Below are 52789 nucleotides of genomic sequence, written 5' to 3'. Positions count from 1 at the left end.
CGACTACACCGTCAACATCGACAGCAACGGCAAGGGCTCCATTCAGGTCCCGAACCCGAACAGCGAAGACGTGTACAAAGACGCTAGCGAGTTGGTGGCCACCGTCACCGGCGGCACCGGCGGCAACTTCGAGAAGATCGAAACCGGCGCGACTGGCACAGCACAAATTGCTGACACCGAAACCCCAGTCAGCGTAACCATCACGCCGCAAGCTGCGACTGAAGCTGACGCCAACGTCATCTTCAACTTCCAGATGAGCAAGCCGCCGCAGGCTGGCAGCGACCCAGTGGTACTGGTCGTCAAAGTCGGCGCCAGCAACTACAACGTCTCGATCAACAGCCAAGGCCAAGGCACGCTGAGCGTACCTAACCCGAACACCGAAGACGTCTTCAATGACGCCAGCAAGCTGGTTGCGACCGTGGTCAGCGGCAGCGGTGGCAACTACGAGAAGATCGAAACCGGCGCAACCGCGATTGCCGATATCGCCGACACCATCGATACCGTCTACGCGAAGATCAGCATGGTCGGTACCGGTTCGGTCAACGAAGGCGGCAACCTGACCTACAAGGTCGAGCTGGTCGACAAGTCGGGCAACTCGATCAGTGTGCCAACCGGCAAGTCGGTTTCGGTCAACCTGGAATGGTCCGGCAATGCTGATGCCAGCGACATTGAAGGTACGCTGCCAACCAGCGTGACCATCACTGGCGGCAAGAGCAGCGTCGAGTTCAACGTCAAGACCTTCGACGACACCAAGATCGAAAGCAGCGAGACGCTGACCGCCACCATCAAGCAGGTCAACGACAACAATCAGGTGTTCGAGAACCTCGCGGTGGGCAGCCAGAACGTCGCCACCGGCACCATCATCGACAACGACAAAGGCCCGGTCATCACCGCGCCTGGTAGTGCTTCGATCATCGAGAGCGGTACTGCGGGTGGTGCCGATGTGGTGTTGGTGCTCGACCGTTCGGGCAGTATGGGGCCGAAGGGCAATGGCGACGGCGGCAGCGACCCGGATGGCAGCGGGCCGTATACCTCGCGCCTGCAGATGCTCAAGGACGCGGTCAAGAACCTGTTCGACTCCGGTACTGTGCATTCGGTGTTTATCGTGTCGTTCGGCTCCAGTGCCACCTTCCACACTTCCGGTAAAGATGGCGGCTGGTTCACCAACCTGGATGACGCCTATGCGGCCATCGACGCCCTCAAGGCTGGCACCCAGACCTACTACAACAGTGCCCTGAACACGGTCATCAACAACTACACGGCGCCGCCGCCGGGCGGTAACAAGCTGGTCAACATCTTCATGTCCGACGGTGTGCCTACCAGCGGCCAGGGCGCCAATGAAAACAACTGGATCAACTTCCTTGATCAGAAAGGTTTCAATGACTCCTTCGCTGTAGGCTTCGGCGGGCTGAGCAATACCGACAAGAACTACCTTGAGCCGATCGGCTGGAAGCCAGGTGAAACCGCCGGTTCCATCACTCAAGGTGTGAATGACAACCACGTGCTGGTCGTCGATACCTCGCTCAGTGCTCTGACTCAGGCGCTGGTGGGTAGCGTCGGCGGCAGCGCGGTGTCCGGCAACGTGACCGACAACGCCACCAGCGGTACCGCGGGCTGGGCCAGCAATGGCTGGAAACTGGCGTCGGTGGAGTACAACGGGGTTACCTACTCGTTCACCAGTGCCACCGACTCCAAGACCCTCGACCTGGGCAATGTCGGCAAGGTAGTGATCAAGTCCGATGGCAGTTACACCTTCTCGGGCAAGGACAACTTCGACACGGCCGATTCGCTGTCGGCAGTGGTCAAGTTCACGGTCAAGGATGCTGCTGGCAACACCGCGTCCTCGTCGCTGACCCTGACTGTCAACGACCGCAGCGACCCAATCGCTGGCAACGACGATGTGACCGCCACACTGACCTCGAAAACGGTCATGGGCGCGCCAACCGACGTTACCTTGGCCAGCTTCACAAGCGGCGAGAAGAGCCAGTGGCGGTTCGAGAACGCAGTCGATCGCGACACGCCTAACCCGGCAGCCGACACCGGCCGCTGGCAGGTGAGTTCGGTGGTCGGCACCACGGCGGATGCCAGTGTCAGCAGCGGCAGCAATCCGACCCTCGTGCTGACGGATCGCAACGGTAATAGCTACGGCGATGCCTCGATCCTGACCCCGCTGTACAAAGCGGTGGGCGGCGAGACGATGTCGTTCAAGGCGGTAGCTTCGCTGTCGACAGTGAATTACTGGTTTTCGACCGAGAAAGACACTGCGGCCTGGACGCTGTTCAAGAGCACCGATGGCGTCAACTGGACCGTGGCCGGAGGCGGCTCGATCGCCAACGGTACCTCCACCATCACCACCGATGCGCTGGAAGCGAACGCCCAGTACCGCGTGCAACTGAGCGTGCATGACGACACCAGCAGCTTCTCCTCCGGCAGCGCCAATATCAGCTTCGATGACTTCAAAGTCACCGTACCTGGCGCCCCAGTAGTGGAATGGACTGCAACACCAGTCACCGGCACGGTAGCTGCCAACGACTCGTGGGGCACTGACGGCGAAGTCTCGACCCTGGCAATCAAGGTCAACGGCGCATGGGTCGATGTACCAACAGGCGGCACCACCGTCGACGGTCAGTACGGCAGCCTGGTGATCGCCAAAGACGGCTCGTACACCTACACCCCGACTGCGAGCAAAGACGGCGTCGGCCACATGGATCAGTTCGATTACAAGCTGACCCAGCCGGACGGCGATACCGACACCGCGCACCTGTACGTGACCATTCAAGGTACCGGCCCAGGCGCAGCTGGCGTGGCGGCACCGGCGTGGACCAGCGGCAATGACACGCTGCTGGGCGGCGACGGTAACGACAACATCTTCGGCGGTGCCGGCAACGACACGCTGATCGGCGGCAAGGGCAATGACATCCTCACCGGCGGCAGCGGTGCCGACCTGTTCGTCTGGAAAGCGGGCCACACCGGCAACGATGTGATCACCGACTTCAAGGCGTCCGAAGGCGACCGCATCGACCTCAGCGAACTGCTCCAGGGCGAGAAGGGCAGCACCATCGACAACTATCTGAAGATGACCACCGTGCAAGGCGACACCGTTCTGCAGATCAGCAGCGATGGCAAGCTCAACGTTCAAGATGGCACCAATCACGTCGATACCACTATCACCGTGCAGGGCGTCAACTGGTCGAACAGCTCCATCAACTCGCTGATTAGCGGTGCCGATCCGTTGATCAAGGTCGACAACCACAACGGCTGATGTTCACCCGCCAGCAGCAGGCAACTGCTGCTGGCGTTGTGCACTGATTTGACTCCGGCCTCGTCGCAGCTTGCCTGCAACGAGGCCGAAGTCGTGTTGGGCTACCTCAAGCGTTATTCTGCCCCTATCGCAACCAGAAGGATTCACCGTGACAACGGATCACAGCCTGTATTACGTGCAGCGCGACGCCGATGGGCGCCTGTCGCGGGTCGACGCCAAGGCTTTTGAAGGCCATACCGAAACCCTGCCGGGTGACCACGTCGAGGTCCTGCATTGGCTGGCCGACGATGTTATCGGCAACAGCCTCAACCAGCTCAAACAGAGCGATCTGGACATGATCCGGGTGCTCGAGGACTTGATCGAAGTGCTGACCAACAAAGGCGTGCTGAGCATTACCGACCTGCCGGCCGGCGCTCAGGCCAAGCTGCTCAACCGCTCTAGCGCACGCCGTGCCTTGGGTGGGTTGAGCAACCTGATAGAAGAAGATCATGGGAGCGGGCTGATCTGAATGAACGCCCCGGCCTCAGTCCAGAGGCCGGGCGGTCCCTACCTGGGGTAAGCGCTGTGGCTCAGTCCTGATATTGAGCCGCAGCGCTGCTCAAGGTACGCCCGATTTCCTCACGCAGTGGCTGCGGCAGCTCGACCACCAGGCTGTCGCCCTGACTCAGCAGCCACCAGCGCAGCGGCCAGCCGTCGCTGACCGTCGCGCGCAGGCGGTGGCCGTGTTCCAGCGCGGTCAACTGCATGTCCGGGGTCAACGGCGCGTCACGCAGCTGCCGGGCGAGCAGATCGCTGATCCACGCCTGCAGCTCAATGCCATCACCCTGCACCGGCTGCAGCGCATCCCCGCGCAGGTACGCCTGCAAATCGAAATTGCCGCGCAGCTCGCTTACTGCTGCCGCTGACCAGTGCCAGCCAAACGGGATGCTCTTGTCATTGCGCTCAAGCGGGAAGATCAACGCAAGCTCGTTGAGGTCGCGCTCGACCGTGCGTTTGCTGACGATAAAGCCGACGTCACGCAACCCCCAGACCAACTCGGCGCTGGTAATGCCGGGCGAGCGGCTAGGCAGCTGACGTAGCAGGGCCCATTGACGGCTGAGGGTGGCGCGAGTAGTGGCGAACGGCAAAGGTAAACGTCCTTGTCTAGGCTTGCCGCACCAGAATGGCGGCACAGGGCGCGCATGGCAATTAGCCACACCTCGCTCAGATCAATGAACCTGCATTTGGTTGCCTGGGTTCGAATCGTTCGCGACAGGTTTCGTCGTAGCATGCCGCAGAATCACGCCTCACCACGGCTGTGGTTGGGTTGTGAAGCGTTCAATGAGGATGAACATGTCTGCTGCCAGCAATATCCATTCGCTGCTCGCGCGTCTTTTACCGGCGCGGATAATCCCTGTGCCGATTCCTCCGCGCCAGCGTCAGCACCTGTTCACCGGTGTCGGTCTACCCAGCCACTGCGGGCAGTTGGGCGAGCGCCCTGGTCTGGTCAATCGCCTGGATGAAGCCGTCGACCTGCAGGCGGTGTATGCCGACCTGCGCCGGCTCGCGCTGGCGGGCAACATCGCTGCACTGAACGACCTTGGCTGGATCTGGCTCAACGGCAAGTACTGGCTGGCAGATACGGTCCTGGCTGGGCATCTGCTGCGCATGGCCGCGCTACAGGGCAATGCTGCCGCCTGGTTCAATCTTGGCCAGCAGCACTACTTCGGCAAAGGCGTGGCGGTGTGTTACGAGCAAGCTGCCGAATGCTATCGCCAGGCATTCGAGGGCGGCCTGCTGCACGCTGCCGCAGCGTTGGGCGACCTGTTCGAAGAGGAAGTCTGCGACGCTGAGCAGGAATGGATGGTTGACCCGGTCGAGGCGCTGCGCTGGTTCATGCGCGGGGCCAAACTGGGCGAGGCACGCTGTCGGTTCGAGGTCGGCCATCGTTTTCTGCATGGGCTGTATGTCGAGGCCGATATCAAGGCCGCCCTGTACTGGCTGGAGCTGGCGGCAGCCGCCGGGGTGATGCAGGCAGCAGAAGAGCTGGCGGTGCATTTCAGCAGCCGCAACATTGCCCGTTACAAGGATTGGCGTGATCAGGCGATCCAGATGGGCAGCAACCTTGCCTTGACCATGAAGCTTGAAGACCAGGTTCAGCGCTGAGGTGCATGAATAACCTTTCATCCTCGCAGCTCATCGCCGGCGGTTGACGCGGGGGGTGGGGCAGGGCGTATATTGATAGTTAGCAAACTATGAATATATTTTCCGGTTACTCCATGACACTCGATTCACTGCACCTGCAAGTCAGCAGCGGCATGGTGGTTGGCGCACGCCACTGGCGGCGTATCTGCCATACAGCCCTGACCAGCTATGGTATTTCCGAAGCCTGCGCGGTGCCGCTGTTGATGATCGTGCGCCTGGGCGATGGCGTGCATCAGGTTGCGGTGGCCAACGCTGCCGGGCTGGAGAGCCCGTCACTGGTGCGCCTGCTCGACCAGCTGTGCCGAGCCGGGCTGGTCTGTCGCAGTGAAGACCCGCTCGATCGTCGGGCCAAGGCGCTGAGCCTGTCTGCCGAGGGCCGGGTACTCGCCGAGTCGATCGAAGGCGAGCTGGTGCGTCTGCGGCGTGACATCCTCAAGGGCATCAGCCAGGCTGATCTGGAGGCCTCGCTGCGAGTGATCCGGGCCTTCGAAGGCGCCGCTCAAGGGCCCATTGAGGGCCTGGCATGAACGGCTTCTTCAGCTCGATGCCGCCCGCCCGCGACTGGTTCTACGGCGTGCGCACCTTTGCCGCGTCGATGATCGCCCTGTACATCGCCCTGCTGATGCAGCTGCCGCGCCCGTACTGGGCGATGGCTACGGTGTACATCGTCTCCAGCCCTTTCGTTGGCCCTACCAGCTCCAAGGCCCTGTACCGCGCCCTCGGCACGCTGCTCGGCGCAGGCGGGGCGATCCTGCTGGTACCGCCGCTGGTACAGTCGCCGTTGTTGCTGTCGGGGGCCATCGCCCTGTGGACCGGGACCTTGCTGTTCCTCTCGCTGAACCTGCGCACCGCCAACAACTACGTGCTGATGCTGGCGGGCTATACCTTGCCGATGATTGCTCTGGCGGTAGTCGACGACCCGCTGGCGGTGTTCGACGTCGCCTCGTCGCGGGCCCAGGAGATCTGCCTGGGCATCGTTTGCGCAGCGGTGGTAGGCGCGATCTTCTGGCCGCGGCGGCTGGCGCCGGTGGTAGTCGGTTCGACCGGCAATTGGTTCGCCGAAGCGATCCGCTACAGCGACAGCTACCTGGCCCGTGATGTCGCGGTCGACAATGTCGCCGCCCTGCGCGCCTCGATGGTTGCCACCTTCAACAGCCTCGAGCTGATGATCGGCCAGCTCGGTCACGAAGGCGCCGGCCCGCATACTTTGAAGAATGCCCGCGAACTGCGTGGCCGGATGATCCACCTGCTGCCGGTCATCGATGCCCTTGACGACGCCCTGCGCGCTCTCGAAGGCCGCGCGCCAGCGCAGTTCAGCCTGATTCAGCCGCTGCTGGCCGATGCTCGCGATTGGCTGCAAGGCAGCGCCGAGGATGCTTCGGTACTGCGCTGGCGCGCCCTCAGAGACAAACTCGAATCTCGGCAACCAAGCGCTGCCGCGCTCGATCAGCGGCCGGAACTACTGCTCTCCAACGCGCTTTACCGACTGACCGAATGGGTCGACCTGTGGCAGGACTGCTGCGCCCTGCAACATGCTTTGCGCGCCGATGACGCCACGCCCTGGCGGGCGGTCTACCGGCATTGGCGGCTGGGCCGGCTGACGCCGTTTTTCGACCGTGGGCTGATGCTCTACTCGGTGTTCTCCACGGTTACTGCGATCATCGTCGCCTGCGCATTGTGGATTGGCCTGGGCTGGCACGACGGCGCCAGCGCAGTGATCCTCGCTGCGGTCGCCTGCAGCTTCTTCGCCGCCATGGATGACCCCGCACCGCAGATCTACCGGTTCTTCTTCTGGACCCTGCTGTCGGTGATCTTCTCCAGCCTGTACTTGTTCCTGGTGCTGCCCAACCTGCACGACTTCCCGATGCTGGTGCTGGCCTTCGCCGTGCCGTTCATCTGCGTCGGCACGCTGACCGTGCAGCCGCGCTTCTACCTCGGCACCTTGCTGACCATCGTCAACACCGCGACCTTTGTCAGCATCCAGGGTGCCTACGATGCCGACTTCTTCACCTTCCTCAACGCCAACCTGGCAGGCCCGGTGGGCTTGCTGTTCGCGTTCATCTGGACCCTGCTGCTGCGCCCGTTCGGCGTCGAGCTGGCGGCCAAACGGCTGACCCGTTTTGCCTGGCGCGACATCGTCGAAATCACCCAGCCAGCGCCGTTGGCCGAGCAGCGCAAAGTCGGTGTACAGATGCTCGACCGCCTTATGCAACACCTGCCGCGGCTGGCGCAGACTGGCCAGGACAGCGGCGTGGCCCTGCGTGACCTGCGCGTGGGCCTGAACCTGCTGGACTTACAGGCCTACCTGCCGCGGACTGGCCTGCAAGCGCGCGAGGCGCTGCAGACGGTGATCGAAGAAGTCGGCGCCCACTATGCGCAGTGCCTGCGCGCCGGCGAACGCCTGCATGCGCCGGCAGAGTTGCTGCGCAACATGGAGCGCGCCCGGCAGAGCCTGGCGCTGGACGATCTGCACGACCGTGGCGATGCCCGCGTGCATTTGCTGCACGCCTTGAGCGGCCTGCGCCTGGCCTTGCTGCCGGGTGTCGAGGTGATGCTTGAGCCCAGTGCCCCCGCGCAACTGCCTGATGGCATCGATGGAGCCCCGCTGTGATTGGTGAACTGGATATCAGCGGGGTGTTCCTGCCCACGCTCCTGGTGATGATGATCGGCACCTACCTGCTGTTTCTTGGCGTGCACGCTGTGCTGGTGCGCCTGCATTTCTACCGCCTGGTCTGGCACCGGGCGTTGTTCAACGTTGCCCTGTATGCCGTGCTGCTTGGCGCGGTAGACCACTTTTGCCGAAGCCTGATGCTGCCATGAAAAAACCTTTGTTGACCTTGGGCCGTGTGGTCCTGACCCTGCTGGTAGTGACCTTTGCCGCCGTGCTGATCTGGCAGATGGTGGTGTACTACATGTTCGCCCCGTGGACCCGCGACGGCCACATCCGCGCCGACGTGATCCAGATCGCCCCGGACGTGTCCGGGCTGATCCAGCGCGTCGAGGTGCGCGACAACCAGGTGATCAAGCGCGGCGACGTGCTCTTCAGCATCGACCAGGATCGCTTCAGCCTGGCCCTGCGCCACGCCCAAGCGACCTTGAACGAGCGCCAGGAAACCCTCGCTCAAGCCATCCGCGAAACCCGGCGCAACAAAAAGCTGGGCAACCTGGTCGCGGCCGAGCAGTTGGAAGAAAGCCAATCGCGTGAAGCCCGCGCCCGCTCGGCGGTCAATCAGGCTCAGGTCGCAGTCGACAGCGCGCAACTCAACCTTGATCGCTCGGTAGTGCGCAGCCCGGTCGACGGCTATCTCAACGACCGCGCCCCGCGTGCCCATGAGTTCGTCACCGCCGGCCGTGCAGTGCTATCGGTAGTCGACAGCGGCTCGTACCACGTCGATGGTTATTTCGAAGAGACCAAGCTCGGCGGCATCCATATCGGCGATGCCGTCGACATCCGCGTGATGGGTGACGACACCCGCCTACGTGGCCATGTCGAAAGCTTTGCCGCCGGCATCGAAGACCGTGACCGTAGCAGCGGCGCCAACCTGCTGCCCAACGTCAACCCGGCGTTCAGCTGGGTACGCCTGGCCCAGCGCATCCCGGTGCGGATTGCCTTCGATCAGGTGCCAGCCGACTTCCGCATGATCGCCGGGCGCACGGCCACAGTGACTATCCTCGAGGGCCAGCGCCCATGAAACGCCTGTTGCTGATTGGCCTGAGCCTGTCACTCGGCGCCTGCCAGATGGTCGGCCCCGACTATCAGGTACCAGAGGACGCTGCGGTCCAGCGCAGCGACCTCAACGGCGCCTTGCGCCAGGACGCCGAAAGCGTGGTCTCGGCACCGGTGCCGGAGGACTGGTGGCAGCTCTACCAGGACCCGCGTCTGAACCAGCTGGTACGCCAGGCCTTGGCCAGCAACAGCGAACTGCGCGTGGCGGCAGCCAACATCGCCAAGGCCCGCGCCCAGCTTGAGGTCGCTGAATCGCAGGGCGGCTTTGGCGGTTCCGGCAAGCTTGCTGCGCAACGCCTGCAGGAGTCTGGCGAAGCCTTCCTGCAACCGGAAAAAGTCCCGGTCGCAAACATCGGCGAAGCGATCATCAGCGCTTCCTATCAGTTCGACCTGTGGGGCACCTTCAAGCGCGGCACCGAGGCCGCCCAGGCCAATGCCGACGCCGTCCAGGCCGCCGCTGACACTGCCCGCATCACTTTGGTGGCCGACGTGGTCAAGGCTTATACGCAGGTGTGCTCGGCCAACGAAGAGCTGCACATCGCTCGCCAGTCGCTGGACCTGCAACAGCAAGGCGTGCAACTGACCCAGCGCCTGCGTGATGCCGGCCGTGGTGATGAAACCCAGGTCACCCGCTCGCAAACCCAGCTCAAGTCGTTGAGCGCCGAGCTGCCGCGTTTTCAGGCTGAGCGCGAGACGGGCTTGTATACCCTGGCGGCGCTGCTGGCGAAACCTGTCGAGCAACTGCCGGCAGGCACTGCCGATTGTGCCGAGCTGCCGCATCTGGCCCAGCTAATCCCGGTGGGTGATGGCGCTGCACTGCTCAAACGCCGCCCCGACGTGCGCCAGGCCGAACGCCAGTTGGCAGCCGCTACAGCGAGCATCGGTGTCGCTACGGGCGCGTTGTACCCGAACATCAGCATCGGCGCTCAGGTCGGCACCATCGGCATCCTCGACAACCTCGGCGAGCCGTCTACCAACCGCTGGGGCTTTGGCCCGCTGGTCAGCTGGACCATCCCCACCAACGGCACCCGTGCCCGCATTCGCGAGGCCGAGGCCTCGACGCAAGCAGCCCTGGCCCATTTCGACGGCGTGGTCCTCAACGCCATCCGCGAGACCCAGACCCGGCTGGCGCAGTACAGCGCCCTGCTCGACCGGCGCGATGCCCTGGCCGAGGCCGAGCGCTCGGCTCAGCAGGCGGCCGAGCAAACCCACCGCTACTTCCAGGCCGGGCGCGAGTCGTTCCTGGCGGACCTGCAGGCGACCCGCACCTACACCGACATGCGCGGGCAGCTGGCCGCGGCCAACAGCCAGGTGGCGATGGGGCAGATCAGTGTGTTCCTGGCGTTGGGCGGTGGTTGGAAAGACCCCGCAGGCAAGTGATTCAGGCGGTGCTCAGTGGGCCTACGAGCCTGGCCGGTACTGCAACGCCTCGGCCAGATGCGCACGGCCGATGTTGTCCAGCTGCTCCAGATCAGCCAAGGTCCGCGCCACCTTGAGCAGCCGATGGGCCGCGCGCAGTGACAAGGTCAGGCGCTCGCAGGCGTTCTCCAGCCAGCTCTGGTCCCCGGCACTCAACCCGCAATAACGGCGCAGGCCATTGAGGTCGAGAAATGCATTGGCGCAGCCCTGCCGGCGTTGCTGGCGCTCACGGGCCTCGGCCACCACTGCGGCAACGCTGGCACTGGTTTCGCCGCTGGGCTGGTTGGTCAGCACTGTGCTTTCCCGCGCCACGGTCAGGTGCAGGTCAATCCGATCGAGTAGCGGCCCAGACAGCTTGTTGCGGTAACGCTGGATCAGTTCGGTGCTGCAGCGACAACGCCCTGTAGGGTCACCCAGGTAGCCGCAGGGGCACGGGTTCATTGCCGCCACCAACTGAAAGCGGGCAGGGAAGCGTACCTTGTCCTTGGCCCGCGCCACCACGATCTCGCCGCTCTCCAGTGGCTCGCGCAACACCTCCAGCACGCGCCGCTCGAACTCAGGTAGTTCATCAAGAAACAGCACACCGTGGTGGGCGAGGGTGATCTCCCCCGGCTGCGGCCGACTGCCGCCACCCACCAGGGCCGGCCCAGAGGCCGAGTGATGCGGATGCCGGAACGGCCGCTGCGGCCAGCTGTTCAACGGAGTACGCCCGCTCACCGACTGAATCGCCGCCACCTCCAGCGCCTCATGTTCATCCAGCGGCGGCAGCAAGCCGGGCAAGCGGCTGGCGAGCAAGGTCTTGCCGGTGCCTGGCGGGCCGGTGAACAGCAGATTGTGGGCACCCGCCGCCGCCAGCAGTAGCGCCCGTTTGGCAGCCACCTGGCCCTGCACTTCACTCAAATCCGGGTAAGGCTTGCTCTGCAGCACCAACCCATTGGCCGCATAAGGCGCCAACGGCACCTGACCATTGAGGTGAGCGACCAGCTCCTGCAGATGGGCAACCGCATACACCACCAGCCCACTGGCCAGGCTCGCCTCCTCGGCATTGTCCCGCGGCACCACCAGTGCCCGGCCGGCATCGCGTGCCGCCAGCGCTGCAGGCAGTACCCCCTGCACCGCCCGCACGGCACCGGACAAGGCCAACTCGCCCAGGCACTCGATCTCGCTCAGCTGGGCAACCGGCACCTGCGCATCGGCCGCCAGAATGCCCAGGGCAATGGCCAGGTCGTAGCGCCCGCCGTCCTTGGGCAGGTCGGCAGGGGCGAGGCTCTGGGTGATACGCCGGGCAGGGTAATTCAGGCCCGAGTTGACGATGGCGCTGCGCACCCGGTCCTTGCTCTCTTTGACGGTGGTTTCCGGCAGGCCGACCAGCGTCAGCGTGGGCAAGCCATTGGCGAGATGGGTCTCGACACTGACGGCAGGCGCCTCGACGCCGACCTGGGCGCGGCTGTGAACAAGGGCGAGGGACATGGACACTCCGTAGTCGCTGATGAAAGCCGCGTCCTGCGGCACGTCATCAGCGTAGCGGGGTGTGGTGTGGCTGCTTCGGGAAGAGTGCTTCTGGGTTTTGCAGGGAGCCTTTAGGAAGCCGCTTGATCTGCCGCCGGTTCAGCCGCCTGCGTCGCTGGCGCAGCACTCATCCGCGCATCCAGCTCGGCAACCTGCTTCTCCAGCGCCTCAAGCCGCGCACGGGTGCGTGCAAGCACGACCATCTGGCTGTCGAATTCTTCCCGGCTGACCAGGTCGAGCTTGCTGAAAGCGCCCTGCATAAGCACCTTGAACTGGCTTTCCAGTTCAGCGCGGGGCTGGGCGGTGTCACCGCTGAACAGGCGCGAGGCCTGGTCGCTGAGGGCGTCTAGAAATGCTTTGGGCGCGAGCATGGTGGGCTGTCCGCTTGATCGAAAAAAGAGCCCAAGTGTAGCACGCCGGTGTAAAGGCCCTTTGCCGCACGCTTTTCGCGCATACAGCAGATAACAAGCGCACCAAAACCGTGCAGGTTTTCACTGATGGCGACTGGCCCAATCTGAACATTCCACGCAACTCGCTGTTTCCCGAGCATTTCCAGGTTTTGGCAAGGTTTCTGCAATGACCTTTACGAGCCATGCACTGATGCGGGTCCTTGTGACCAGGCAGTGCGCAGGCCACGCCGCGAGGCGTTTGTTCAGCGTCACCTGCAACATCGACGCCGAGCCATGCCAACGATGCGTTACAAAGCCGAGCACTGCGCTTAGACTTGAGACGGGTTTGTTTTCCTGGGGCAAGTCCACCAAATCGGGAGAGTTTCATGAAGCTAGTCACTGCCATCATCAAGCCGTTCAAACTGGACGACGTTCGCGAGTCGCTGTCGGAAATCGGCGTGCAGGGCATCACCGTCACCGAAGTCAAAGGCTTCGGTCGGCAGAAGGGCCACACCGAGCTGTATCGCGGTGCTGAATACGTGGTCGACTTCCTGCCAAAAGTGAAGATCGACGTCGCCATCGACGACAAGGATCTGGACCGGGTAATCGAGGCCATTACCAAGGCCGCCAACACCGGCAAGATCGGTGACGGCAAGATTTTCGTAGTCAATCTGGAGCAGGCGATCCGCATCCGTACCGGCGAAACCGATACCGACGCGATCTAAGCGACACAACAAAGCCTCACCAAACCCAACGCCCCAGGAGAAAACAACATGACTCTGCGTCAGATCGCAGGGCTAGGCGCCCTATTGTCCCTCGCAATGCCAGGCCTCGCGCTGGCCGAGGAAGCTGTCCCTACGCTGAACTCCGGCGACACCGCATGGATGCTCACTGCGACGGCGTTGGTACTGTTCATGACCATTCCAGGTCTGGCCCTGTTCTACGGCGGCATGGTCCGCTCCAAGAACGTGCTTTCGGTGATGATGCAGTGCTTCGCCATCACCGGCCTGATCAGCATCCTGTGGATGGTGTACGGCTATAGCCTGGCCTTCGATACCACCGGTATGGAAAAAGGCGTGCTCAACTTCAGCTCGTTCGTGGGCGGCTTCTCCAAAGCCTTCCTCAACGGCGTGACCCCAGCCAGCCTGACGGCGGCCTTCCCGGAAGCAGTGTTCATCACCTTCCAGATGACCTTCGCCATCATCACTCCCGCGCTGATCGTCGGTGCCTTCGCCGAGCGGATGAAGTTCTCGGCGATGCTGATCTTCATGGCAGTGTGGTTCACCCTGGTCTATGCGCCTATCGCGCACATGGTCTGGAGCGGCGATGGCGCACTGATGTGGGACTGGGGCGTACTCGACTTCGCTGGTGGCACTGTGGTGCACATCAACGCCGGTATCGCGGGCCTGGTCTGCTGCCTGGTGCTGGGCAAGCGTAAAGGCTACCCAACCACGCCAATGGCACCGCACAACCTGGGCTACACCCTGATCGGCGCAGCCATGCTGTGGATCGGCTGGTTCGGCTTCAACGCAGGCTCCGCCGCAGCTGCCAACGGCACCGCCGGCATGGCCATGCTGGTCACCCAGATCGCCACCGCCGCTGCGGCGCTGGGCTGGATGTTCGCCGAGTGGATCTTCCACGGCAAACCAAGCGCACTGGGCATCGCTTCGGGTGTAGTGGCAGGCCTGGTGGCAATTACCCCGGCAGCCGGCACCGTGGGCCCGATGGGCGCTCTGGTGATCGGCCTGGCCTCGGGTGTGATCTGCTACTTCTGCGCCACCAGCCTCAAGCGCAAGCTTGGCTATGACGACTCGCTGGATGCATTCGGTGTACACGGTATCGGCGGCATCGTCGGCGCCTTGCTCACCGGTATCTTCGCGGCACCGGCTCTGGGCGGCTTCGGCGCGGTGGACGACATCGGCGCGCAGTTCTGGATTCAGGCCAAGGGCGTGATCTTCACCGTGGTCTACACCGCTATCGTCACCTACATCATCCTCAAGGTGCTGGATATGGTGATGGGCCTGCGGGTCACCGAAGAAGAAGAGTCGGTCGGCCTCGACCTGGCGCAACACAACGAGCGTGGCTACAACCTGTAATCACGACGAAAAAAAATTGCCCGGTTCGCCGGGCATTTTTTTGTCTGAATTTCGCAGTTTCGTGCAGAGCAAACGGTTTATCCGTTACGTTCGCGACGTATGCCAAAAACTTACAACCTGCAGTGCGTTTATGGAGCTTTGCTTTTTCTGCGAGCACGCTAGAATGCGCGCCGGAGAGTGCTGAAGAGTTAATCTCGCGCTTCTTCCAGCCTTTGCTAGGCTTGCCAATATCGTATGGCCAGCACCGGCTCAGGGATTTCGTCAGGCTCTGCTAGCAGCAGGGTCTGCAGGGTAGCGCTGCTCATCCAGCGGCGCATGCTCAAGGGCAGTGGCCAAACCCACGGCCAGTTGAATTTTCACTGGTGGCTGCCGGTCTACGGCAACACTGGTCTATAACCAACCTGCTTTTCGCAAGCCATGAGGTAGAACATGAGCGACGACGATCTGGAAACTGACGACCTCGAAGTAGGCGACGAAGACGAGGCTGATGAAGGTCTTGAGGCTGCTGCCGATGACGGCGCCGAAGACGCTGGCGACGACACCCCGGTACCTGCTGCCAAAGGCAAGTCCAAGGCTGCCGTGACGGTAGACGACATGCCGAGCATGGAGGCCAAGCAGAAAGAGCGCGACGCCCTGGCCCGTGCCATGGAAGAGTTCTTGAATCGCGGTGGCAAGGTGCAGGAAGTGGAGGCCAATGTGGTCGCCGATCCGCCCAAGAAGCCCGACAACAAGTACGGCAGCCGCCCTATCTGAGTGGTTGTCTGCAAAAAAGCCCGCCGTCGCTGCGGGCTTTTTTGTGGCTGCTGTTCAGCGCCAGCGGGCGAGTACGTCAGGCAGCTGCGACAGCCGCTGAATCTGCGCATCAGGCGCTTTATCGCCGGTCCAGGCCTTACCTTGCGGGTTGAACCATACCGCGCGCAGGCCGGCCCGCTGGGCCCCGGCGATATCATCGCCAGGGTGATCGCCAACGTGGACTGCGGCGTCAGCGGGTGCCCCACCGCGCTTCAAGGCTTCGAGAAATGGCGCCGGGTCCGGCTTGCCGATGCCAAGGTCTTCGGCGCACAGGGCGAACTTGAAGTAATCGGCCAAACCGATGCGGGCGACGTCGGCGTTGCCATTGGTGACCACACCCAGGGTGTAGCGCTGGCGCAGGATCTCCAGCACCGGCTGCACTTCAGGGAACACCTCGATCTGATGACGCGCGTGCAAAAACACCTCGAAGCCTTCGTTGGCCAATTGCTGCGCTTGCTGCTCGCTGTAGCCGACGTCACACAAGGCGTGGTTGAGTACGCGCCGGCGCAGGGCGCTGATGCGGTGCTTCAGCCCGGGTTCGGCCTGCACCAGGCGTTCACGAATGGCGTACAGGTGCTCGACTGCCACGCCGCCCAGGCGCGGGGCGTTGGCTTCGAGCCAGTCGCGCAGCACGGTCTCGGCGCTGAGGATCACCGGCGCGGTGTCCCACAATGTGTCGTCGAGGTCGAAGGTGATCAGCTGGATGCTCATGAGTCGTTGCCCTTGCTGCGTTTGGCCCGGGGATGGGCGCTGTCGTAGACCGCTGCCAGGTGCTGGAAGTCCAGGTGGGTATAGATCTGCGTGGTGCTGATGTCGGCATGGCCGAGCATCTCCTGCACCGCCCGCAGGTCCTGGGACGATTCCAGCATATGGCTGGCGAAGGAATGGCGAAGCATGTGCGGGTGCAGGTGCTGGCCCAGCTCGCGCTCGCCGGCCGCCTTGACACGTAACTGAATGGCCCGCGGGCCGAGTCGCCGGCCCTGGCGGCTGACAAACACCGCGTTGTCCTGCGGCGCACTGATGCCGCGCAGCTTGAGCCACTCCTGCAGCGCCTCGCGGGCCTTGCGGCCGACTGGCAGCACGCGGGTCTTGCTGCCCTTGCCCTGCACCTGCACCAAACCATCGGCGAGGTCGAGGTGCTCGAGGTCGAGATTGGTCAGCTCGGACAAGCGCAAACCGGAGGAATAGAACAGCTCGAGAATGGCCTGGTCGCGGCGGGCAATGAAGTCGTCGTCGACGCCACCGTCCAGCAGTTGCAAAGCGCGGTCGGCATCCAACGCCTTGGGCAGGCGGCGCTCGCCCTTGGGCGGCGCCAGGCCATTGGCCGGGTCGTGCTCGCAGAGGCCTTCGCGGTTCAGGTAGCGGTACAGCCCGCGCACTGCCGAGAGCAGCCGGGCAATACTGCGCGAGGACTGCCCGTGATGATGCTGGCGGGCGACGAACTGGCGCAGTTGCTGGATGTGCAGAGAACCCCAGTTGGTAATGCCTTGGGCACCGCAGTATTCGAGGACTTTCTCCAGGTCGCGACGGTACGCTTGCTGGGTGTGCGGCGATACCTGGCGCTCATTGCGCAGATGCGCGCAATAAGCCTCCAGCTGGCGCTCCATCAGCGCACCGGTCGCAGGGTCTGGGTGAGCCGTGGAACCACCCGGCCAAGCACTTCAGCGATGTAGCTGAGGAACAACGTACCGACGCTGCTCTTGTAGTGCTGCGGGTCGTGGCTGCCGATCGCCAGCACGCCATGCAGGCCCTGATATTCCAGGGTGGCCACCGCGCTGGAGCCGACGTCCTTGCGTTGCTCTTCGCCAAACAGAAACGCCAGCTCGTGCTCACGCAGGTTGCCGCTGACCGTCTTGCCGCTGCCCAGCAGGGCGCCGATAGCCTGTTGCGCCTCGGCATTGCTGACCCAGCGGCCGACCGGTGTGGCGTTTTCACCAAACAGGATCAGGCTGACGAAGGGCACTTTGAATTCCTGGCGCAGGCTGTCTTCGACGGCCATCACCACTTCTTCCAGGCTGCTGGCATCGAGCAGGTCGAGGATCAGCCGGCGGGTCTTGTCGAACAGCCGGTCGTTGTCGCGGGCGACGTCCATCAGTTGCGACAAGCGATGGCGCATCTCGATATTGCGGTCGCGCAACAGCTTCAGCTGGCGCTCCACCAGCGACACGCTGTCGCCGCGCTGGTGCGGGATCTGCTGTTCGAGCAGCAGTTCGTCGTGCTCGGCAAAAAACGCCGGGTGCGCACGCAGGTAGGCAACCACCGCCTCGGCATCGAGGTCGGTGGCCTGTTCGGGTAAAACCTGTGGCTTATCGGTCATGGCGCTTACTCGGTTAGAGGCGAACCTGTCCTTCATAGACGCGCACGGCAGGGCCGGTCATCAATACCGGTTGGCCGGGGCCCGCCCACTCGATGCTCAGGCGCCCGCCTGGCAGGTCGATGGACACGGGCGAATCCATCCAGCCCTGGCTGATAGCGGCCACGGCAGCGGCGCAGGCGCCGGTACCGCAGGCTTGGGTTTCACCGGCGCCACGTTCCCATACCCGCAGGTTGGCGTGGTGGCGGTCGACAATCTGGATAAAGCCGGCGTTGACCCGCTGCGGGAAGCGCGGGTGGTGTTCGATCTTCGGCCCCAGCTCGTGCACCGGTGCGGTCAGGACATCGTCGACGCGCAGCACGGAGTGAGGGTTGCCCATCGAAACGGCGGCAATCGAGTAGTTCTGGCCGTCGACTTCAAGCGCGTAGCTCAGCGCCTGCTCGGCAGCCTGGAACGGGATCTGCTCCGGGGCCAGCCGCGGCGGGCCCATGTCGACGCAGATCTGGCCGTCGTTGCGCACGTCCAGCTCGATGATGCCGCCTTTGGTTTCGACGCGGATGAGCTTTTTCGCGGTCAGACGCTTGTCCAGCACGAAGCGCGCAAAGCAGCGCGCACCGTTGCCGCACTGCTCGACCTCGGAGCCATCGGCATTGAAGATCCGGTAGCGGAAGTCCACGTCCGGATTGTTCGGCGCTTCGACGATCAGCAGCTGGTCGAAACCGATACCGGTGTGCCGATCACCCCATTGCTTGGCGTGCTTGGGCTGGATGTGCGCGTGCTGGCTGACCAGGTCGAGGACCATGAAGTCGTTGCCCAGGCCGTGCATTTTGGTAAAACGCAGCAGCATGGGTTCACTCCGGCAGCAGGCTTTCGCCGGCGAACAGTTCGGCGACGGTCTCGCGACGGCGCACTTCGAAGGCCTGGTCAGCGTCGACCAGCACCTCGGCGCAACGACCGCGGGTGTTGTAGTTCGAGCTCATGACAAAACCATAGGCGCCCGCCGACTCGACGGCCAGCAGATCGCCCTCGGCCAGGTTCAGCGTGCGGTCCTTGGCGAGGAAGTCGCCGGTCTCGCAGATCGGCCCGACGATATCGTAGGCACGACCATCACCGGCACGCGGCTGCACGGCACTGACACCCATCCAGGCCTGGTACAGGGCCGGGCGGATCAGGTCGTTCATGGCGGCATCGACCACAGCGAAGTCTTTGTGCTCGGTGTGCTTGAGGTACTCGACGCGGGTCAGCAGGACGCCGGCGTTGGCAACGATGTAGCGGCCGGGCTCGAACACCAGGGCCAGGTCGCGATCGCCAACGCGCTCGCGGATGGCCTTGACGTATTCACCGGCCGATGGCGGCTGTTCGTCGCAGTAACGCACACCGATACCGCCGCCCAGGTCCAGGTGGCGCAACAGGATGCCACACTCGCCAAGACGGTCGACCAGTACCAGCAGGCGGTCGAGAGCATCGAGGAACGGCTCCAGCGTGGTCAGCTGCGAGCCGATATGGCAGTCGACGCCGACCACTTCCAGGTTCGGCAACTGTGCGGCGCGCACATAGACTTCTTCGGCATCGGCAATGGCGATACCGAACTTGTTTTCCTTGAGGCCGGTGGAGATGTACGGGTGGGTGCCAGCATCGACATCCGGGTTGACCCGCAGCGACACTGGCGCCACTTTGCCCATCTCGGCAGCCACGACCTGCAGGCGCTCGAGCTCATCGGTGGACTCGACGTTGAAGCAGTGCACGCCCACTTCCAGCGCACGGCGCATGTCTTCGCGGGTCTTGCCGACGCCGGAGAAGACCACGCGGTCGGCGCGCCCGCCAGCGGCCAGCACGCGCTCCAGCTCGCCGCCGGAGACGATGTCAAAACCTGCGCCCAGACGGGCCAGCACATTCAGCACACCAATGTTGGAGTTGGCCTTGACCGCAAAGCACACCAGGTGCTCGACGCCTTGCAGGGCATCGGCATAGCTGCGGTACTGCGCCTCGATGTGGGCACGCGAGTAGACGTAGGTCGGTGTGCCGAACTGTTCAGCAATGGCCGACAGGGCCACGCCTTCCGCGAACAGCTGGCCGTCGCGGTAGTTGAAAGCGTCCATTGGATTTCCTTACTGCGCTGGCTGCTGCTCTGGGTCTTGCTCTTGCTGCGGCGCGGGCTGCGGCGAGGGCTGAGCGTGCTGGTGCTGGTGCGACTTGTTGGCCTTGCCGTCCTTGCCGTCTTCAGGCAGGAACAGGGGGCCTTTCTGACCGCAGGCCGAAACGAGACAGGCAACCGCGACCAGCGCCGCGAGGGAGGAAATCAGGCGCTTCATTGGTGAAATCCTTGAAATAAGCAGTATTGCGCCCGAGTATACCCAGCGCCTGCCTGATTGCCTATGCAAGGGCCGGTCCGCCTGGCGGTAAGCAACGCTGGCGGGGCCGCTGCTGCGTTATCCTTGCAACATTGGCAGATGGTCTGAGGCTTTGCATTCTTGCGCCAGCGTCCGTATCTTCCCCGGCTTGCCTGTATGCAGCCAATTTCGAGGTTCTTGCAATGAGTTTGAGCGAAGCGCGTTTTCACGACCTGGTCGATGCCACCCAACAGGCGCTGGAAGACCTGTTCGATGAAGCCGATCTTGATCTGGACATGGAAAACTCCGCCGGCGTACTCACCATCAAGTTCGAAAACGGCAGCCAGCTGATCTTCAGCCGGCAGGAGCCGCTGCGTCAGTTGTGGCTGGCGGACAAGTCCGGCGGCTTCCACTTCGACTATGACGAAGAAAACCGCAAATGGACCTGCGAAAAGACCGACGAGCTGCTTGGCGAGATGCTTGAGCGCATCGTCTGGGATCGCGCTGGCGCGAAACTGGACTTCGACGAGATCTGACATGAGCGAGCAGCCGCGGCCGCCCAAGCCGCTTTACAGCAACGTCAGCCCTGCGGTGAAATCGCCCTGCATCAATGTTTGCCGACTGGATGCCGAACGCGTCTGCACCGGTTGCCAGCGCCATGTCGAGCACATTCGCGAGTGGCGCTCTGCCGACGACGAACGCCGCCGGCAGATCTGCCGGGAAGCCGAGGCCCTGCGCGCCCGGGCTTGAGTATTCGTCCGGCTGTGGTACTGTCGGGCTCTGCGTCGGCGCTGCCGAATGCCTGCACAAACCCCGCCCTTGGGCGGGGTTTTGCTTTATTCGTGCGCCGCAAATTGTCTGTTGAACATGGAGTCTGACTGAAACATGAGCCGCAAACCTTCCCTCATCCTCACCCGCCTGGACGTGCAACGTCTCGAGCGCCTGATCGATAGCCTCGATGAGAACGCGCCGGGTGTCGCCGCCTTGCAGGACGAGCTCGACCGCGCCGAGAAGGTAGTCGGTCACGAGGAGGTCCCGGCCGGTGTGGTGACCATGAATTCGCGGGTGCACTGCCGCGAAGAGGCCAGCGGCAAGGACTACCACCTGACTCTGGTCTACCCGAAAGACGTCAGCGGTGAAGGCAAGGTATCGATCCTGGCGCCGATTGGCTGCGCTTTGCTCGGCCTGTCGGTAGGTGACCAGATCGACTGGCCGGCGCCGGGTGGCAAGACCCTCAAGCTGACCTTGCTGGCGGTCGAGTATCAGCCAGAAGCTGCAGGCGACTTCGACCTCTGAGGTGTCACGCGGGCCTCACTGCAGTGAGGCCCGCAACTGCTCGACACCGTCATTCAACGCCTGCTCCAGCTCGCGCTTGTACCTCAGATGCAGGCACGTCGAGCCCTGCTCGTCGGCGAGCAGCTCGGACAAATCCAGATCGGTGATATAGCAGCGATAACGCCCGGCACTGCGCCGCTGGCCGAGGATCTGCCGCGCCACCACGGCGTACAACTGATCGCCGTATTCAAGCTGCGAATATTCCTGCTGATCGCAGTACAGGGTGATGTGCACTTCATCGCCGATCCCGCTCTGTACGATCGCCTGCACCTCGTAATAGGGCTGGCTGCCGTTGTCGCTCGGTGCCTGGCGTGGCTCCAGGCTGCGCACCTTGCCCAGCCCTGCAGGCAGCAGCTGGTAGTAGAGAATATCCAATGAGCCCTGTTGCAGACTGGTCAGCGGCAGCCGGGCATCGCGGCGCATGCCCAGCGATTGCAGAAAACGCTGCAACGGCAGCAACAGGTGCGCTTCATCTTCCAGCGGCAGGCGCTGCTGCCACAGGGCATTGAATTCATCCAGCACGTACAGGTCGGCCCAACCGTCGAGCAGGCGGTAGAACACCTGGATGCACTGCGGCTGGCCTTGGGGCAGAACCCATACCAGATCCTCATCGTCCAGTGCGTTGTCGTCCAGGTGCAGCGGGCTGTACTCGCTGCGCTCCTCGCCCAGATAAGCCAGCAGTTGCTCGTGGTTGGTCAAGGTGACCAGGTTGACTTCACCAGGCTGTAGCTCAAGCACATGGGTGTCCTGTGCGATCTGCACCAGGTATCGGTAGTTCAGCCGCTGCTGGAGCAACGCGCGAGCCGTGGCGAACACATCCTCGACCCGCTGCGCAATGGCCTGGGCGCGGTTGTGACAGAAGCTGCGCACCTGCAGCCGTGGTGGTTGCTGGCGCTGGCCTGGGGTGTTGAGAAAGTCACGCAAGCAACGCATCAGCGCATGTTCGCCGTCGTAACGCTGGACCAGCACCTCGTTCCAGCTGTTCAAGGAGATCTGATCCAGGGTCAGCACCAGGTTCTCGCGCACGCCGGCGTAACTCAGCGAGTCGGTGCGGGCGGTGGTCATGAGGATGTTCAGTTCACGCTGATGGCGCAGCGGGTCGACACCGACATTGACCAGCAACAGGACCTCGTCCGCCACACTTGGCTGCAGCATGCGCAACTCGCTGACGGGCTCCAAGGGCAGGGCAATACTCTGTTGCAGGCTGCCGAGCAGGTTGAACAGCTCGAACTCGCTCAGGTCGCTGGCGCCCGGATGCAGGGCCAGCCGTGTGCTGCTATCGATCACGCCGTTGCGGTGCGCCCAGGTCAGCAGCTCGAGCAGTTCGCGGCAGCGCTTGAGCGGGCTGGAGTGGTCCAGCTCATCCACGCTCAGGTTGCCCTGGTACAGGCTCCAGTGGAACGCGCCGGGCTCCTTGCGATTGCTGGCATGGACCAAAGTCAGTGTGTCTTCGGCAAGGTCCGGAGCAATCCCCGGGTTGATCACTTCGATCTTGCCGGCACGGCGCTCGAAGGCGGCGTAAAGGCGTCGGCCGAGCACGTTCAGGTCGCGTTGGTCGGCGCGGCTGCTGGCCTGCTGCTCACGGGCGAACTGATTGAGGAAGCGATAGCTGTGATTGAGCTCGGCCACCAGCGCTCGGCGCTCGAGCGCGACCTGGCGCACCTTCCAATGGCTGCGGCTGTCGAGCAGCGCCAGCTGGCGCTCGTCCCAGCCCCATTCGCGAACCAGTCGAGCCAATAGCTGGCGTTGCCAGCCGCCGTTGCGCGAGCGGCCGCTGAGCTTTTTATTGACCTTCAGATACAAGCTGCGCCGTACCAGCTCCAGCCGCGCGACATCGCCGCGGCGTAGCAAATACTGCTCGATGCGCCGATAGACCATCACGTACGGGTCCAGCGCATCGAGGTCGAGCTGGTTGGCAAACACCCCCTGCTTGAACTCCAGACTCAGGCAACGCACCTGTGGATGCTCGCTGGCGTAGGCTTCGGTCAACAGCAGCTTGAGCAGCGATTTGTAAGGTGAGTCGATGCCTTTGAACAACTGCCACAGGCCGGCGCCGACAAACTCGCCGGCCGGGATATGCGCCAGGTGGCCGAGATCGAGGTCGTGATCGGTGCGGATAAAGCGCTTGCTCAGCAGGGTTTGCGTGTAGGCCTGATAGTTGTGCTCTTCATACACCGGCACCAGCCACCACAGTGGCGTGCGCCCGGCCAGCCAGATCGCGGTGCGGTAGAACTCGTCGAGCAGCAGATAGTGCTGGGTAGTACCGCAGTCGTCTGAGCTGAGCTGGCCATTGCGCTCACCGACGGTAAAGGCCTGCGGTTCGATCAGAAAGAAATGCGCCTCGGCGCCCAGGCTCGCCGCCCACGCTTCGAGCAACTGGCATTTGCGGCTGAGCTCGGCCAGCGCCCACTCGGCCAGGCCGGCGGCGTGGCAGACCCACACATCCATGTCGCTCTGTTCGGCCTGGGCCAGGGTGCCCAGGCTGCCCATCAGGTACAGACCCTGAATCGGTAGCGGCGCATTGCCCAGCCGCGGTTTGTAGCTGAACGAGCGCGCCAGGCGCTGGCCCTCGGCAATCAGCTCGGCATCCGGCTCATACCTGCACACGCCGGCTGGAGTGGTGCCGGAGACATACCCGGGCAGCAGCGGGTGATTGACATGAAACAACAGCGGCAACAGCGTCAGCACCTGCTGCTGGCGCGTTGACAAGCCCTCCCGTGCACGCCCGAGGCGACCGTGATTGATCTGCATGAAGCGCGCGCGCAGCGTGGCCAGAACTTTGCGGTCGATACCGTCGTCCAGGTCTGGGCGGATTTCATGGGGGTGGTTCATTGCGCACTCAGGGGCAGGCCAGGGCAGTGCCGAGTTTAGCCTGAGCAAGGGGCAATAGAGGGTAATTTATGGTTTTTTGACGCCAGATTAATAGCAAGGCGGTTGGCCTGTTCGCGACCAGCAACCTGGCCCGCGAACAGGCGCGAAGGCTTCAGGCGGTTTCTGGGGCTTTGAGAATGTTCAACACAATCTGCACGCTCTGCGCCGCGTCACGGCCCAGGCTGGTCAGATAACCACCATCGGGCTGGTCGGTCAGTTGCTTGTCAAAGAGGCGCTTGGCAGCAGCGACTTTATCTGGCGAAGCGGATTGGTGGACCTGGATGCCTTCCTGGCTGCTATCGAGATTGAACAGCGCAAGGACTTCCAGCTCGGCGATCAGTTCGGGGGTAAGCGACATGGCGACTCCTGACTTCCAGACAAGGATTTTGGCACCACTGCGGGTGCTTGATCATGGAGTGTAGACAGACTTTTCAAGCGTTGCCTTGATCCGCCTCAGGTGGCAGCTCCGGCAGGGCGCGCAGTGCCGTTTCATACCACTCGGTATCGAACGGGCGGTCGGCATCGAGCATGGCGTCAATCTCGAAGGCCAGTACATGGGCCATCAGGTTGAGAATGTCTTCGCGCTCATAGCCAACCAGCTTCAGCTTGTTGAAGGTCGCCAGGGCCGCCGGCGGCTCGCCGCTTTCAATCTGGTTTTCGATGGCCTGGGTCAGGGTAGCTTCGGCGAAGGCTTCTTCATCTTCGTTGTCGATGTCTTGGGGTTCGCTCATGGCGGTGCTCCTGTAGTGAGGCGGCTAGTTTGCCATGACCGCGCCGGCAATGCCTGGCCATCTATGCCATGCATGACGCTGGTCATGGCGTAAGGGAGTGGTTATAACAGCCGGGCCATCCCCTCACGGCCTGGAGGCTGTCGCAATGCTCAAGCTCTACGGATTCCCTGTCAGCAACTACTACAACATGGTCAAGCTGGCGTTGCTGGAAAAAGCCCTGCCGTTCGAAGAGGTGCCGTTCGTTTCCGGCCAGACCCCACAAGTGCTGGCCATCAGCCCGCGCGGCAAGGTGCCGGTGCTGGAGACCGAGCATGGCTTTATCAGCGAAACCAGCGTCATGCTCGACTACATCGAGCAGACCCAGCCGGGTAAATCGCTGCTGCCGGCCGACGCCTTCGGCCAGGCCAAGGTGCGCGAGCTGGTCAAGGAAATTGAGCTATACATCGAGTTGCCGGCGCGTACCTGCTACGCCGAAGCGTTCTTCGGCCAGGCCGTCGAGCCGCTGATCAAGGAGCGCGCCCGCACCGAGCTGCTGGCAGGCTTTGCCACGCTCAAGCGCAATGGCAAGTTCGCGCCGTACGTTGCCGGTGAGCAGATGACCCTGGCTGACTTGATGTTCGTGTTTTCGGTCGACCTTGCCTGCGCGGTCGGCAAGAAGGTATTGAACCTGGACTTTCTTGAGGACTTCCCGCAGGCGAGGGCGCTGCTGGAGTTGCTTGGCGAGAACCCGCACATGGCGAAAATTCGTGCAGACAAGGAAGCGGCGATGCCGGCATTCCTGGAGATGATCAGCAAACGCAAATGAGGGTGAAAAGGCGGGCTGCCAGGCAGCCCGCCATGACGCTTAGCGCGAAGCCAACAACGCCTGGCCACGGACCACAGCCGCACGCACCTGGGCAGGTGCAGTCCCACCAATGTGATTACGTGCATTTACCGAGCCTTCCAGGGTCAGCACGGCAAACACATCCTGTTCGATCTGATCGCTGAAGCGGCGCAGCTCTTCAAGGCTCATTTCAGCCAGGTCTTTGCCGCTGTCGACGCCGTACTTCACGGCATGGCCGACGATCTCGTGGCAATCACGGAACGGCAGGCCACGGCGTACCAGGTAATCGGCCAGGTCGGTCGCGGTGGAGAAACCGCGCAGGGCTGCTTCGCGCATGATCGCGTGGCGCGGTTTGATTGCCGGGATCATGTCGGCAAACGCCCGCAGCGAATCGCGCAGGGTGTCGGCGGCGTCGAACAACGGTTCCTTGTCTTCCTGGTTGTCCTTGTTGTAGGCCAGTGGCTGGCCTTTCATCAAGGTCAGCAGGCCCATCAGGGCGCCGAACACACGGCCGCTCTTGCCACGCACCAGCTCAGGTACGTCGGGGTTTTTCTTTTGCGGCATGATCGAGCTGCCGGTGCAGAAGCGATCCGGCAGATCAATGAACTGGAACTGGGCGCTGGTCCACAGCACCAGCTCTTCGGAGAAGCGCGACAGGTGCATCATCGCCACGCTGGCCGCGGCGCAGAATTCGATGGCGAAGTCGCGATCGGAAACGCCATCCAGCGAGTTGCCGGCAACCGCTTCGAAGCCCAGCAGCTTGCAGGTCAGCTCGCGGTCGATCGGGTAGGTGGTGCCAGCCAGCGCGGCGCTGCCCAGAGGCATGCGGTTGGTGCGCTTGCGGCAGTCGACCAGGCGCTCGTAGTCACGGCTGAGCATTTCGAACCAGGCCAGCAGGTGGTGGCCGAAGGTCACTGGCTGCGCGGTCTGCAGGTGGGTGAAGCCGGGCATGATGGTCTCGGCTTCACGCTCTGCCTGCTCCAGCAGGCCCTTCTGCAGGCGCGTGATTTCGCCTAGGATCAGGTCGATTTCGTCACGCAGCCACAGGCGGATGTCGGTGGCGACCTGGTCGTTGCGGCTGCGCCCGGTGTGCAGTTTTTTGCCGGTGACACCGATGCGATCAGTCAGGCGTGCTTCGATGTTCATGTGCACGTCTTCAAGGTCGACGCGCCAGTCGAAGTTGCCGGCCTCGATCTCGGTCTGAATGGTCTTCAGGCCGTCGATGATGGTGTCGCGCTCGGCGTCGCTGAGTACGCCAACCTGCGCCAGCATGGTCGCGTGGGCAATCGAACCCATGATGTCGTGGCGGTACAGGCGCTTGTCGAAGTCGACCGAAGCGGTGAAGCGGGCGACGAAGGCGTCGACGGGTTCACTGAAGCGGCCGCCCCAGGACTGATTGGTCTTGTCAGTGCTCATGGATTCACTCGTTGAAGGCGTGAACGATAAAAAGTGGCGCCGATAATAACAGGGTTGCACTGCCCGCCGCAGGGCATCGGTCGCCAGAAACAGCAGGAAATCAACCGGCGAAGTTACTGCAAAGGATATTTACCGATTGAACGGCAGCGTTCCACGAAGCGTCTACAGTTTGACAATAGGCTGGCGCTGAATCTGTCAGACCAGTGAATCTTTGGCCATTGCATGGGTCTAGAGCGTGACTGCGGCGTCGGACTACCGAGCCCGGTTTACGCTTATTACTTGTGCGAGACTCATTCAGGAATCCAGCGCAACTATGAATGTCCTGATCGTTGATGACGAACCCAAAGCCCGCGAAGACCTCAGCCGCTTGCTCGGCGGGCAGGAGGGCTACACGGTACTGGAGCCCAGCGCCACCAATGGCGAGGAAGCTCTTGCCTTGATCGACAGCCTCAAGCCTGACGTGGTCCTGCTTGATATCGGCATGCCCGGCCTGGACGGCCTGCAGGTCGCTGCTCGCCTGTGCGAGCGCGAAGCGCCACCAGCGGTGGTGTTCTGCACCGGTGATGACGAATACGGCAGCGAAGCGTTCAAGGACAGCACCCTCAGCCATGTCAGCAAGCCAGTGCAGCCGCAGGCCCTGCGCGATGCCCTGCGCAAGGCAGAAAAACCCAACCGCGCGCTGCTGGCGGCGCTGACCCGGCCAGCCACTGAAGACGGCGGCAACCCGCGCAACCACATCAGTGCGCGTACCCGCAAAGGCATTGAGCTGATCCCGCTGTCACAGGTGATCTACTTCATTGCCGACCACAAATACGTGACCTTGCGCCATGAGGCCGGTGAAGTGCTGCTGGATGAGCCGCTCAAAGCGCTGGAAGACGAGTTCGGCGAGCGTTTCGTGCGTATCCACCGCAACGCGCTGGTTGCCCGTGAACGTATCGAGAAGCTGCAGCGTACGCCGCTGGGGCATTTCCAGCTCTACCTCAAGGGCATGGGCGAGGATGCGTTGATCGTCAGCCGCCGCCATGTAGCAGGCGTGCGCAAGATGATGCAGGGCTTGCACTGATCGCTCGCCCTCGGCGCCGCTGCGCTCGCGCGCACTGGCGCAGCACCACCGATTGCTGACCTGAGTCTGCAGGCAGGCCCCGAGTAGCTGTTATCATCGGCAGCATTTCTCTGCATCGGGGCGTTTCATGTCCACTCGCGAAATCCGCATTGCCACCCGTAAAAGTGCCCTTGCCCTATGGCAGGCCGAGTACGTCAAAGCACGTCTGGAGCAGGCTCATCCAGGCCTGATCGTCAGCCTGGTGCCGATGGTCAGCCGTGGCGACAAGCTGCTCGACGCGCCGCTGGCGAAGATCGGCGGCAAGGGCCTGTTCGTCAAAGAGCTGGAAACCGCCCTGCTCGAGAACGAAGCCGACATCGCCGTGCATTCGATGAAAGACGTGCCCATGGACTTCCCTGAAGGCCTGGGCCTGTACTGCATCTGTGAGCGTGAAGACCCGCGCGATGCCTTCGTTTCCAATACCTACGCAAGCCTTGACGCATTGCCTGCAGGCAGCATCGTCGGCACCTCCAGCCTGCGCCGCCAGGCGCAGTTGCTGGCGCGCCGACCGGATCTGCAGATTCGCTTCCTGCGCGGTAACGTCAATACCCGTCTGGCCAAGCTCGATGCCGGTGAATATGACGCGATCATTCTGGCCGCGGCGGGCCTGATCCGCCTCGGCTTCGAAGACCGCATCAGCGCCAGTATCAGTGTCGACGACAGCCTGCCGGCCGGTGGCCAGGGCGCAGTCGGCATCGAGTGCCGCAGCGCCGACAGCGAAATCCACGCCCTGCTGGCGCCGCTGCATCATGTCGACACCGCCGACCGGGTGGTGGCCGAACGTGCCTTGAACAAGCACCTCAACGGCGGTTGCCAGGTGCCGATCGCCTGCTACGCCGTGCTTGAAGGCGAGCAGTTGTGGCTGCGCGGGCTGGTTGGCCAACCCAGCGGCGGGCTGCTGCTGGCAGCCGAAGCACGGGCGCCGCGGCTGCATGCCGAAGCGCTTGGCGTTCAGGTTGCCAAAGACCTGCTCGAACAGGGCGCCGAGGCGATCCTCAAGGAAGTCTATGGCGAGGCCGGCCATCCGTGAGCGGCTGGCGCCTGCTGCTGACCCGGCCTGAAGAGGACTGTGCGGCACTGGCGCAGACCTTGGCGGCCGCCGGCATCGCCAGCAGCAGCCTGCCCTTGCTGGCGATCGAGCCGGTCACTGTGGATGACGCGCAACGCCAGCTGCTGAGCCAGCTGGCGAATTACCAGGCATTCATCGTGGTGAGCAAGCCCGCTGCGCGCTTGCTGCTGGCCAACTTGGCCGAAGCCGGCCTGGTGCCGCCGTCCAACGCCTGGTTCAGCGTCGGTGAGGCGACCGCGCAGGTATTGCAGAACGCCGGGCTTTTGGTGACATTCCCTACCCAAGGAGACGACAGTGAGGCCTTGCTTGGCTTGCCCGAGTTGCGCAAGGCTATCGCCGTTCCTACGCCGCGTGTCCTGATTGTCCGCGGGGTAGGGGGTCGTGAACTGCTGGCAGAGCGTCTTGCCGAGCTAGGTGCTAGTGTCGATTATCTGCAACTGTATCGTCGCTGCCTGCCGGATTACCCGCCCGATACCCTGCGCGAGCGGGTCGATCGGGAACGCCTAAACGGCTTGGTGGTCAGCAGTGGGCAGGGTCTTGAACATTTGCGCCAGTTGGCAGATGCCGATTGGCCGCGCCTGGCGCGCTTGCCGTTGTTCGTGCCGAGCCCGCGCGTAGCCGAGCAGGCCCGCGCGCTGGGTGCACAACAGATTGTGGATTGCCGTGGCGCCAGTGCCGCGGCCTTGCTGGCAGCTGTGCAGCGCAGCGCTGCACCTGCCTCTTAAGGCGCTAAGCTCAGAGCGACGCGCCCCCATGCAAAGGATGGATACGTGAGCGAAACTGTCTTGTCGCAGAATGAACAGCCTTCGGTGCTCGACGCGCCGCAAACCCCTGTCACCCCGCCGGCCAAACGCTCGGGCAATGGCATTGCCGTCGTTGCCCTGCTGCTCGGCGCAGCCGGTGTTGCGGTAGGCGGCTGGGGTGTCTGGCAAGTGCGCCAACTGCAGGGCAATGAGCTGGGTCAAAGCCAGCGCATGGAAGCCTTCAGCGAGCAGACCGCAGCGTTGCAACAGCGCGATCAGCAGATCAGCGCACAACTTGCCAGCCTGCCGCCGGCCAGCGAGCTGGAAGACCGCCGTCGCCTGGTGGCGCAGTTGCAGGGCGACCAGCAGCGCTTGAGCCAGCGGCTCGATACGGTAATGGGCGAAAGCCGCAAGGAATGGCGCCTGGCCGAAGCCGAGCACCTGCTGCGCCTGGCGACCTTGCGCTTGTCTGCACTGCAGGATGTGACCAGCGCCAAAGCGCTGGTCGAAGGTGCCGACGAAATTCTCCGCGAACAGAGCGACCCAGGTTCATTCGCCGCCCGCGAGCAGCTGGCCCGCAGCCTGGCCACACTCAACAGCACCCAGCAGCCAGACCGCACTGGCCTGTTCCTCAAGCTGGCGGCGCAGCGTGAGCAGGTGCAGCAGCTCAGTGCCCAGTCGCCTGAATTCGACAGCAGCGCAGACGCCATGGGCGCGCTGACTGCGGATGGCGATGCCAGCAGCCGCTGGTCGCGCTGGTGGGCCGAGATCTCCAAGTACTTCCAGATCGAATTCGATGCCGACAACAATGTTCGCCCGTTGCTGGCTGGGCAGTCGCTGAATCAACTGCGCCTGGCCCTAAGTCTGACCATCGAGCAGGCCCAGTGGGCGGCCCTGAATGGCGAAGCCAAGGTCTACACCCAGGCGCTGGATGATGCTCGCAGCGTGCTGCTGGCCAACTTCAACGCCGACAACCCGCAAAGCAAGGCCATGCTCGACAGCCTTAACGCCCTGGCCGAGCAGCCAGTATCGGTGGTCACCCCTGACCTCAGCGAAAGCCTGGCGGCGGTACAGGCCTACATTCAGCGCCGCCACCTGCCGGCCAATGCCGAAGGGGGCAAGCCATGAAGCGAGTCTATCTGCTCGCGGTGCTGGCAATCGTGATTGCCGCAGCGCTGGGAATCGCCGTGGCCAAGCACAGCGGCTACGTGATGGTGTCCTACGGCAGCTTCCGCTATCAGTCCGGTCTGTGGGCCGCATTGGGTGGGTTGATCGGCCTGGTAGTAGTGCTGTGGCTGTTGCGCTACGTGCTTGGCCTGATCCTGAGTTCGACCGGGGTGGTCAACCCATGGTCGCGGCGCAATCGCCGCCGGCGCACCCGCATCGCCATCGAACAGGGCCAACTGGACCTGGCCGAAGGTCGTTGGGCCAGCGCGCAGCGTCACCTGCACCGCGCCGCTGAAGCCGAGCGCCAGCCGCTGTTGTATTACCTCGGCGCCGCCCGCGCGGCGAACGAGCTGGGCCGCACTGAAGAAAGCGACAACCTGCTGGAGCGCGCGCTCGAGCGTCAGCCCCAGGCCGAACTGGCGGTGGCATTGACCCACGCCCAACTGCAGATGGATCGCGGCGACAGCGACGGTGCCCTCGAAACCCTGCTGGCGATGCAACAGCGCCACCCGCATAACGGCCAGGTGCTGCGCCTGCTGCAGCATTTGCACCTGCAGCGTGGCGACTGGCCGGCGCTGATTCGGCTGCTGCCTGACCTGCGCAAGGGCAAGGTATTGCCAGCCACTGAGTTGGCTGCGCTGGAGCAGCGTGCCTGGGGCCAGAACCTGAGCATCGCCGCGACACGTGGTGATGATGCGGTAGCCGCCCGGCAGGCGCTGGAACGCGCCTGGCAGCAGCTGACCGCCGCGCAGCGCCAGGAGCCGCAGTTGGTGCTCGCCTACGCTGAACAACTGCGTCAGGTCGGCGCCCAGGGCGAAGCCGAGCAAGTCTTGCGTGCGGCACTCAAACGCCAGTTCGAAAGCCATCTGGCCCGGCTGTACGGGCTGATCCGTGGTGATGACCCAGCGCGCCAGCTGCAAACCGCCGAAGGCTGGCTCAAAGAGCACGCTCAGGACCCAAGCCTGCTGTTGACCCTCGGCCGCTTGAGCCTGCAGAACCGTCTGTGGGGCAAGGCGCGCGATTACCTTGAGAGCAGCCTGCGTTTTGAGCGCAACCCGGAAACATGTGCCGAGCTGGCACGGTTGCTGGCGAGCATGGGTGAAACCGAACGCAGCAACCAATTGTTCCAGGAAGGCCTTGGCCTGCTCGACGAGCGCCTGCTGGCGCTGCCGTTGCCAGACGGCGCCCGAGCTTGACCGACCCTTGGGTCTGCGCGAGCCGCGCAGGCCCAAGGGCTGGTATCTAATCTGAAGCGGTGAAGTCAGTTTGCGATGACCCCCTTCGGAAATTTCCCACAGCAATCAGTAAACTTTCCCCAGCAATCAGAGACTTGTCCCTACTGTATTGCCTTGAAACAAAGTACCCATTTCCTCTACCGTCTCAAGCCACGTCATTGACTCCTCCGGGACCCCATCGCCATGCCGCTGGCCCGTTTTCGTACTCTTTTTTTCCCAGGCTTGCTGGCCTCGTTGGCGATCCTGTTTGCCGCTTTCGCCCTCGAAAGAAACCTGGGGTTGCTGCCTTGCTCGCTGTGTTCCGGCCAGCGCCTGCTGCTGGGCCTGTATGCGCTGGTCTGCCTGGTTGCGCTGGTGCATGCCCCACAGCGTCTCGGTTGGCTGGCCTACACGATGTTGGCATTGGCCTGCTCGGCCGGCGGCGCGCTGTTGGCGGCGCGGCAGGTCTGGCTGCAGGGCTCGGAGTTTGCTCATGGCGCCTGCCTGCAGCCGCTGCCGACGGTGTTTGAGCAGCCGTGGCGGCAAGCGTTGGAAACCCTGCTCAAGGGTGGCCCTGACTGCGGCGCGTTGTCCTGGAGCTTTCTCGACCTGACCTTGCCCGAGTGGAGCCTGCTGGCCTTCCTGCTGCTGGCAGCGCTGCCGCTGTCGCGGCTGGTGGCTGATCGTTTGCGCCGCCTCGCCCAACATTGATCCAGCGCAAGCTTGGCGCATGGTTCGACCGGCGGCGCGCTATCAAGGGATGAAACGCTTGTATGAACTTTGTCCGATGCGTACCTTGATGGGCAGCACGTGCGGGAATAATCTCCCAGCACGGACACTGAAAACACAACTGCTCGATGCCGTACTGCTGACTTCCCTTTGTCGCGCACCTTTGCGCAACGAGGTGCAGCGGCATCTACCCAGAAGGGAAGAACTGCCATGCTCGATAGTTGCCAGAATGCCCAGGAACGCTGGGGCGGGGTCCACAAGCTGATCGATCGCTGGCTGCTGGAGCGCCAGGAGTTGGTGGTGGCTTTCCGCGCCCTGCGCGACGCCAAGCCAGCCTTCGCTGACAAGGCGCAGAGCCGTGATTTCTGCGGCGTGTTGGTCGACTATGTATCGGCTTGGCATTTCGAAGTGTTCGAGCAGCTGCTCAGCGAGGCCAAGGCCTTCGACGACAAGCGCGCCCTGGCGCTGGCCGAAGACATGAACCCACGCATCACCGACATCACCCAGATCGCGCTGGACTTCAACGATCACTGTGACAAGGCCGAATGCAACGACCCTGAGCGCTTCGCCCAGACCCTGCAAGCACTGGGCGGCCATCTGCGCGAACGCTTCGAGCTGGAAGACTGCCTGATCGAAGTGCTGCACACCGCACATAAACAGGAAGCTGCACTGCAGGCGTGATCGCCTCGATCAGTCGGCCACTGCCAGCAATTCGATTTCGAATACCAACGGGGTGTAGGGTGCGATCAGGTCGCCCGCCCCGTCGGCGCCGTAAGCCTGCGCCGAAGGGATCACCAACCGCCATTTGGCTCCCGCCTTCATTTTTGGCAGCGCCGCCTGCCAGCCTTCGATCACCGAGTCCAGACTGAACCACTGCGGTTGCTGGTTCTGGTCGAACACCGAGCCATCCGGCAGACGTCCTACATAGCGCACTTGCACCTTGCCGCCGGGCTTGGGCTGCGCGCCAGTGCCTGCCTGTAACTCACTGTAAAGAATTCCTTCAGGTAACTCATGGGTGCCGACTCGGCCGCGTTCATTGGCCATGAAGCGGATTTCAGCCGCTTGTGCCTTGCTGCCCTGGGCCTCGGTTTCATGCTGCTCGAGCAGGCTTTGCATCTGTGCTTGATCGAGCCGCAGCGGCTTGCCTTGGTAGGCCTGGCGCAGGCCTTCGACCAGGGCTTCCAGTTGCAGGTCAGGGACCTCCTGACGCAGCCGCTCACCGAGGCTCGCGCCCAGGCTGTAGGCCATATCCTGATCGGTATTGCTGGCCGGCGCGGCAACACTCAATGGTGCGAGCAGGCAGAAGCTGAGCAGAAGATAACGGGACACGATCGACTCCGGACGCGATGGCCAAGTAGCAACAGCCGAACAAGGGCCAACTACACTTGCTCGAGCTGCACCATAACAACTTTGCCCAGGCATGCAACGCGGCCCCAGCAATACTGTCAAGATGCCCTAGCGGCGGTAGCAGCAGAAGCATAGTATGAGCCGCAATCTCATCAGCCAGGAGGTAAACCATGTCGGCCAAGAAGAAGCCAGTAAGTACGCCGTTGCACCTGCTCCAGCAACTTTCCGGTAGCCTGCTCGAACATCTGGAAGATGCCTGCTCGCAAGCGCTGGCGGATGCAGAGAAACTGTTGGCAAAGTTGGAAAAACAACGCGGCAAGGCGCAGGAAAAACTGCACGGTTCGCGGCTGAAACTGCAAGACGCTGCCCAGGCTGGCAAAGCCAAGGCGCAAAACAAGGCGCACAAGGCTGCCAGCGAACTTGAAGAAGTGCTCGACTCGCTCAAAGAGCGTCAATCGCAGACCCGCATCTACATCCAGCAGCTAAAGCGCGATGCGCAGCAGAGCCTGAAAATCGCTCAAGGCGTAGGCAAGGTCCGTGAAGCAGCCGCCAAGGCCCTCGAGCAACGCACTGTTGCCGAACCTGCTGCCAGCAAGGCGCCAGCCAAGGCAGCCGGCAAGACCACTGCCAGCAAAGCTCCAGCCAAAGTCGCTGCGGTCAAACCCGCCGCCAAGCCAGCTGCTGCCAAAGCGCCTGTTAAAGCTGTTGCCAAACCGGCTGCCAGCAAGGCACCAGCCAAAGCCGCTGCAGCCAAGCCTGCCGTTGCCAAAGTAGCTGCCAAGCCCGCTGCCAGCAAAGCCGCAGCCAGGACTGCCGCTGCCAAACCTGCGGCTGCCAAAGCGCCAGCCAAACCTGCCGCTGCCAAACCCGTTGCTGCCAAGGCTGCAGCCAAACCTGCTGCAGCCAAACCTGCTGCTGCCAAGCCTGCAGCCAGCAAGGCGCCAGCTAAAGCCTCTGCAGCCAAACCCGCCGTTGCCAAAGCACCGGCCAAGGCCGCAGCAACCAAGCCAGCTGCCGCCAAGCCAACCGCTGCCAAAACAGACGACGCCAAAGCCAGCACCGCAGCAACCAGCACCAACTCGGCAGCACCAGCGGCAACGCCTGCTGTAGCGGCCAACACCCCAGCTCAGTCGCCGTCTTCGGCGTCCTGAAGGGCTGACGCTGCGGCGCGCAATTGATCCAGCGCGCCGTGGTCGCGGCACAGGTCCGGCGCCAGCCGGACCAGCCAATCGTCCGCGGTCTCGTCCGAGCCTGCGGGCCATTGCTGCGAGCACGCCTGCAAACGCTCGAGCAAGGTTCTTTCAGCCTGTAGTTCCAAGCCCTTCAAGTGTTCCCGCAACAGTGCCAGCGCGGCATCGTCCTGCGCTGCCATACGCCATTGCTGACGCAGCTTGCGCAGCGGTTGGACCACCTCGATTCGCCACGGCTCAGCTAACGCCAGCAGGGCGCACACGCGCTCATCGCTGACGCGTGCCCGGCGCGCTTGCAGCCAGCTTGCGCAGAGCAACAGGCACACGTCGGCGCCGTCCTCCTGCAGTTGCAGGCAAGCCGCTTCAACCCCGGGCCGGGCGTACAGGGCCAGGGCGTAGTTCCACAGGTCGGTGTGCATGGTTCCACTCGCGCTAGCGGCCGAGGAAGCTGGTAGACTCCGCGACCATCATGATCAGACTAACCAACCTCACTTTACAGCGTGGTCCGCAGCGCCTGCTAGATAGCGCCGAGATGACGCTGCACGCCGGTCATAAAGCCGGCCTCATCGGTGCCAACGGCGCCGGCAAATCCAGCCTGTTCGCCTTGCTGCGCGGCGAGCTCACGCCCGACGGCGGCGACTGCCAGCTGCCCGGCGACTGGCGCATCGCACACATGCGTCAGGAGGTCGATACCCTCGAGCGCGTGGCAGTCGACTATGTGCTCGATGGCGACCTGCGCCTGCGTCAGGTCCAGGCCGAGCTGGCAGTGGCCGAGCAAGCCCACGACGGCACTGCGCTGGCCCGCTTGCACAGCGAGCTGGAGGGCGCCGACGGTTATACCGCTGACGCCCGTGCGCGCAAGTTGCTGGCCGGCCTTGGCTTCAGCAACGAGCAGATGGACCGCCGCGTCGGTGACTTCTCCGGTGGCTGGCGGATGCGCCTGAACCTGGCGCAGGCCCTGATGTGCCCGTCCGACCTGCTGCTGCTCGACGAGCCGACCAACCACTTGGACCTGGACGCCATCCTCTGGCTGGAAGACTGGCTCAAGGGCTACCCGGGCACGCTGCTGCTGATCTCCCACGACCGCGACTTCCTCGATTCGGTGGTCGACCACGTGCTCCACGTCGAGCAGCGCAAGCTGACCCTGTACAAGGGTGGCTACAGCGCCTTCGAACGCACCCGCGCCGAACGTCTGGCCCAGCAGCAACAGGCCTACGAGAAGCAGCAGGCGCAGCGCGCGCACATGGAAAAGTACATCGCCCGCTTCAAGGCGCAAGCGACCAAGGCCCGTCAGGCGCAGAGCCGGATCAAGGCCCTGGAACGTATGGAAGAGTTGTCGGCAGCGCACGTCGACTCGCCGTTCGACTTCGTCTTCCGCGAATCGCAAAAAATCTCCAGCCCATTGCTCGACCTTTCCGAAGGCCGTCTGGGTTACGGCGACACCGCCGTGCTGGAGAAGGTCAAGCTGCAGCTCACGCCGGGTGCGCGGATCGGCCTGCTCGGGCCCAACGGCGCCGGCAAGTCGACCCTGATCAAGAACCTTGCCGGCGAACTGCAGCCGCTGGGCGGGCGCCTGGTGCGCGGTGAGAACCTTTCGGTTGGCTACTTCGCCCAGCATCAGCTGGACTCGCTGGACGACAAAGCCAGCCCGCTGCTGCACCTGCAGCGGATTGCCCCGACCGAGCGCGAGCAAACCCTGCGCGACTTCCTCGGCGGCTTCGACTTCCACGGCCCGCGTGCCGAGGAGCCGGTGGTGAACTTCTCCGGTGGGGAAAAAGCCCGGCTGGCCCTGGCCTTGATCGCCTGGGAACGGCCCAACCTGCTGCTGCTCGACGAACCGACCAACCACCTCGACCTGGAAATGCGCCTGGCGCTGACCATGGCTTTGCAGGAGTTCAGCGGGGCAGTGGTGGTGGTCTCTCACGATCGTCACCTGCTCAAGAGCACTACCGACGACTTCCTGCTGGTTGCTGACGGCAAGGTCGATACCTTCGACGGTGACCTCGATGACTACAGCCGCTGGCTGATTGACTACCGCCAGCGCAACGCGCCGGTCAGCAGCACCCCGGTCAACCCGGACAAGACCGACAAGAAGGCCCAGCGTCAGGCCGCCGCTGCCCTGCGCCAGCAATTGGCGCCGCACAAGCGCGCTGCCGACAAGCTCGAAGCCGAGCTGGGCCAGGTGCACAGTCAGCTGGCCGAGATCGACACGGCCCTGGCCGACAGCGGCCTGTACGAGCAATCGCGCAAGGACGCTCTGCGTGACCTGCTGGGCCGTCAGAGTAAACTCAAGCAGCGCGAAGCCGAGCTTGAAGAGGCCTGGATGGAGGCACTTGAGCTGCTCGAAAGCATGCAGGCCGAACTTGAGGCATTGTCCTGATGGAAGACCTGCACGGCCTGCTGCCGGGGCAATGGATGGACTCGCTGTGGCTGGGCGCGCAGATTCTGTTGATCCTCACCGCGGCGTTCATCCTGCAGCGCTTTGTCGGCCGTTGCCTGAGCCGGCTGGGCGAACGCTATCCACTGCCACCAGAATTGCTAGTACCGGTACGTGGCGGCCTGCGCTGGCTGATCATGGGCAGTGCTCTGCTGTTTGTGCTGGAGCGTCTTGGCGTCTCGGCCACCGTGCTCTGGACCGCGCTGTCAGGCTTTGTCGCCGTAGCAGCGGTGGCGTTCTTCGCCATGTGGAGCGTGTTGTCCAACCTGCTCTGCGCCGTGCTGATCTTTACTGTCGGGCCGTTTCGTATCGGTGACGTCGTCGAGCTGGTGGAAACCCTCGACAAGCCGGGCGTGAAGGGCCGGGTAATTGCGATCAACCTGCTGTTCACCACCCTGATGGAAATGCCCGATGCCGGCGGCGCGCTGGTGCAGGTGCCGAATAGCCAGTTCTTCCAGAAGTGCGTACGGCGCTGGCGTGGCACCGAGGTGCCGGGTGTAGCCAAGGATGTCGCTGTCCAGGCTGACTGATGTTAGCCGCACCTGCTGCAATCACACAAAAAACCGCTGGTGATTTCGCCGCCAACCTCTTAGCTTAATGTTTTGCAACATATCCGCTATGAGGTGCTACATGTCGATGGAAACGTGGTTGGCGTTCTTTGCCGCGTGCTGGGTGATCAGCCTGTCGCCGGGGGCGGGGGCGATTGCCTCGATGTCCAGCGGCCTGCAGTACGGTTTCTGGCGCGGTTACTGGAACGCCCTGGGCCTGCAACTCGGTCTGCTGCTGCAGATCGCGATCATTGCAGCCGGCGTCGGCGCCATCCTCGCCGCCTCGTCTACCGCGTTTCAGGTGATCAAGTGGTTCGGCGTGTTCTACCTCGTGTACCTCGCCTACAAGCAATGGCGCGCGCTGCCTATGGACATGAGCGCCGAGTCGCCGATACGGCCGATCGGCAAGCCGCTGAGCCTGGTGTTCCGTGGTTTTCTGGTCAATGTCAGCAACCCCAAGGCGCTGGTGTTCATGCTCGCCGTGCTGCCGCAGTTCATCGACCCGCATCAGGCGCTGCTGCCGCAGTACCTGACGATTGCCGCGACCATGGTCTGCGTCGACCTGCTGGTGATGGCCGGTTACACCGGGCTGGCCTCGCGGGTGCTGCGGCTGCTGCGCACGCCTAAACAGCAGAAGCGCCTGAACCGTACCTTTGCCGGGTTGTTCGTCGGCGCCGCGGCGTTCCTCGCCACCCTGCGCCGGGCGCCGCTGTGACGCTTGTCGGATAAAAAGTGCAAATTGCTTCGACCTTGAGTGGCCTGGCTGGTGTCTATCTTTGAGCAAGGTGGCTGCGGCCACCTCATCTCTCACTCAACCAGCGCCGGGCCGGCGTCGTCGACGGCCAGCTTGGCGAGGAGGCACCCATGGAAGCACCGACTCATCAGTTTGCCGAACTGTTCATGCAACTGGGGCTGGACCACGATGCGCAGAGTATCGACCAGTTCATCACCTCGCACTCGCCGCTGAAAAACGAAATCAAGCTGGTCGATGCCCCGTTCTGGAGCGACTCGCAGCGCGCATTCCTCAAAGAAGCGGTGCTTGAGGACGCCGACTGGGCAATCCCCTTTGATCAACTCAACGAAGCCCTGCGTCGCCCCCGCAAATAAAGCGCCGAGCGGCACCTGATGGGTGAAGTGGCGTTGCTATGCTGAGGTAAAACAACAAGGGGATAGCGTGATGAAAGATCCCTATGCAGCCGGTTTCTGGTGCATCTTGGTAATCCTCGGCACCCTGACCACCGGCTACTTCTACGGTATCTGGCACACCCATCAGCTGAACCAGGCCGTGCAGTTTCTGTACGCCGCTGCTGCGGTCACCGCGGCAGCGGCGCTCTGCGGGCTGGCCTGGATCGCCTGGCAGCACTTGCAGCTGAACAGGCGCGAACTCAGCCAGGGCCATACCCTGGTCACCATCTGGAACACCAAAGTTGCCCTGCGCCGGGTCGAAACCGTGTTCGACCGCTATTTCTGGGGCAGTTACTGGCACTCCGGGCGCACCTTCGAAGAGGTCATGGGCGAGCTCAAGGGCACGCCGCTAGAGCAAAGCCTGGATGCGCTGAAGTGCCAATGCCGCGAGCTCGACCGCGAAATCCACGACCCTCATCAGCACTGGCTGGCATTTGCCCGCGACCTTTCCAGCGTGGCCACGGCCATGGCCCGTGAGCGCTACCAGCTGGATCTGGGCGACGGGCCGGTGGCCGGCAAGGGCGGCACGGCAGTGCTCAACCGTGATCTGGAAGTGCTGGTGTACACCTGGTCAGCGCGCCTGCGCAGCTTCGACCATCAGCTGGACGAGCTGGAAAGCGCCTATCACTGAAGCAACCTTCACTCGCCGCGAATGTACTGTTGCAGCTGGCTGATCAGGTTGGCCTGCTCGCTAATGGTTTCCTTGACCAGGTCGCCGATCGACAACAAGCCGAGTAGCTTGCCCTCACTGACCACCGGCAGGTGGCGCAGATGGCGGTCGGTCATCAACTGCATGCACTCATCGAGCTTGGTCTTGGGTTCAACCGTGATCACCGCTGCGGTCATGATCTCGGCCACTGTAGTGAACGGCGAAGAGCGGCCCTTGAGCATCAGCTTGCGCGCATAATCACGTTCGCTGACGATGCCCACCACGCGCTCGTCTTCAACCACCGGCAAGGCGCCGATGTTTTTTTCCGCGAGCAGCTTCAGCGCCGCCAGCACCGACTCGGTTGGGCCGATGGTGTAGACGGTCTGGTGTTGTGCCTTGCTCTTGAGGATTTCGTCGACGGTTTTCATGCAGGCCTCGGTGCGCGAATGGGGATGCTCAGGTAAATAAAGCATCCGCCAAGGCGCCTTGCACGGCAACGCGGAAAACGGCATGGACTCGATTGAAAAACGTCATGGCTGCAAGCGGGCGTACGGCGTGCGCCCATTTGCGCTTCAGCAGCCGTTGCCCTGTGAGACTTCGCGACTGGCTTCTTCCAATGCGGCGGCCACCGCAGCTGCATCATCAGCGGTATACACACGCCCGCCAGTATTGCCGGCAGCGCAGTTGGAGCCGGTGCTGGCACTGATGTTGACGATGTTGATCCGCAGCCGTGGCTGGTTCTGGGCGATCTGCTCGGAGACTTTGCAGATGCTGGTGCCACAGCTGTCGCGGCCGTCGACGAACATCACGATGACGCCATCGCGCTCACGCCCGTCCATGCTGGCCGCTGCCGCCTCCAGGCTGATCCCAAGGCCAGTGCCACCGCGTGCATTGAGCCCGGCGATACGCTCGATCAGGTCGCTGCGCTGATCGCGGGCGAACACGCCGTGGTCGATCGGCGAGTTGCAGCCGTTGAAGGTCACCAGACGCATCGCCACCTTGGGGTCGAGGTCTTCGATGACCGCGCCCAAGGCCGTCTTGGCCACGCTCAGGCGAGTCGTCGGTGGGGCCTTGCCCGACGGCAGAAACTGCTCGACCACCGGGATCTTCGCCAGCAGGCTGATGTACCACGGGTCGTCTGCGCGCTTGACGCGGATGCGCTCGTTCATCGAGCCGGAGGTGTCCAGCACCACGGCGAACTCCGAAGCCTGAAAGCCAGCGCCTGGGGTGCACATGGCGCTGTGATCGGCCTGCCAGCGCGCCCACAGCATTGGCCAGTTCAACCACAGCGCATAGAGCAACGCCAGCAGCAGGCCGAACAGCAGCCATGGCCACAGCCGCAGGCGCCGCGCAGGTACGGCCCTGGGCGGTGGTGCAGGCCTGGGCTGCGGGGCCGGCCTGGCTGCGGGCGGCGCCGGCTTGGGTGCTGGTGCAGGCGGTGGCGGCGGCGGTGGCGCGGCCACCGGCACGGTCTGCCCCCAGCGGATCACCAACGGCTCGCCGTTGATGCTGTAGAGGTTGCCCAGATCAGGCGGCGCGATCAGGCTGCGCAGGGCGCCTGCTGCCTGGGTCTGACCACGCTGCTGCAGCTCGTTGGCCAACTGACCGACTGCGGCCTGGCGCTCTTCATAGCGTTGTAGCAGCGCTGCCTGCTGGTCGCGGCCCAGCTCGGCATACACATGCGGCTGGCCTTCCAGCGGCGACCACCACTCCAGCACACCGTCACGCCCCTGGCGGGGAATGGCATATAGATGAGCAATGGCCGGCGGGAAGTGCTGGCGGATCAACGCTACCCGCTGCTCGAGTGCAGCGGCGGCGTCCTGGCTGGCGTGGCTGTCGCGAATTACCCGTTGCATCGCTCGTCCTAGTTGCAGTTGTTGCTGCTGGAAACTTCCTGGCTCGCCTGTTTCAGCGCGGCCGCCACTTGCACGGCGTTATCGCCGCTGTAGACCCGGCCGCCGGTGCTGTCGGCAATGCAGTTGGCCAGGCTGTTGTTGCTGATATTGACCAGATTGACCCGCAGCCGCGGCTGCTCCTGGGCGATGCGCTGAGCGACTGCACAGACATCCTCGCCGCAGCCATCGGCGCCGTCGACGAACATCACGATCACGCCATCGCGGTCGCGGCCGTTCATGCTTTTTGCGGCAAGGTCGAGGCTGGCGCTCAAGGCGGTGCCGTCATTCGGCACCAGACCCTCGATGCCGCTGATCAGCGCCGGGCGCTGGGCCGGGGTGAACAGGCCATGGTCGAGCGGCGCTCGGCAGCCGTCGAAGGTGATGAAGCGCGTGTCGATGGCCGGATGCAGATCATCGACCATCTGCTTGAGGCTCTGCTTGGCGACATCGATGCGTACCGGCGCGCGGGTGACCTCGGCGACTCGGGCCTGGTCGATGGCGGGGTCGGCGATGTTCTGGAAGAACCACTGCTCGTCCTCTGCCGTCGCGGCAACGCTGAGCAGCATCGAGCCGGAAGTGTCCAGCACCACCGAGAACTCCGGAGGCAGCGCCTGGTCGTCTTTCATGCAAGCAAATTTGGCCGGCTCGCGCTGTTCATACCAGCGTTGCAGGTACGGCCAGCCAAACCACAAGGCCAGGGCCAGCAGCAACAGGCCAAGCAGGGGCAGCAGGAACCACGGCAACCAGATCCAGCGGCGCGGGCGCGGTACGGGCACTGGCGCTGCCGCCCCCGTTGCTGGCTTGACCGGCGCCGGCTGCGCCCAGCGCACCAGCAACGGGTCGCCGTTGACGCTGTACAGGTGCTCAAGGTTGGCCGGGCCGATCAGCGCGCGCAGCCCGCTCGCCTCCTGCTCCTGGCCGCGTTCCTTCAGCTCGCCGACCAACTGGCGCAGGGCGTCCTGGCGCTGCTCATAGACGCGCAGCAAAGTGATCTGCTGCTCGCTGGTAAGGTCGTGATAGCGCTGCGGCTGGCCTTCCAGCGGCGACCACCATTCACGCACACCGTCCTGGCCGGTGCGCGGGGTGGCGTACAGATTAGCGATGCTGGCCGGGAAGTGCCTGACGATGATCGCCATGGCCTGTTCCAACACCCGCGGATCGTCCTGCGCGGGTCGGGTATCGCGGGTGACCCGCTGCATGTGGATATCCTGAAAAAGGATCGGCAGCCGCAGCTGCCGAAGGGCTTACTCGTAACCCAGGCTCAGCTGCAAACGGCTGACCTGTTGCTGCAGGGCCTTGAGCTCCTGCTTGCGCGCTTCGACCTGCGCGCTGCTGGCGTTCTGCATTGGCGCTGCCTGGCGGTTCTTCAGCTGTTGCTCGAGGCTAGCGATCTGCTGCTGCACTTCCTGCTTGTTGCCATGGCGGCTCTTGAGCGTGGCCAGCAGCCCGTTCAGGGATTTCTCCAGGTTGGCCTGCTGGCGTTGCTGGCCGGCCAGGTCCTGGCGGGTCGAGCTCTGCAGGGCGCTGAGCTCGCTGAACACCTGATTGAACTGGCGGTTCTGCTCCTGCGCGGTGACCAACTGCTGCTCGCTGTTGCGCACGCCTTCGGCATAGCCGCCGCCGTAGTCGCAATTGAGCTTGCTGACCAGGCTGGCGCTATTGTCGGTAGCGTTGCACTGCGAGGCAGTGGTGGCGCAACCGCCGAGGCTGGCGAGCAGGGCAAGGCCCAGGCAATGACGAAGTGACATGGGCTGTTCCTTAACCGAGGGTAATCGCGGAGCGCTGGTTGTAGAGGCCGTCGACCTCCTGCTGCAGGGCGACGACTTTGTTGTTCATCTTGGCGATCTCGGCCTCGACCTTTTGCACTTCGGCCGGGCTGGCACCACCGTCACGCTCGAGTTTGGCGACCTTCTCGAACTCGGTGACGCGGCTTTTCATGTTGCCCAGGTCTTTGCGCATCAGGCCGATGTTGGTATCGACATTGGCGATCTCCTGCTGCGCCTTGGCCTTGTCGACAGTCTTGGCCTTGATGCTCTTCTGGATGTCGGCAATCTGCTGTTTGTCGTCGGCAATCACCCGCTGCAGGGTGTTGCTGCGCTCGACCACCTTGGCGTTTTCTTTCTGCACTTCGCCGGTCATCGCGTTCAACCGCTGGGTAGTGTCGGCGTACTGCGTGCGGCGCTGGTCGAGGTAGTAGTTGGCGCCCATGGCCACACCGCAGGCGGCAACCCCGGCGATCACCGCGCAGGCAGCCTTGTTGCCCGAGTTGGACAGTACGCAGGCGAGCACGCCGGCACCGGCGGCCACGGCGCAGGCCTGGTATCCCGAAGTGCTGAAGAACTTGGCGTCGGCGCCCGAGGTCAGGCGCGGGTCGGCCTTGCCGCCGCCGCTGTCACCAAGCATCGAGCTGCCGGTACTGGCGCAGCCGGTCAGGACCAGGCAGGCGGCCATCATCAGGCTCATCCAGGAGCTGCTACGAGCGGTTTTTCTGTGCATCACGATTACGCTTCCTTGTGGTGTCAGTGGGCGACGGCTTTGCAGCTGTTCAGCCAGGCGTTGGTATCAATTTTCTGCGACTTGAGGAACGACACCTGGTTGGCCCAATGGGCGCGCAGGTACGGCGTCAGTTCCTTGAGATTGTTGTTGGCCGTAAGCACCCCTTCGAGCACTGGCACCTGCGCTTCGAGCAGGCTCTTGCCATACAGCGAGCCGGATTCGACCAGCGAGCTTGCGTAGTAACGGCTGAGCTTGTGCAGGCGCGCGCTTTGCTCGTCGAGCTTGCTCTTGCGCATGCCGCAGGTCGGGTCTTCTTCGCCGGCCTTGCAGTTGGCGGCGTAGTTTTTCTGCAGAAAGTCCAGGTACTGGCCGTCGTCGAGCATCTTGGTGCAAAGGAACGCACCCAGGTTGAGGCTGGCGCGAATCGCTTGGTCGCGGGCTTCCTGTTGCTGCTGGTTGCTCGCGCGCAGCTGGTTTTCGACGGTTTTCAACTGACCCTTGAGGGCCTCGTCCTGCACGCTCGAGGCCAGCGCTTCGAGGGCCTTGACCGTGCCTTTTTCCTTGCTGTCGGCGGCCGGCTGGTCGTTACCCAGGCTGCTCCAGCTCTTCTCGATGGCCTTGACCCGTTCGCGTGAGGTCAGGGTCGGCGATACCAGCGCCAGGCGCATGCCGTTGGTTTTTTTGGTCACCGCGCCTTCGGCGTTGTAGTAGGGCTCTTCCTGACGCAGGGCAGTGCGCAGCTCGGCTTCGCTGGTCAGGTAGTTGCCGCCACGCACTACGTAGCCGCCGGCCTGGCCGTGCTGGCGGTCGAGTTTGTTCAGGCGGAACGGTTCGAACATCATCTCGCTGGCGTTGCCGAGCATGTCATGCAGGCCCAGCGGATTGGGCTTGAGCAGGCCGCTCAACTGCAGCTGGCCGTTGGCCGATTGCGCACCGGCAAACCATTCATGGGCGTTCAGGCCATCGGCCATTGGGTAACGAATGTCGCGGAATTCGGCGGTGCTGACCTGCAATCCGCCGCGTGCGGCAAACTCCCACTCGACTTCGGTCGGCAGGCGCACGAAGCCCTGCGCGCCGTCTTCGCGGGGCAGCTTGTCAGCAGCATTGGCGCGCAACCAGCGGTTGTACTTGTCGGCGGCCTGCAAGGCGTCCAGCCAGCTGATCGAGACCACCGGCAGGCGCTGTTTGTTGGACGGCGTCGGGCAGGTTTCGTCGGTCAGGGCGCGGTATTGCAGCTGGCTCATCTCGTACTTGGCCAGCAGGTAATAGCGCGACTTGTCGCCCTTGGCGCTGGTGAAGCTGCCGGCGATAAAGGCTGGCCGGGTCTGCTCGACATAGCCGTACTCGGCGCTGTCGGCGCCGATATTGATCGGGTAGTCGTCGAGCGGCCCGGCCACCGGGATCAGTACCTTGCGAAACACCATTGCGCCGTCACAGGGCATCGGTAGCACGACATCGTCGGCATCGGCCATGGGATTGTAGAATTTCTCGTCCCAGCTCGCTGCCGCGGCGTCCAGGGCGAAGCCAAGCGCGAGGGGCGCCAGGGCCAGGCGAGCAAAGGTTTTACAGTTCACGCAGACTCTCCGCAGGTTGGATCCGTATCGCCCGCACGGCGCCGATCAAGGCAACCAGGCCAGCGACCAGCAAGGCCAGCAGCAGGGCCACCAGGCCATGCCAGACAGTGATATGGCAAATAAAGGCACCGGTCGCCTGGCTGCTGCCGAGCAACTGGTCGAACAGCAGGCTGCCCAGGTAATAACAGGCCAGCCCGCCGACAAACCCGGTCAGGCTCAGCAGCAGCGCTTGCAGCACCACGTAGACGGCCACCGCGCTGCTGGTGAAGCCGAGCAGGCGCAGCACCGCCAGGTCGCGGCGTTTGCGGTCGATGTTGGCCAGAAACGCCCCCACCAACGAGGCAATGCAGCCGATCAGGGCAGCGCCGGCGATGACTCCGAAGATCAGCCCCAGCACATGGTTGATGGCTTTGACGCTGTCGATTTCAGCCAGCCGGCTGCTGGTCTCGATGCGCTGTTGATTGAGCCACTGCTCCAGCGGCGCGACGCTGTCAATATCGCGCGCATAGACCCGCGCACGGGCATAGCCGACTCCGACCGCCTCCAGCGACTGGCCGCTGCCGGCGCCCAACGCAGGCACCAGGTAGCCGTCGCGGTAATGCTCAAGATCCAGCAGCAGCTCAGGGCTGACGAACGCCGCGGGGCGGGCAAAGCGCACAGCGGCAACAATCGCTTGCACGCGCAGGGTACGTTCGCCGCGTTCATTGACTTCGTTGAGGCGGCGGCTGACGCGCAGGCGCACGCTGTCGCCGACCTTGGCTTCGAGGCGCTGTGCCGCGCGCTCGCTGAGGATCAGTTGATCGGCTTGCAGTGCGCTGAATTCGCTGGCCAGCAGCGGGTCGTTGGCCGCGGTCGGGATCACTTCGACGTTGTCGACAAAGCGCCCACGCTCGCCAAGCAGGTCGGCCTGGGTATTCAGCGAGCGGGTCTGGCCAATCGCAAAGCCAACCTCGGGCCGTTGTTGCAGGTGTTGCAGCCAGGCCTGGTCGTAATGGCCGCTGCTGAGCATCTTCACTTCGAGGTTGCGCGGGTCGCTGAGCAGCTCCTGCTGCAATTGGCTAACTACCCCATGCTTGAGGCCGAACAGCAACAGCAATGGCGCGATCACCGCCACCAGCGACGCGGCCATGCACAGCGACACGTTGCGGTCATGCCAGAGGTCGGCCAGCGACAGCCTGACCAGCAGCGCCAGGCGCTTATACCAAGGGTTCAAAACGGGTCTCCCCCTGGCCATTGATCGCGCCCAGACGCGGCAGGCCAAAGCGCTCGACCAGCGCCCAGTCATGCGACACCAGCAAGGCGCTCAGGCCCAGTTCGGCGACCAGCTCCAGCAGCAGCTCGAACAGCCGCTGCGCGTTGTGTGGGTCAAGCGCGGCGGTTGGCTCGTCGGCCAGCAGCACCCGCGGTTCGTGGGCGATGGCGCGCACGCAGGCGACCCGCTGGCGCTCACCGATCGACAATGCTTGCGGCAGCTTGTCGAGCAATGGCGTCAGGCTCAATGCTGCGACGGCTTTGTCGACCGCATGGCTGTGCGCGTCCAGACCGAGCAGACGGCGCGGCAAGAGGATGTTGTCGCGCACGCTGAGAAACGGCAGCAAGCCGCCGCTCTGCAGGACGAAACCCAGCTCGCGTGAGCGCAGTGCAGCCAAGGCCGCATGCTGCTCGCCGGCCAGTAGCCGGGCAACGTCGTGCTGCTCGCTGCCGAGCAGGTAACAGTCCAGTCGCTCAGGCTTGAGCAGCAGGCCGATGGCTTCGAGCAGCGTGCTCTTGCCGCAGCCGCTCTCGCCGGTTACCGCCCACACCTCGCCCGCGCGCAACTGCAGCGCATCCAGGCGCACGGCGTGTGACTGTGGTCCCTGGCCGCGGACCACACGCAATCCCTTGATCTCGAGCATAAGTGGTCAGGGCATCATTTCCAGAGGAACCGGGTAGACGTTGTCGCGGCTGTCGGCGCCCGGGGCCAGCGCCACCCAGCGGTCAACATCGGCGTTGTAACGCTGGTAGTGGCGCAGCTTGGTGCTCAGGTTGCGGATGAATTTCTCCTGGGCCAGGCCGTCCCAGCCTTTCCAGGTTTCTTCATCGAGGTTGAGCACTTCGCTCTGGTACGGCAGGCCATCGAGGTATTCGCCGAGCACACCGAGGTCGGCCACGCGGGCGTCTTGCTTGAGCTGGTTAGGGTCGGCGCCCATGGTTGCGGCCACGGCGCGCAGGCGGGTGAACATCTCGCTGGGCGAGATCATGCCTTCGTTGGCGGCGTCGAGGATCTGCTTGAGCACGTCGCTGAGGTCGCTCAGCTGCGCCTTGGTCAGCAGCACCCGTACATCGGTGGTGGGTACGTTCTGCTTGATCGGGTCACGGTCGCTGATCCACGCCTCGAACACCGGCGGCGCCTGGGTGCCGCTGGCCTTGCCCAGGTACGCCAGCTGCATCGCGTGGCCAATCAGCGCGGCGTCTTCGAGCATCTTCTGCTCGGCCGGGCTGGCCTTGGCATTGGTGGCGCTGCCAACGGCGTCTTCGCCCATGTACGCCGAACGGACCTGCTGGGTGATGGCGCCGGCGAGGCTGTCAACCTTGCGGCCGAACTCGTCGACATCACCGGCATTGACCGGGTAGTACAGCGAGGTGTTGGTGCCTGGGTAGGTCGACAGAGCGCGGTACTGCGCTTCGGCGCTGCCGTGGTTCTTGGCCCCGCTTGGGGTCTTCAGGTGCAAGGTGTACAGAGCAACGCCAGGGTTGCTGGCTTCGATCTTGACCTGCTCGGCGCCAAGGCCGGTGCTGGACAGTTTGTCGCCGCCATCCAGCGCGCCGGCATCGGTGATCAGCACCACGTAGCGCGCACCAAACTGGCTCCAGTCGACCTTGTCGACCGCATGCATGACCCCGGCGTAGGCGTCTTCATCGAAGACCTTGCTGGAGACCTTGGCCTGCTTCAGATCCGCCACCTTGCTGAGGAAGTCGGCACCGTCCTTGACCGTGTTCGGGTCGGCGTACATCTTGCTGACGTACTCCAGGCCCGGCACTGCCTGGGTGCTGGAACGGTAGGCGATCAGGCCGAACTTGACCTGCTGGCCGAGGTTTTCCTTCTCGATCTGGGCGTAGACACGCTTGATCGCTTCGCGGGTGCGGTCGATGTACGGGTCCATCGAAATGGTCGAGTCGATGACGAATACCACCGCCGCGCTGAACGCTTTCATCTGGGTGTTGGCGGCAGCCTGGCTGGCAGCACTGCCGGCCGCAGGTGCCGAGGTGCTGGCCGCGTCGGCCTTGCTCACCGAGGCGACGTTGAGGATGCGCGTGCGAAAGCCTTCTTCAGTCATCACTTCTTCGCCGCTCAGGACCGGCAGCAGGTAGAAGTTTTTCTGCAGGTCGACGAAGTACTCCGGCTCCTGGGCCAATACCCCGGGCGCTTCCTTGCCGTTCTTGAGCTGGGCGCGCAGTGGCGCGACCTTGCTGACCGGGTCGGGCGCATCGAGGATGCCTTCGAGCTGGCTGCGGTCTTTGAAGAACATCAGCCGGTCGCGGTTGGCCGGGTTGGTGAAGGCCAGGGTCAGCTGCATTTTCCATTCGACAGTGCAGTCACCCGGCAGCCAGCCGATGCTCTTGCCCTGGGTATCCGGGCCGACGCGCAGCCACTGGCGGTTGTCCACCGCCGCGCGCTCGTACACATAAAAGCGGCTGAAGGTCGGCTGGGCGCTGCCCGGCGCAGCGCCTGCAGCGTCGCTGAGCTTGCAGCCGGGGGTGGTCAGCACGCGCTGGAACAGGGTCTTCTTGCCCTCTTGCAACAGCGGCTTGTCGGCCGCGTGCAGGGCTGGGCTCAGGCTCAAGGCCAGCAGGGCGGCGCCAAGGCTGCGCAGGCTCATGGCTTGAGCTCCTCGAAGCGTTGCTTGGCTTCGGCGTTGTTCTCATCGAAACCGAGAATGGTCTCGTACCAGTAGGCTGCGGTGGCGTTGTCTGGCGCCTTGAAGCATTCGCTGGGCTGGTGGTACTTGGGGTCGTACTCGCGGGCATAGGCACTGGCGATTTCGATGTCGCCGCCCTGGGCGCGGTTGGCGTACAGCCGCTGGGCAACGCCGCAGTGGTTGCTGGCCTTGGCCTGGTTGATCACTTCCAGCAGCGCGGCCGAGCCTGGGGCGTTCTGGATGCAGGCCTGGACGAACGGGATCTCGCCTTCGCTCTGCATGCTTTCCAGGGTGCAGGGCAGGGCGGCAGTGGGCGTAGGGGGGGCTGGCTGTTCGGTTTTGGGCTCGGGCTTCGGTGCTTCGACCGGTGCGGTTGGTTGTTTGTTGAACCACCACCAGGCGCCGCCTGCGGCGAGCAGCAACAGAACCACCAGCAGCGGCAGCAGCCAGCGGTTGCCGGTCTTGGCCGGAGCAGGGGAGATCGGCTTGCTGGTATTGATTACCGGCTCTGGGGTCGGCTCCGGTTCAACGGCTGTGGCTACAGGTTCTTCAGGCACGCTGACTGGCGCTGGCGCGACCGGCTCAGGTGCGGGCGGAACCGGCAGCGGGGGCGGCGTCTGCTGTGGTGCACCTGAAGTCGATGGCAGCACCTCATTGTTGATGCGCAGCATGCCCATATCGCTCTGGCCTTGCTGCGGATCGCTCAGCTCGACGCGGAAGTTGGCGGTGCCGCTGGCTTCCAGCAAGGGGTCGATCAGCTCAGGACCAATGCGCGTATCCAGGCCCGGCGCGCCGTCCACCGGCTGCAAGGCATCGAGCTTGAAGCCATGGGCGACGTTGCCCCAGCGTGCGCCGGGGTGGAGGAACTCGTGGGTCTGGCTGCTCTGCAGGGACAGCTCCAGGCCGTCACTTGCGCCCTCCCAGCCGGTGATCCGCAGCACGGCATGGCCCGGCGTGTTCACGGTCAGTGGCAGCACATCAACTCTGATACCCATTACAGTCAGCTCGCTTCAAAGGTGTTCAGCAACACCGCCAACTGGCGGCGTTGCTCGGTGGTAATTTCTGGGTCGGCGCCGTTCTTGGCGTTTTCCTGGGTCAGCCAGGCCAGGCCCGACAGCCAGTCGACGTGAAAGCCCTGCTCCTGGTGCGACGGCTGCGCCGGCAGCTCCGGCAGTTCGCCGAGGGCGACGTTCTGGTAGAAACTGAACACCGGATGGCGGTCGCCAAGCAGGCTGCTCGGGCGCTGGCCGAGCGGCTGCGCGAGCAGGCCGAACCAGGACAGGAAGTCACGCATCAACAGCTGCACGTTCATCACCTGGCGCTGTACCAGCTGGTCGCGCCGGGCACCGCCGATGATGCGGCGGGTCACGGCCTGGTCGAGCTGTGCGAGGAAGGCCGGGCGGCGCACGGCGCTGATCAGCTCTTCGGTCAAGGCATCGGCCAGTTCGCGGCTGATGCGCATGCTGTTCAGGCGCAAGGTCTGCGTGCCCAGCTCGCGCATGTGGCAGATCCACGCTTTAAGTGCGGCGCGGGCAAAGCGTTGTTCCGAATTCAAGCGCTGGGCCAGCGGTTTGGCTGGGGCTGCGGGCGCAGATGGCGCGGCTGCCGGGCTGGCGAACAGGCTGCCGAAGTTGATCGCGGGGGCTTTGTTGGCCGGCGCTTTGGCGGCGCCCTCCGGCTCTGGTTCGGCGTCGCCATCGATGCCGTTGATGTCATACACACCGCCCAGGTACAGCTCGCGCAGCTCTTCGTCCGGCAGTTGCAGGGCGTTGATCAGTTCGCAGATCGCATCCGGGTCGGCGCCGAGGTTTTCCACCAAGTATTGGGTCTTTTCGCGCTTCTTGTTCAGCAGCTGCTCGAAGTCCTCTTCGCGCCATGCATGCAGGCCATGTTCGAGCAGATCGGCGCGGCACTTACGCAGCTGTTCGTCGATGCGCGTCAGCTTGAAGTCGATGTCGCTGATGCCTTGGAAGCTGGCGCTGAAGCGGCTGATGCCCCCGTCGTTGAGGGCGAGCATGGCTTGCCAGGCATCGGCCGGATCTTTGATATGGCGCTGCACCGAGGGGCTTTGCACAAAGCACTGCTGCAGCTGCTGCAGGCGCAACTCGTGGCGCTCGTTGAAGTGAGTTTCTTCGCCGCTGCCGCTGTCGCGCTCGATGAACGCGGTGTCGAGGCGCGGCTTGCGCACCAGGTAGGTGTTGTTGAACGGCCTGTCGGCCCACTCTTTCATCCATTCCTGAGCGCCGAAGCGCTCGATCATGGTCAGCTTCATCATGTTCTCGCAACCTTCAGGCAGCTGCCCTTCGCTGAGGCCGAGGGTGTTGCCGATGAAACCGTCGAGCATGGT

Annotated in this window: 54 protein-coding genes (1 of these 54 running past the window's edge); 28 read left to right on the top strand and 26 right to left on the bottom strand. The window is 63.5% G+C overall.

From position 1 onward, the window contains the following. Both FW789_RS19635 and FW789_RS19630 read left to right on the top strand, forming a co-directional pair. Positions 1 to 3262 (top strand): type I secretion C-terminal target domain-containing protein (locus FW789_RS19635; protein ID WP_446431911.1); only part of this gene is annotated, 3262 nt, incomplete at its 5' end. 166 nt (positions 3263 to 3428) lie between these two features. After that, positions 3429 to 3770, top strand: coding sequence for a tryptophan synthase subunit beta (locus FW789_RS19630; RefSeq protein WP_446431914.1), 342 nt, complete (start codon positions 3429 to 3431; stop codon positions 3768 to 3770). A gap of 61 nt (positions 3771 to 3831) precedes the next feature. Here FW789_RS19630 and FW789_RS19625 read toward each other — a convergent pair whose 3' ends face one another. Further along, entirely contained in the window at positions 3832 to 4389 is a 558-nt protein-coding gene (locus FW789_RS19625; RefSeq protein ID WP_186701439.1) for a WYL domain-containing protein, read from the bottom strand. 205 nt (positions 4390 to 4594) lie between these two features. Here FW789_RS19625 and FW789_RS19620 point away from each other — a divergent pair, with 205 nt between their 5' ends. From FW789_RS19620 to FW789_RS19595, 6 genes are all read left to right on the top strand, one after another. Further along, positions 4595 to 5407, top strand: a complete 813-nt coding sequence (locus FW789_RS19620; RefSeq protein WP_103435395.1) for a tetratricopeptide repeat protein — start codon at positions 4595 to 4597, stop codon at positions 5405 to 5407. Between the two features lie 113 nt (positions 5408 to 5520). Next, positions 5521 to 5973 (top strand): MarR family winged helix-turn-helix transcriptional regulator, encoded by a 453-nt coding sequence (locus FW789_RS19615; RefSeq protein ID WP_103435394.1) that lies wholly within the window; start codon positions 5521 to 5523, stop codon positions 5971 to 5973. Beyond that, positions 5970 to 8057 carry an FUSC family protein gene (locus tag FW789_RS19610; RefSeq protein ID WP_446431910.1) on the top strand — a complete coding sequence of 696 codons (2088 nt, stop codon included), beginning with the start codon at positions 5970 to 5972 and terminating at the stop codon, positions 8055 to 8057. The genes FW789_RS19615 and FW789_RS19610 overlap by 4 nt, the downstream gene beginning before the upstream one ends. After that, entirely contained in the window at positions 8054 to 8266 is a 213-nt protein-coding gene (locus FW789_RS19605) for a DUF1656 domain-containing protein (RefSeq protein WP_101322650.1), read from the top strand. The genes FW789_RS19610 and FW789_RS19605 overlap by 4 nt, the downstream gene beginning before the upstream one ends. Further along, complete coding sequence (locus FW789_RS19600; protein WP_446431909.1) at positions 8263 to 9138, top strand: efflux RND transporter periplasmic adaptor subunit; 876 nt, start codon at positions 8263 to 8265, stop codon at positions 9136 to 9138. Before FW789_RS19605 ends, FW789_RS19600 begins: the two co-directional genes overlap by 4 nt. Next, positions 9135 to 10553, top strand: a complete 1419-nt coding sequence (locus tag FW789_RS19595) for an efflux transporter outer membrane subunit (RefSeq protein WP_446431908.1) — start codon at positions 9135 to 9137, stop codon at positions 10551 to 10553. Before FW789_RS19600 ends, FW789_RS19595 begins: the two co-directional genes overlap by 4 nt. Before the next feature lie 21 nt (positions 10554 to 10574). Here FW789_RS19595 and FW789_RS19590 read toward each other — a convergent pair whose 3' ends face one another. After that, positions 10575 to 12062 (bottom strand): YifB family Mg chelatase-like AAA ATPase, encoded by a 1488-nt coding sequence (locus FW789_RS19590; RefSeq protein ID WP_103438671.1) that lies wholly within the window; start codon positions 12060 to 12062, stop codon positions 10575 to 10577. A gap of 110 nt (positions 12063 to 12172) precedes the next feature. Beyond that, positions 12173 to 12472, bottom strand: coding sequence for an accessory factor UbiK family protein (locus tag FW789_RS19585; protein WP_103435389.1), 300 nt, complete (start codon positions 12470 to 12472; stop codon positions 12173 to 12175). Between the two features lie 404 nt (positions 12473 to 12876). Here FW789_RS19585 and glnK point away from each other — a divergent pair, with 404 nt between their 5' ends. From glnK to sutA, 3 genes are all read left to right on the top strand, one after another. Further along, the gene (gene glnK / locus FW789_RS19580; protein ID WP_002555808.1) at positions 12877 to 13215 is read left to right on the top strand and encodes a P-II family nitrogen regulator; all 339 of its coding nucleotides are present in this window, start codon (positions 12877 to 12879) and stop codon (positions 13213 to 13215) included. 48 nt (positions 13216 to 13263) lie between these two features. Next, positions 13264 to 14586, top strand: coding sequence for an ammonium transporter (locus FW789_RS19575; protein WP_101322645.1), 1323 nt, complete (start codon positions 13264 to 13266; stop codon positions 14584 to 14586). Between the two features lie 429 nt (positions 14587 to 15015). Beyond that, positions 15016 to 15339 carry a transcriptional regulator SutA gene (gene sutA, locus FW789_RS19570; RefSeq protein ID WP_103435388.1) on the top strand — a complete coding sequence of 108 codons (324 nt, stop codon included), beginning with the start codon at positions 15016 to 15018 and terminating at the stop codon, positions 15337 to 15339. 54 nt (positions 15340 to 15393) lie between these two features. Here the strand turns inward: sutA and FW789_RS19565 are convergent, their stop codons facing one another. The 6 genes from FW789_RS19565 to lptM are packed head-to-tail and all read right to left on the bottom strand — an operon-like array spanning position 15394 to position 20004. Beyond that, on the bottom strand, positions 15394 to 16089 hold the full coding sequence (locus FW789_RS19565; RefSeq protein ID WP_103435387.1) for an HAD family hydrolase: 696 nt from the start codon (positions 16087 to 16089) through the stop codon (positions 15394 to 15396). Further along, positions 16086 to 16985, bottom strand: coding sequence for a tyrosine recombinase XerC (xerC, locus tag FW789_RS19560; protein WP_207072393.1), 900 nt, complete (start codon positions 16983 to 16985; stop codon positions 16086 to 16088). Before xerC ends, FW789_RS19565 begins: the two co-directional genes overlap by 4 nt. Next, positions 16985 to 17695: a DUF484 family protein gene (locus FW789_RS19555; RefSeq protein ID WP_103435385.1), complete on the bottom strand. Its 711-nt coding sequence runs from the start codon at positions 17693 to 17695 to the stop codon at positions 16985 to 16987. The genes xerC and FW789_RS19555 overlap by 1 nt, the downstream gene beginning before the upstream one ends. 13 nt (positions 17696 to 17708) lie before the next feature. Beyond that, positions 17709 to 18539 (bottom strand): diaminopimelate epimerase, encoded by an 831-nt coding sequence (dapF, locus tag FW789_RS19550; protein WP_103435384.1) that lies wholly within the window; start codon positions 18537 to 18539, stop codon positions 17709 to 17711. Between the two features lie 4 nt (positions 18540 to 18543). Beyond that, positions 18544 to 19791 carry a diaminopimelate decarboxylase gene (gene lysA / locus FW789_RS19545; protein ID WP_150571421.1) on the bottom strand — a complete coding sequence of 416 codons (1248 nt, stop codon included), beginning with the start codon at positions 19789 to 19791 and terminating at the stop codon, positions 18544 to 18546. A 9-nt stretch (positions 19792 to 19800) separates the two neighbouring features. Continuing rightward, the gene (lptM, locus tag FW789_RS19540; RefSeq protein ID WP_103435382.1) at positions 19801 to 20004 is read right to left on the bottom strand and encodes an LPS translocon maturation chaperone LptM; all 204 of its coding nucleotides are present in this window, start codon (positions 20002 to 20004) and stop codon (positions 19801 to 19803) included. 221 nt (positions 20005 to 20225) lie between these two features. Between lptM and cyaY the strand changes: the two genes are divergently transcribed. The 3 genes from cyaY to rnk all read left to right on the top strand — a co-directional run bounded on the left by cyaY (position 20226) and on the right by rnk (position 21318). After that, positions 20226 to 20558: an iron donor protein CyaY gene (gene cyaY / locus FW789_RS19535; RefSeq protein ID WP_186701435.1), complete on the top strand. Its 333-nt coding sequence runs from the start codon at positions 20226 to 20228 to the stop codon at positions 20556 to 20558. Position 20559: 1 nt separating this feature from the next. Continuing rightward, on the top strand, positions 20560 to 20772 hold the full coding sequence (locus FW789_RS19530) for a DUF1289 domain-containing protein (RefSeq protein ID WP_101322636.1): 213 nt from the start codon (positions 20560 to 20562) through the stop codon (positions 20770 to 20772). Positions 20773 to 20907: 135 nt separating this feature from the next. Further along, the gene (gene rnk, locus FW789_RS19525; protein WP_101322635.1) at positions 20908 to 21318 is read left to right on the top strand and encodes a nucleoside diphosphate kinase regulator; all 411 of its coding nucleotides are present in this window, start codon (positions 20908 to 20910) and stop codon (positions 21316 to 21318) included. Between the two features lie 15 nt (positions 21319 to 21333). Here the strand turns inward: rnk and FW789_RS19520 are convergent, their stop codons facing one another. The 3 genes from FW789_RS19520 to FW789_RS19510 form a co-directional block, all read right to left on the bottom strand. Beyond that, positions 21334 to 24189, bottom strand: coding sequence for a class I adenylate cyclase (locus FW789_RS19520; protein ID WP_446431907.1), 2856 nt, complete (start codon positions 24187 to 24189; stop codon positions 21334 to 21336). Between the two features lie 151 nt (positions 24190 to 24340). Next, complete coding sequence (locus FW789_RS19515) at positions 24341 to 24586, bottom strand: TIGR02647 family protein (protein WP_101322633.1); 246 nt, start codon at positions 24584 to 24586, stop codon at positions 24341 to 24343. A 73-nt stretch (positions 24587 to 24659) separates the two neighbouring features. Beyond that, positions 24660 to 24959: a hypothetical protein gene (locus tag FW789_RS19510; protein WP_101322632.1), complete on the bottom strand. Its 300-nt coding sequence runs from the start codon at positions 24957 to 24959 to the stop codon at positions 24660 to 24662. Between the two features lie 145 nt (positions 24960 to 25104). Here FW789_RS19510 and FW789_RS19505 point away from each other — a divergent pair, with 145 nt between their 5' ends. Next, entirely contained in the window at positions 25105 to 25764 is a 660-nt protein-coding gene (locus FW789_RS19505; RefSeq protein ID WP_186701433.1) for a glutathione S-transferase family protein, read from the top strand. Positions 25765 to 25803: 39 nt separating this feature from the next. Here FW789_RS19505 and argH read toward each other — a convergent pair whose 3' ends face one another. Further along, positions 25804 to 27198, bottom strand: coding sequence for an argininosuccinate lyase (argH, locus tag FW789_RS19500; protein WP_101322630.1), 1395 nt, complete (start codon positions 27196 to 27198; stop codon positions 25804 to 25806). Between the two features lie 313 nt (positions 27199 to 27511). On the opposite strand from argH, the gene FW789_RS19495 reads away from it, so the two are divergent. The 7 genes from FW789_RS19495 to rsd all read left to right on the top strand — a co-directional run bounded on the left by FW789_RS19495 (position 27512) and on the right by rsd (position 33903). After that, positions 27512 to 28261, top strand: a complete 750-nt coding sequence (locus FW789_RS19495) for a LytR/AlgR family response regulator transcription factor (RefSeq protein ID WP_101322629.1) — start codon at positions 27512 to 27514, stop codon at positions 28259 to 28261. A gap of 127 nt (positions 28262 to 28388) precedes the next feature. Further along, positions 28389 to 29330, top strand: coding sequence for a hydroxymethylbilane synthase (gene hemC, locus FW789_RS19490; protein WP_101322628.1), 942 nt, complete (start codon positions 28389 to 28391; stop codon positions 29328 to 29330). Then, positions 29327 to 30094, top strand: a complete 768-nt coding sequence (locus FW789_RS19485; protein WP_217862390.1) for a uroporphyrinogen-III synthase — start codon at positions 29327 to 29329, stop codon at positions 30092 to 30094. The genes hemC and FW789_RS19485 overlap by 4 nt, the downstream gene beginning before the upstream one ends. A gap of 45 nt (positions 30095 to 30139) precedes the next feature. After that, positions 30140 to 31240, top strand: coding sequence for a uroporphyrinogen-III C-methyltransferase (locus FW789_RS19480; RefSeq protein WP_258035040.1), 1101 nt, complete (start codon positions 30140 to 30142; stop codon positions 31238 to 31240). Continuing rightward, positions 31237 to 32475, top strand: coding sequence for a heme biosynthesis HemY N-terminal domain-containing protein (locus FW789_RS19475; RefSeq protein WP_207072390.1), 1239 nt, complete (start codon positions 31237 to 31239; stop codon positions 32473 to 32475). The genes FW789_RS19480 and FW789_RS19475 overlap by 4 nt, the downstream gene beginning before the upstream one ends. Before the next feature lie 222 nt (positions 32476 to 32697). Continuing rightward, entirely contained in the window at positions 32698 to 33204 is a 507-nt protein-coding gene (locus tag FW789_RS19470; RefSeq protein WP_103435376.1) for a disulfide bond formation protein B, read from the top strand. A gap of 228 nt (positions 33205 to 33432) precedes the next feature. After that, positions 33433 to 33903 (top strand): sigma D regulator, encoded by a 471-nt coding sequence (gene rsd, locus FW789_RS19465; protein WP_103435375.1) that lies wholly within the window; start codon positions 33433 to 33435, stop codon positions 33901 to 33903. 9 nt (positions 33904 to 33912) lie between these two features. Here the strand turns inward: rsd and FW789_RS19460 are convergent, their stop codons facing one another. After that, on the bottom strand, positions 33913 to 34551 hold the full coding sequence (locus FW789_RS19460) for an FKBP-type peptidyl-prolyl cis-trans isomerase (protein ID WP_103435374.1): 639 nt from the start codon (positions 34549 to 34551) through the stop codon (positions 33913 to 33915). Positions 34552 to 34739: 188 nt separating this feature from the next. On the opposite strand from FW789_RS19460, the gene FW789_RS19455 reads away from it, so the two are divergent. Continuing rightward, positions 34740 to 35720 carry an AlgP family protein gene (locus tag FW789_RS19455; protein WP_446431906.1) on the top strand — a complete coding sequence of 327 codons (981 nt, stop codon included), beginning with the start codon at positions 34740 to 34742 and terminating at the stop codon, positions 35718 to 35720. Here FW789_RS19455 and FW789_RS19450 read toward each other — a convergent pair. Beyond that, entirely contained in the window at positions 35696 to 36178 is a 483-nt protein-coding gene (locus FW789_RS19450; protein WP_207072387.1) for a TIGR02444 family protein, read from the bottom strand. The two genes, FW789_RS19455 and FW789_RS19450, sit on opposite strands and share 25 nt — an antisense overlap. 50 nt (positions 36179 to 36228) lie before the next feature. Here FW789_RS19450 and FW789_RS19445 point away from each other — a divergent pair, with 50 nt between their 5' ends. The 5 genes from FW789_RS19445 to FW789_RS19425 all read left to right on the top strand — a co-directional run bounded on the left by FW789_RS19445 (position 36229) and on the right by FW789_RS19425 (position 40560). Further along, the gene (locus FW789_RS19445) at positions 36229 to 38139 is read left to right on the top strand and encodes an ATP-binding cassette domain-containing protein (protein ID WP_101322621.1); all 1911 of its coding nucleotides are present in this window, start codon (positions 36229 to 36231) and stop codon (positions 38137 to 38139) included. After that, positions 38139 to 38726 carry a mechanosensitive ion channel family protein gene (locus FW789_RS19440; protein WP_103435371.1) on the top strand — a complete coding sequence of 196 codons (588 nt, stop codon included), beginning with the start codon at positions 38139 to 38141 and terminating at the stop codon, positions 38724 to 38726. Before FW789_RS19445 ends, FW789_RS19440 begins: the two co-directional genes overlap by 1 nt. A gap of 100 nt (positions 38727 to 38826) precedes the next feature. Then, the gene (locus FW789_RS19435; RefSeq protein ID WP_103435370.1) at positions 38827 to 39459 is read left to right on the top strand and encodes a LysE family transporter; all 633 of its coding nucleotides are present in this window, start codon (positions 38827 to 38829) and stop codon (positions 39457 to 39459) included. Between the two features lie 149 nt (positions 39460 to 39608). After that, positions 39609 to 39851, top strand: coding sequence for a DUF2789 domain-containing protein (locus FW789_RS19430; RefSeq protein ID WP_101322618.1), 243 nt, complete (start codon positions 39609 to 39611; stop codon positions 39849 to 39851). 70 nt (positions 39852 to 39921) lie between these two features. Further along, positions 39922 to 40560, top strand: coding sequence for an NADH:ubiquinone oxidoreductase subunit N (locus tag FW789_RS19425; RefSeq protein ID WP_207072386.1), 639 nt, complete (start codon positions 39922 to 39924; stop codon positions 40558 to 40560). 8 nt (positions 40561 to 40568) lie between these two features. Here the strand turns inward: FW789_RS19425 and FW789_RS19420 are convergent, their stop codons facing one another. From FW789_RS19420 to FW789_RS19370, 11 genes are all read right to left on the bottom strand, one after another. Then, the gene (locus FW789_RS19420; RefSeq protein ID WP_207072385.1) at positions 40569 to 41006 is read right to left on the bottom strand and encodes a CBS domain-containing protein; all 438 of its coding nucleotides are present in this window, start codon (positions 41004 to 41006) and stop codon (positions 40569 to 40571) included. Between the two features lie 144 nt (positions 41007 to 41150). After that, complete coding sequence (locus FW789_RS19415) at positions 41151 to 42434, bottom strand: hypothetical protein (RefSeq protein WP_446431905.1); 1284 nt, start codon at positions 42432 to 42434, stop codon at positions 41151 to 41153. Between the two features lie 8 nt (positions 42435 to 42442). Further along, positions 42443 to 43672, bottom strand: a complete 1230-nt coding sequence (locus tag FW789_RS19410; protein ID WP_446431904.1) for a vWA domain-containing protein — start codon at positions 43670 to 43672, stop codon at positions 42443 to 42445. A gap of 45 nt (positions 43673 to 43717) precedes the next feature. Beyond that, positions 43718 to 44221: a hypothetical protein gene (locus FW789_RS19405; RefSeq protein WP_101322613.1), complete on the bottom strand. Its 504-nt coding sequence runs from the start codon at positions 44219 to 44221 to the stop codon at positions 43718 to 43720. Between the two features lie 10 nt (positions 44222 to 44231). After that, positions 44232 to 44969: a hypothetical protein gene (locus tag FW789_RS19400; protein ID WP_186701422.1), complete on the bottom strand. Its 738-nt coding sequence runs from the start codon at positions 44967 to 44969 to the stop codon at positions 44232 to 44234. Between the two features lie 23 nt (positions 44970 to 44992). Further along, positions 44993 to 46441 (bottom strand): formylglycine-generating enzyme family protein, encoded by a 1449-nt coding sequence (locus FW789_RS19395; protein WP_225913088.1) that lies wholly within the window; start codon positions 46439 to 46441, stop codon positions 44993 to 44995. A 91-nt stretch (positions 46442 to 46532) separates the two neighbouring features. Continuing rightward, entirely contained in the window at positions 46533 to 47756 is a 1224-nt protein-coding gene (locus FW789_RS19390; RefSeq protein WP_411562421.1) for an ABC transporter permease, read from the bottom strand. Further along, on the bottom strand, positions 47740 to 48438 hold the full coding sequence (locus tag FW789_RS19385; RefSeq protein ID WP_103435361.1) for an ABC transporter ATP-binding protein: 699 nt from the start codon (positions 48436 to 48438) through the stop codon (positions 47740 to 47742). Before FW789_RS19385 ends, FW789_RS19390 begins: the two co-directional genes overlap by 17 nt. A 6-nt stretch (positions 48439 to 48444) precedes the next feature. Continuing rightward, the gene (locus tag FW789_RS19380) at positions 48445 to 50403 is read right to left on the bottom strand and encodes a vWA domain-containing protein (RefSeq protein WP_103435360.1); all 1959 of its coding nucleotides are present in this window, start codon (positions 50401 to 50403) and stop codon (positions 48445 to 48447) included. Beyond that, positions 50400 to 51437, bottom strand: coding sequence for a hypothetical protein (locus FW789_RS19375; RefSeq protein ID WP_411562422.1), 1038 nt, complete (start codon positions 51435 to 51437; stop codon positions 50400 to 50402). The genes FW789_RS19380 and FW789_RS19375 overlap by 4 nt, the downstream gene beginning before the upstream one ends. A 5-nt stretch (positions 51438 to 51442) precedes the next feature. Then, positions 51443 to 52789, bottom strand: the end of a protein-coding gene (locus FW789_RS19370; RefSeq protein ID WP_446431903.1) for a virulence factor SrfC family protein. 1368 nt of this gene lie beyond the right edge of the window; only the last 1347 of its 2715 coding nucleotides appear in the window; the start codon falls outside the window, past its right edge; it ends in the stop codon at positions 51443 to 51445.

Source organism: Pseudomonas sp. 1121_17 (assembly GCF_052850745.1).
Note: the sequence above shows the minus strand (reverse complement) of the source record. Positions and strands in the feature narration are given on the sequence as shown.

What these genes read in the sequence shown, in the direction of transcription:
- FW789_RS19510 (WP_101322632.1), bottom strand. Translation starts at nt 24,959, where the DNA reads ATGAGCGAACCCCAAGACATCGACAACGAAGATGAAGAAGCCTTCGCC.
- lptM (WP_103435382.1), bottom strand. Translation starts at nt 20,004, where the DNA reads ATGAAGCGCCTGATTTCCTCCCTCGCGGCGCTGGTCGCGGTTGCCTGT.
- sutA (WP_103435388.1), top strand. Translation starts at nt 15,016, where the DNA reads ATGAGCGACGACGATCTGGAAACTGACGACCTCGAAGTAGGCGACGAA.
- rnk (WP_101322635.1), top strand. Translation starts at nt 20,908, where the DNA reads ATGAGCCGCAAACCTTCCCTCATCCTCACCCGCCTGGACGTGCAACGT.
- FW789_RS19595 (WP_446431908.1), top strand. Translation starts at nt 9,135, where the DNA reads ATGAAACGCCTGTTGCTGATTGGCCTGAGCCTGTCACTCGGCGCCTGC.
- FW789_RS19475 (WP_207072390.1), top strand. Translation starts at nt 31,237, where the DNA reads ATGAAGCGAGTCTATCTGCTCGCGGTGCTGGCAATCGTGATTGCCGCA.
- FW789_RS19585 (WP_103435389.1), bottom strand. Translation starts at nt 12,472, where the DNA reads ATGCTCGCGCCCAAAGCATTTCTAGACGCCCTCAGCGACCAGGCCTCG.
- FW789_RS19615 (WP_103435394.1), top strand. Translation starts at nt 5,521, where the DNA reads ATGACACTCGATTCACTGCACCTGCAAGTCAGCAGCGGCATGGTGGTT.
- glnK (WP_002555808.1), top strand. Translation starts at nt 12,877, where the DNA reads ATGAAGCTAGTCACTGCCATCATCAAGCCGTTCAAACTGGACGACGTT.
- FW789_RS19410 (WP_446431904.1), bottom strand. Translation starts at nt 43,672, where the DNA reads ATGCAGCGGGTCACCCGCGATACCCGACCCGCGCAGGACGATCCGCGG.
- FW789_RS19440 (WP_103435371.1), top strand. Translation starts at nt 38,139, where the DNA reads ATGGAAGACCTGCACGGCCTGCTGCCGGGGCAATGGATGGACTCGCTG.
- FW789_RS19375 (WP_411562422.1), bottom strand. Translation starts at nt 51,437, where the DNA reads ATGGGTATCAGAGTTGATGTGCTGCCACTGACCGTGAACACGCCGGGC.
- FW789_RS19415 (WP_446431905.1), bottom strand. Translation starts at nt 42,434, where the DNA reads ATGCAACGGGTAATTCGCGACAGCCACGCCAGCCAGGACGCCGCCGCT.
- FW789_RS19430 (WP_101322618.1), top strand. Translation starts at nt 39,609, where the DNA reads ATGGAAGCACCGACTCATCAGTTTGCCGAACTGTTCATGCAACTGGGG.
- FW789_RS19380 (WP_103435360.1), bottom strand. Translation starts at nt 50,403, where the DNA reads ATGAGCCTGCGCAGCCTTGGCGCCGCCCTGCTGGCCTTGAGCCTGAGC.
- FW789_RS19420 (WP_207072385.1), bottom strand. Translation starts at nt 41,006, where the DNA reads ATGAAAACCGTCGACGAAATCCTCAAGAGCAAGGCACAACACCAGACC.
- FW789_RS19620 (WP_103435395.1), top strand. Translation starts at nt 4,595, where the DNA reads ATGTCTGCTGCCAGCAATATCCATTCGCTGCTCGCGCGTCTTTTACCG.
- dapF (WP_103435384.1), bottom strand. Translation starts at nt 18,539, where the DNA reads ATGCTGCTGCGTTTTACCAAAATGCACGGCCTGGGCAACGACTTCATG.
- FW789_RS19435 (WP_103435370.1), top strand. Translation starts at nt 38,827, where the DNA reads ATGTCGATGGAAACGTGGTTGGCGTTCTTTGCCGCGTGCTGGGTGATC.
- FW789_RS19450 (WP_207072387.1), bottom strand. Translation starts at nt 36,178, where the DNA reads ATGCACACCGACCTGTGGAACTACGCCCTGGCCCTGTACGCCCGGCCC.
- xerC (WP_207072393.1), bottom strand. Translation starts at nt 16,985, where the DNA reads ATGGAGCGCCAGCTGGAGGCTTATTGCGCGCATCTGCGCAATGAGCGC.
- FW789_RS19565 (WP_103435387.1), bottom strand. Translation starts at nt 16,089, where the DNA reads ATGAGCATCCAGCTGATCACCTTCGACCTCGACGACACATTGTGGGAC.
- FW789_RS19575 (WP_101322645.1), top strand. Translation starts at nt 13,264, where the DNA reads ATGACTCTGCGTCAGATCGCAGGGCTAGGCGCCCTATTGTCCCTCGCA.
- FW789_RS19530 (WP_101322636.1), top strand. Translation starts at nt 20,560, where the DNA reads ATGAGCGAGCAGCCGCGGCCGCCCAAGCCGCTTTACAGCAACGTCAGC.
- FW789_RS19395 (WP_225913088.1), bottom strand. Translation starts at nt 46,441, where the DNA reads ATGGCCGATGCCGACGATGTCGTGCTACCGATGCCCTGTGACGGCGCA.
- cyaY (WP_186701435.1), top strand. Translation starts at nt 20,226, where the DNA reads ATGAGTTTGAGCGAAGCGCGTTTTCACGACCTGGTCGATGCCACCCAA.
- FW789_RS19425 (WP_207072386.1), top strand. Translation starts at nt 39,922, where the DNA reads ATGAAAGATCCCTATGCAGCCGGTTTCTGGTGCATCTTGGTAATCCTC.
- FW789_RS19555 (WP_103435385.1), bottom strand. Translation starts at nt 17,695, where the DNA reads ATGACCGATAAGCCACAGGTTTTACCCGAACAGGCCACCGACCTCGAT.
- lysA (WP_150571421.1), bottom strand. Translation starts at nt 19,791, where the DNA reads ATGGACGCTTTCAACTACCGCGACGGCCAGCTGTTCGCGGAAGGCGTG.
- FW789_RS19385 (WP_103435361.1), bottom strand. Translation starts at nt 48,438, where the DNA reads ATGCTCGAGATCAAGGGATTGCGTGTGGTCCGCGGCCAGGGACCACAG.
- FW789_RS19600 (WP_446431909.1), top strand. Translation starts at nt 8,263, where the DNA reads ATGAAAAAACCTTTGTTGACCTTGGGCCGTGTGGTCCTGACCCTGCTG.
- FW789_RS19590 (WP_103438671.1), bottom strand. Translation starts at nt 12,062, where the DNA reads ATGTCCCTCGCCCTTGTTCACAGCCGCGCCCAGGTCGGCGTCGAGGCG.
- FW789_RS19610 (WP_446431910.1), top strand. Translation starts at nt 5,970, where the DNA reads ATGAACGGCTTCTTCAGCTCGATGCCGCCCGCCCGCGACTGGTTCTAC.
- FW789_RS19505 (WP_186701433.1), top strand. Translation starts at nt 25,105, where the DNA reads ATGCTCAAGCTCTACGGATTCCCTGTCAGCAACTACTACAACATGGTC.
- rsd (WP_103435375.1), top strand. Translation starts at nt 33,433, where the DNA reads ATGCTCGATAGTTGCCAGAATGCCCAGGAACGCTGGGGCGGGGTCCAC.
- FW789_RS19405 (WP_101322613.1), bottom strand. Translation starts at nt 44,221, where the DNA reads ATGTCACTTCGTCATTGCCTGGGCCTTGCCCTGCTCGCCAGCCTCGGC.
- FW789_RS19495 (WP_101322629.1), top strand. Translation starts at nt 27,512, where the DNA reads ATGAATGTCCTGATCGTTGATGACGAACCCAAAGCCCGCGAAGACCTC.
- FW789_RS19515 (WP_101322633.1), bottom strand. Translation starts at nt 24,586, where the DNA reads ATGTCGCTTACCCCCGAACTGATCGCCGAGCTGGAAGTCCTTGCGCTG.
- FW789_RS19520 (WP_446431907.1), bottom strand. Translation starts at nt 24,189, where the DNA reads ATGAACCACCCCCATGAAATCCGCCCAGACCTGGACGACGGTATCGAC.
- FW789_RS19470 (WP_103435376.1), top strand. Translation starts at nt 32,698, where the DNA reads ATGCCGCTGGCCCGTTTTCGTACTCTTTTTTTCCCAGGCTTGCTGGCC.
- FW789_RS19400 (WP_186701422.1), bottom strand. Translation starts at nt 44,969, where the DNA reads ATGCACAGAAAAACCGCTCGTAGCAGCTCCTGGATGAGCCTGATGATG.
- argH (WP_101322630.1), bottom strand. Translation starts at nt 27,198, where the DNA reads ATGAGCACTGACAAGACCAATCAGTCCTGGGGCGGCCGCTTCAGTGAA.
- FW789_RS19445 (WP_101322621.1), top strand. Translation starts at nt 36,229, where the DNA reads ATGATCAGACTAACCAACCTCACTTTACAGCGTGGTCCGCAGCGCCTG.
- hemC (WP_101322628.1), top strand. Translation starts at nt 28,389, where the DNA reads ATGTCCACTCGCGAAATCCGCATTGCCACCCGTAAAAGTGCCCTTGCC.
- FW789_RS19455 (WP_446431906.1), top strand. Translation starts at nt 34,740, where the DNA reads ATGTCGGCCAAGAAGAAGCCAGTAAGTACGCCGTTGCACCTGCTCCAG.